General features: G+C 65.0%; 56 protein-coding genes (1 of these 56 running past the window's edge). 25 read left to right on the top strand and 31 right to left on the bottom strand.

Annotation, left to right across the window (positions count from 1 at the left end):
- From ACK4TE_RS09140 to ACK4TE_RS09130, 3 genes are all read left to right on the top strand, one after another.
- Positions 1-900: the 3' portion of a penicillin-binding protein activator gene (locus ACK4TE_RS09140; RefSeq protein ID WP_409911195.1), read on the top strand. Its footprint begins 384 nt before the window's first position; the window shows 900 of its 1,284 coding nt (coding positions 385-1,284); the start codon falls outside the window, past its left edge; it ends in the stop codon at positions 898-900.
- Between the two features lie 99 nt (positions 901-999).
- Complete coding sequence (gene dnaJ, locus ACK4TE_RS09135; RefSeq protein ID WP_409911194.1) at positions 1,000-2,166, top strand: molecular chaperone DnaJ; 1,167 nt, start codon at positions 1,000-1,002, stop codon at positions 2,164-2,166.
- Between the two features lie 305 nt (positions 2,167-2,471).
- Positions 2,472-5,297 carry a phosphoenolpyruvate carboxylase gene (locus ACK4TE_RS09130; RefSeq protein ID WP_409911193.1) on the top strand — a complete coding sequence of 942 codons (2,826 nt, stop codon included), beginning with the start codon at positions 2,472-2,474 and terminating at the stop codon, positions 5,295-5,297.
- A 2-nt stretch (positions 5,298-5,299) separates the two neighbouring features.
- On the opposite strand, the gene ACK4TE_RS09125 is transcribed toward ACK4TE_RS09130, so the two are convergent.
- Entirely contained in the window at positions 5,300-6,268 is a 969-nt protein-coding gene (locus tag ACK4TE_RS09125) for an aspartyl protease family protein (protein WP_409911192.1), read from the bottom strand.
- A gap of 172 nt (positions 6,269-6,440) precedes the next feature.
- On the opposite strand from ACK4TE_RS09125, the gene ACK4TE_RS09120 reads away from it, so the two are divergent.
- The 4 genes from ACK4TE_RS09120 to ACK4TE_RS09105 all read left to right on the top strand — a co-directional run bounded on the left by ACK4TE_RS09120 (position 6,441) and on the right by ACK4TE_RS09105 (position 10,473).
- A complete protein-coding gene (locus tag ACK4TE_RS09120; protein ID WP_409911191.1) occupies positions 6,441-7,691 on the top strand; it encodes an acetyl-CoA C-acetyltransferase in 1,251 nt (416 codons plus the stop codon).
- A gap of 88 nt (positions 7,692-7,779) precedes the next feature.
- On the top strand, positions 7,780-8,823 hold the full coding sequence (locus ACK4TE_RS09115) for a class I SAM-dependent methyltransferase (RefSeq protein WP_409911190.1): 1,044 nt from the start codon (positions 7,780-7,782) through the stop codon (positions 8,821-8,823).
- Positions 8,820-9,494, top strand: a complete 675-nt coding sequence (locus tag ACK4TE_RS09110) for a pseudouridine synthase (protein WP_409911189.1) — start codon at positions 8,820-8,822, stop codon at positions 9,492-9,494. Before ACK4TE_RS09115 ends, ACK4TE_RS09110 begins: the two co-directional genes overlap by 4 nt.
- 115 nt (positions 9,495-9,609) lie before the next feature.
- Positions 9,610-10,473, top strand: a complete 864-nt coding sequence (locus tag ACK4TE_RS09105; RefSeq protein ID WP_409911188.1) for a hypothetical protein — start codon at positions 9,610-9,612, stop codon at positions 10,471-10,473.
- Between the two features lies 1 nt (position 10,474).
- On the opposite strand, the gene ACK4TE_RS09100 is transcribed toward ACK4TE_RS09105, so the two are convergent.
- The 3 genes from ACK4TE_RS09100 to ACK4TE_RS09090 all read right to left on the bottom strand — a co-directional run bounded on the left by ACK4TE_RS09100 (position 10,475) and on the right by ACK4TE_RS09090 (position 13,510).
- Positions 10,475-11,959, bottom strand: coding sequence for a lipopolysaccharide biosynthesis protein (locus ACK4TE_RS09100; RefSeq protein ID WP_409911187.1), 1,485 nt, complete (start codon positions 11,957-11,959; stop codon positions 10,475-10,477).
- Positions 11,960-11,967: 8 nt separating this feature from the next.
- Positions 11,968-13,005: a glycosyltransferase family 4 protein gene (locus ACK4TE_RS09095; RefSeq protein ID WP_409911186.1), complete on the bottom strand. Its 1,038-nt coding sequence runs from the start codon at positions 13,003-13,005 to the stop codon at positions 11,968-11,970.
- A gap of 73 nt (positions 13,006-13,078) precedes the next feature.
- Positions 13,079-13,510, bottom strand: a complete 432-nt coding sequence (locus ACK4TE_RS09090) for a PaaI family thioesterase (RefSeq protein WP_409911185.1) — start codon at positions 13,508-13,510, stop codon at positions 13,079-13,081.
- Positions 13,511-13,648: 138 nt separating this feature from the next.
- Here ACK4TE_RS09090 and ACK4TE_RS09085 point away from each other — a divergent pair, with 138 nt between their 5' ends.
- From ACK4TE_RS09085 to ACK4TE_RS09075, 3 genes are all read left to right on the top strand, one after another.
- Positions 13,649-14,464: a MipA/OmpV family protein gene (locus ACK4TE_RS09085; protein ID WP_409911184.1), complete on the top strand. Its 816-nt coding sequence runs from the start codon at positions 13,649-13,651 to the stop codon at positions 14,462-14,464.
- 71 nt (positions 14,465-14,535) lie between these two features.
- Positions 14,536-16,353, top strand: coding sequence for an ABC-F family ATP-binding cassette domain-containing protein (locus ACK4TE_RS09080; RefSeq protein ID WP_409911183.1), 1,818 nt, complete (start codon positions 14,536-14,538; stop codon positions 16,351-16,353).
- A 77-nt stretch (positions 16,354-16,430) separates the two neighbouring features.
- The gene (locus ACK4TE_RS09075; RefSeq protein ID WP_409911182.1) at positions 16,431-16,904 is read left to right on the top strand and encodes a PAN domain-containing protein; all 474 of its coding nucleotides are present in this window, start codon (positions 16,431-16,433) and stop codon (positions 16,902-16,904) included.
- Here the strand turns inward: ACK4TE_RS09075 and ACK4TE_RS09070 are convergent.
- The 6 genes from ACK4TE_RS09070 to ACK4TE_RS09045 all read right to left on the bottom strand — a co-directional run bounded on the left by ACK4TE_RS09070 (position 16,901) and on the right by ACK4TE_RS09045 (position 21,845).
- Positions 16,901-18,499 carry a peptide chain release factor 3 gene (locus tag ACK4TE_RS09070; RefSeq protein ID WP_409911181.1) on the bottom strand — a complete coding sequence of 533 codons (1,599 nt, stop codon included), beginning with the start codon at positions 18,497-18,499 and terminating at the stop codon, positions 16,901-16,903. The genes ACK4TE_RS09075 and ACK4TE_RS09070 overlap by 4 nt on opposite strands.
- Before the next feature lie 67 nt (positions 18,500-18,566).
- Positions 18,567-18,938 carry a hypothetical protein gene (locus tag ACK4TE_RS09065; protein ID WP_409911180.1) on the bottom strand — a complete coding sequence of 124 codons (372 nt, stop codon included), beginning with the start codon at positions 18,936-18,938 and terminating at the stop codon, positions 18,567-18,569.
- A gap of 86 nt (positions 18,939-19,024) precedes the next feature.
- Positions 19,025-19,456 (bottom strand): hypothetical protein, encoded by a 432-nt coding sequence (locus ACK4TE_RS09060; RefSeq protein WP_409911179.1) that lies wholly within the window; start codon positions 19,454-19,456, stop codon positions 19,025-19,027.
- Positions 19,457-19,512: 56 nt separating this feature from the next.
- On the bottom strand, positions 19,513-19,851 hold the full coding sequence (locus ACK4TE_RS09055; protein WP_409911178.1) for a DUF1491 family protein: 339 nt from the start codon (positions 19,849-19,851) through the stop codon (positions 19,513-19,515).
- Between the two features lie 42 nt (positions 19,852-19,893).
- Positions 19,894-20,193 carry a hypothetical protein gene (locus tag ACK4TE_RS09050; protein WP_409911177.1) on the bottom strand — a complete coding sequence of 100 codons (300 nt, stop codon included), beginning with the start codon at positions 20,191-20,193 and terminating at the stop codon, positions 19,894-19,896.
- A 77-nt stretch (positions 20,194-20,270) separates the two neighbouring features.
- Positions 20,271-21,845, bottom strand: coding sequence for a sensor histidine kinase (locus ACK4TE_RS09045; protein WP_409911176.1), 1,575 nt, complete (start codon positions 21,843-21,845; stop codon positions 20,271-20,273).
- A 151-nt stretch (positions 21,846-21,996) separates the two neighbouring features.
- Here ACK4TE_RS09045 and ACK4TE_RS09040 point away from each other — a divergent pair, with 151 nt between their 5' ends.
- On the top strand, positions 21,997-23,001 hold the full coding sequence (locus ACK4TE_RS09040; RefSeq protein ID WP_409911175.1) for a hypothetical protein: 1,005 nt from the start codon (positions 21,997-21,999) through the stop codon (positions 22,999-23,001).
- Between the two features lie 110 nt (positions 23,002-23,111).
- On the top strand, positions 23,112-23,543 hold the full coding sequence (locus ACK4TE_RS09035) for a SufE family protein (protein ID WP_409911174.1): 432 nt from the start codon (positions 23,112-23,114) through the stop codon (positions 23,541-23,543).
- Here ACK4TE_RS09035 and ACK4TE_RS09030 read toward each other — a convergent pair.
- The 16 genes from ACK4TE_RS09030 to ACK4TE_RS08955 form a co-directional block, all read right to left on the bottom strand.
- Complete coding sequence (locus ACK4TE_RS09030; protein ID WP_409911173.1) at positions 23,519-23,776, bottom strand: hypothetical protein; 258 nt, start codon at positions 23,774-23,776, stop codon at positions 23,519-23,521. The genes ACK4TE_RS09035 and ACK4TE_RS09030 overlap by 25 nt on opposite strands.
- Positions 23,773-24,123 (bottom strand): helix-turn-helix domain-containing protein, encoded by a 351-nt coding sequence (locus tag ACK4TE_RS09025; protein ID WP_409911172.1) that lies wholly within the window; start codon positions 24,121-24,123, stop codon positions 23,773-23,775. The genes ACK4TE_RS09030 and ACK4TE_RS09025 overlap by 4 nt, the downstream gene beginning before the upstream one ends.
- Before the next feature lie 297 nt (positions 24,124-24,420).
- A complete protein-coding gene (locus tag ACK4TE_RS09020) occupies positions 24,421-24,891 on the bottom strand; it encodes a PAS domain-containing protein (RefSeq protein WP_409911171.1) in 471 nt (156 codons plus the stop codon).
- A 142-nt stretch (positions 24,892-25,033) separates the two neighbouring features.
- The gene (locus ACK4TE_RS09015) at positions 25,034-25,456 is read right to left on the bottom strand and encodes a MucR family transcriptional regulator (protein WP_409911170.1); all 423 of its coding nucleotides are present in this window, start codon (positions 25,454-25,456) and stop codon (positions 25,034-25,036) included.
- A gap of 137 nt (positions 25,457-25,593) precedes the next feature.
- Positions 25,594-27,369 (bottom strand): Na(+)/H(+) antiporter subunit D, encoded by a 1,776-nt coding sequence (locus ACK4TE_RS09010; RefSeq protein WP_409911169.1) that lies wholly within the window; start codon positions 27,367-27,369, stop codon positions 25,594-25,596.
- Positions 27,369-27,806, bottom strand: a complete 438-nt coding sequence (locus tag ACK4TE_RS09005; RefSeq protein ID WP_409911168.1) for a hypothetical protein — start codon at positions 27,804-27,806, stop codon at positions 27,369-27,371. Before ACK4TE_RS09005 ends, ACK4TE_RS09010 begins: the two co-directional genes overlap by 1 nt.
- Positions 27,803-29,308 (bottom strand): monovalent cation/H+ antiporter subunit D family protein, encoded by a 1,506-nt coding sequence (locus ACK4TE_RS09000; RefSeq protein ID WP_409911167.1) that lies wholly within the window; start codon positions 29,306-29,308, stop codon positions 27,803-27,805. Before ACK4TE_RS09000 ends, ACK4TE_RS09005 begins: the two co-directional genes overlap by 4 nt.
- Positions 29,305-30,840, bottom strand: coding sequence for a monovalent cation/H+ antiporter subunit D family protein (locus ACK4TE_RS08995; protein WP_409911166.1), 1,536 nt, complete (start codon positions 30,838-30,840; stop codon positions 29,305-29,307). The genes ACK4TE_RS09000 and ACK4TE_RS08995 overlap by 4 nt, the downstream gene beginning before the upstream one ends.
- The gene (locus ACK4TE_RS08990; protein ID WP_409911165.1) at positions 30,837-31,334 is read right to left on the bottom strand and encodes a cation:proton antiporter subunit C; all 498 of its coding nucleotides are present in this window, start codon (positions 31,332-31,334) and stop codon (positions 30,837-30,839) included. The genes ACK4TE_RS08995 and ACK4TE_RS08990 overlap by 4 nt, the downstream gene beginning before the upstream one ends.
- A 2-nt stretch (positions 31,335-31,336) precedes the next feature.
- Entirely contained in the window at positions 31,337-31,789 is a 453-nt protein-coding gene (locus ACK4TE_RS08985; RefSeq protein ID WP_409911164.1) for a Na(+)/H(+) antiporter subunit B, read from the bottom strand.
- Positions 31,786-32,406, bottom strand: coding sequence for a DUF4040 domain-containing protein (locus ACK4TE_RS08980; protein ID WP_409911163.1), 621 nt, complete (start codon positions 32,404-32,406; stop codon positions 31,786-31,788). The genes ACK4TE_RS08985 and ACK4TE_RS08980 overlap by 4 nt, the downstream gene beginning before the upstream one ends.
- Positions 32,406-32,789, bottom strand: coding sequence for a monovalent cation/H(+) antiporter subunit G (gene mnhG, locus ACK4TE_RS08975; protein WP_409911162.1), 384 nt, complete (start codon positions 32,787-32,789; stop codon positions 32,406-32,408). Before mnhG ends, ACK4TE_RS08980 begins: the two co-directional genes overlap by 1 nt.
- Positions 32,782-33,090, bottom strand: coding sequence for a monovalent cation/H+ antiporter complex subunit F (locus ACK4TE_RS08970; RefSeq protein WP_409911161.1), 309 nt, complete (start codon positions 33,088-33,090; stop codon positions 32,782-32,784). Before ACK4TE_RS08970 ends, mnhG begins: the two co-directional genes overlap by 8 nt.
- On the bottom strand, positions 33,087-33,575 hold the full coding sequence (locus ACK4TE_RS08965; protein WP_409911160.1) for a Na+/H+ antiporter subunit E: 489 nt from the start codon (positions 33,573-33,575) through the stop codon (positions 33,087-33,089). The genes ACK4TE_RS08970 and ACK4TE_RS08965 overlap by 4 nt, the downstream gene beginning before the upstream one ends.
- Before the next feature lie 93 nt (positions 33,576-33,668).
- Positions 33,669-34,871 carry a DUF2336 domain-containing protein gene (locus ACK4TE_RS08960; protein WP_409911159.1) on the bottom strand — a complete coding sequence of 401 codons (1,203 nt, stop codon included), beginning with the start codon at positions 34,869-34,871 and terminating at the stop codon, positions 33,669-33,671.
- An 89-nt stretch (positions 34,872-34,960) separates the two neighbouring features.
- A complete protein-coding gene (locus ACK4TE_RS08955) occupies positions 34,961-35,422 on the bottom strand; it encodes a hypothetical protein (RefSeq protein ID WP_409911158.1) in 462 nt (153 codons plus the stop codon).
- A 166-nt stretch (positions 35,423-35,588) separates the two neighbouring features.
- Between ACK4TE_RS08955 and ACK4TE_RS08950 the strand changes: the two genes are divergently transcribed.
- Genes ACK4TE_RS08950 through ACK4TE_RS08935 form a run of 4 tightly spaced genes read left to right on the top strand, consistent with a single transcriptional unit; the run spans position 35,589 to position 39,690 of the window.
- Positions 35,589-37,052, top strand: coding sequence for an MFS transporter (locus ACK4TE_RS08950; protein WP_409911157.1), 1,464 nt, complete (start codon positions 35,589-35,591; stop codon positions 37,050-37,052).
- 33 nt (positions 37,053-37,085) lie between these two features.
- Complete coding sequence (gene alr, locus ACK4TE_RS08945) at positions 37,086-38,141, top strand: alanine racemase (RefSeq protein WP_409911156.1); 1,056 nt, start codon at positions 37,086-37,088, stop codon at positions 38,139-38,141.
- 8 nt (positions 38,142-38,149) lie between these two features.
- On the top strand, positions 38,150-38,932 hold the full coding sequence (locus ACK4TE_RS08940) for an MlaE family ABC transporter permease (protein ID WP_409911155.1): 783 nt from the start codon (positions 38,150-38,152) through the stop codon (positions 38,930-38,932).
- Positions 38,929-39,690 carry an ABC transporter ATP-binding protein gene (locus tag ACK4TE_RS08935; RefSeq protein ID WP_409911154.1) on the top strand — a complete coding sequence of 254 codons (762 nt, stop codon included), beginning with the start codon at positions 38,929-38,931 and terminating at the stop codon, positions 39,688-39,690. The genes ACK4TE_RS08940 and ACK4TE_RS08935 overlap by 4 nt, the downstream gene beginning before the upstream one ends.
- 292 nt (positions 39,691-39,982) lie before the next feature.
- Here ACK4TE_RS08935 and ACK4TE_RS08930 read toward each other — a convergent pair whose 3' ends face one another.
- On the bottom strand, positions 39,983-41,185 hold the full coding sequence (locus ACK4TE_RS08930) for a TIGR03862 family flavoprotein (RefSeq protein WP_409911153.1): 1,203 nt from the start codon (positions 41,183-41,185) through the stop codon (positions 39,983-39,985).
- 63 nt (positions 41,186-41,248) lie between these two features.
- Positions 41,249-41,620 (bottom strand): limonene-1,2-epoxide hydrolase family protein, encoded by a 372-nt coding sequence (locus ACK4TE_RS08925; RefSeq protein WP_409911152.1) that lies wholly within the window; start codon positions 41,618-41,620, stop codon positions 41,249-41,251.
- A gap of 199 nt (positions 41,621-41,819) precedes the next feature.
- On the opposite strand from ACK4TE_RS08925, the gene radA reads away from it, so the two are divergent.
- The 6 genes from radA (at position 41,820) to ACK4TE_RS08895 (ending at position 48,688) form a co-directional block, all read left to right on the top strand.
- Positions 41,820-43,202 carry a DNA repair protein RadA gene (radA, locus tag ACK4TE_RS08920; protein WP_409911151.1) on the top strand — a complete coding sequence of 461 codons (1,383 nt, stop codon included), beginning with the start codon at positions 41,820-41,822 and terminating at the stop codon, positions 43,200-43,202.
- Positions 43,195-43,734: a CvpA family protein gene (locus ACK4TE_RS08915; RefSeq protein WP_409911150.1), complete on the top strand. Its 540-nt coding sequence runs from the start codon at positions 43,195-43,197 to the stop codon at positions 43,732-43,734. The genes radA and ACK4TE_RS08915 overlap by 8 nt, the downstream gene beginning before the upstream one ends.
- Positions 43,735-43,796: 62 nt before the next feature.
- Complete coding sequence (locus tag ACK4TE_RS08910; protein WP_409911149.1) at positions 43,797-45,170, top strand: erythromycin esterase family protein; 1,374 nt, start codon at positions 43,797-43,799, stop codon at positions 45,168-45,170.
- Positions 45,171-45,279: 109 nt separating this feature from the next.
- The gene (purF, locus tag ACK4TE_RS08905; protein WP_409911148.1) at positions 45,280-46,731 is read left to right on the top strand and encodes an amidophosphoribosyltransferase; all 1,452 of its coding nucleotides are present in this window, start codon (positions 45,280-45,282) and stop codon (positions 46,729-46,731) included.
- 21 nt (positions 46,732-46,752) lie between these two features.
- Positions 46,753-47,469, top strand: coding sequence for an SDR family NAD(P)-dependent oxidoreductase (locus ACK4TE_RS08900; RefSeq protein WP_409911147.1), 717 nt, complete (start codon positions 46,753-46,755; stop codon positions 47,467-47,469).
- Between the two features lie 19 nt (positions 47,470-47,488).
- Positions 47,489-48,688: a cation:proton antiporter gene (locus ACK4TE_RS08895; RefSeq protein ID WP_409911146.1), complete on the top strand. Its 1,200-nt coding sequence runs from the start codon at positions 47,489-47,491 to the stop codon at positions 48,686-48,688.
- Here ACK4TE_RS08895 and ACK4TE_RS08890 read toward each other — a convergent pair.
- Positions 48,685-49,605: a Gfo/Idh/MocA family protein gene (locus ACK4TE_RS08890; protein WP_409911145.1), complete on the bottom strand. Its 921-nt coding sequence runs from the start codon at positions 49,603-49,605 to the stop codon at positions 48,685-48,687. The genes ACK4TE_RS08895 and ACK4TE_RS08890 overlap by 4 nt on opposite strands.
- A 150-nt stretch (positions 49,606-49,755) precedes the next feature.
- Between ACK4TE_RS08890 and ACK4TE_RS08885 the strand changes: the two genes are divergently transcribed.
- From ACK4TE_RS08885 to ACK4TE_RS08875, 3 genes are all read left to right on the top strand, one after another.
- Positions 49,756-50,778, top strand: a complete 1,023-nt coding sequence (locus ACK4TE_RS08885) for an NADP-dependent oxidoreductase (protein WP_409911144.1) — start codon at positions 49,756-49,758, stop codon at positions 50,776-50,778.
- Between the two features lies 1 nt (position 50,779).
- Entirely contained in the window at positions 50,780-51,700 is a 921-nt protein-coding gene (locus ACK4TE_RS08880; protein ID WP_409911143.1) for a hypothetical protein, read from the top strand.
- 101 nt (positions 51,701-51,801) lie between these two features.
- Complete coding sequence (locus ACK4TE_RS08875) at positions 51,802-52,068, top strand: HU family DNA-binding protein (protein ID WP_409911142.1); 267 nt, start codon at positions 51,802-51,804, stop codon at positions 52,066-52,068.
- 12 nt (positions 52,069-52,080) lie between these two features.
- Here the strand turns inward: ACK4TE_RS08875 and ACK4TE_RS08870 are convergent, their stop codons facing one another.
- Positions 52,081-53,517 carry an MATE family efflux transporter gene (locus ACK4TE_RS08870; RefSeq protein ID WP_409911141.1) on the bottom strand — a complete coding sequence of 479 codons (1,437 nt, stop codon included), beginning with the start codon at positions 53,515-53,517 and terminating at the stop codon, positions 52,081-52,083.
- Between the two features lie 135 nt (positions 53,518-53,652).
- Positions 53,653-54,369 (bottom strand): CPBP family intramembrane glutamic endopeptidase, BDIM_20840 family, encoded by a 717-nt coding sequence (locus tag ACK4TE_RS08865; RefSeq protein WP_409911140.1) that lies wholly within the window; start codon positions 54,367-54,369, stop codon positions 53,653-53,655.
- Between the last annotated feature and the right edge of the window lie 128 nt (positions 54,370-54,497).

Raw genomic sequence — 54,497 nt, 5'->3', positions numbered from 1 at the left:
AAAGATACTGCCGGGCGCGCCTCCACCGCCGAAGCCCGCGCCGACGAGGCCATCAAGGAAGGCGCCGACATCATCCTCGGGCCTCTCTTCGGCGCCGAAGTCACGCCCGTCAAAAATGCCGTCACCCGCAAGCAGATTCCCGTCATCGCGTTCTCCAACGACCGCACAGTGGCCGGCGGCGGCGCCTATCTCGCCTCGGTGATGCCGGAGGAAGAAGTTGTCCGCATCATGGGCTATGCCGCCAGCCGCGGCATCCGCACCTTCGCCCTGCTCGGGCCGGACACGGCCTATGGCAAGCAGATCGACACCGCCATGCGCGCCGAAGCCCTGAAGAATGGCTGGACCGTCATCGGCACATCGCTTTACGACCCCGCCGCCAGCGCCTCCACGCAGGTCTCCGGCATCGCCCGCCTGATCAATGCCGAGCGCGCCCAGGTCGGCCTGATCCTGCCGGAGCGCGGCAACAAGCTCCTCTCGATCGCCCCGCTCCTCGTCGTCAACGGCGTCGACCCCGGCCGCACCAAGTTCCTCGGCACCAGCCTTTGGGACGACGCCGCCATCTGGCGCGAGCCGGCCCTCGCCGGCGCCTGGTTCGCCGCCGTCGATCCCGACAACATGACGGCCTTCAAGGACACCTATCGCCGAGTGTATGGCCGCGCCCCGACCGACCTTGCCGCCGCCGCCTATGATGCCGCCGCCCTCGCCGTCACACTGGCGGGCGAAAACAACATCAAGCATGGCGGCGTCACCGATCCGGACGGTTTCATGGGGGTTAACGGCCTGTTCCGCTACCGCCTCGACGGCACCTCCCAGAGGGGCCTCGCGGTCAAGGAAATCCGCTCATCGGGGGCATCGGTTGTCGAAAAGGGGGTTACCAGATTCCCCCCCGGCAGTAGTTAACCCGCCGCAGGGGTATGCACCCTTGGCCCTTGCGCCGCGCCCCAACTCGCCCCAAATCACCCGCCACAGGGCGAGTTATCCGGTATTGGCGGCGACTTCATGAGCAAGCGCGACTATTATGATGTCCTCGGTGTGGACCGCAGCGCCGACGAAAAGGCGTTGAAATCGGCCTATCGCAAGCTGGCGATGAAATATCACCCGGACCAGAATCAGGGCGATTCCAGCGCCGAGGAGAAGTTCAAGGAAGTCGGCGAAGCCTACGCCGTCCTGTCCGATCCGCAGAAACGCGCCGCCTATGACCGTTTCGGCCATGCCGCTTTCGAGAATGGCAGCGGCCCCGGCGGCGGCAGCCCGTTCGGCCAGGGCGTCAATCCTGAAGACATTTTCCAGGACCTGTTCAGCCAGGTCTTCGGCGGCGGCTTTGCCTCTGCCGGCGGGCGCAAGCGCGGCGGCCCGCAGCGCGGCGCAGACCTGCGCTACGATCTCGAGATCACCCTCGCCGAAGCCTGGGCCGGCAAGGAAGAAACCATCCATGTCCCGCAGGCAGTCGCCTGCAAGGGCTGCGAAGGCTCCGGCTGCGCCCCCGGCTACAAGCCGGACACCTGCGAAACCTGCGCCGGCCATGGCCGCGTACGCGCCCAGCAGGGCTTCTTCACGATGGAGCGCACCTGCCATATCTGCCAGGGCCGCGGCACCGTCATCCGCAAGCCGTGCAAGACCTGCGGCGGCCACGGCCAGGTCAAGGAAGAGCGCAAGCTCTCGGTCAAGATTCCGGCCGGCGTTGAAAGCGGCATGCGCATCCGCCTCTCCGGCGAAGGCGAGCCCGGCACCGGCGGCGCCCCGAAAGGCGACCTCTACATCTTCGTCGAAGTGGTCGACCACGACATCTTCGAACGCGACGGGCCGAACCTCTATTGCCGCGCCCCGGTGCCGATGACCACGGCCGCCCTCGGCGGCGAGATCGACATCCCGACCATCGATGGCGGCAAGGCGCGCGTCGCCATTCCCGAAGGCGCCCAGACGGGGCGCAAGCTGCGCCTGCGCGGCAAGGGCATGCCCAGCCTGCGCGGCAATGGCCAGACCGGCGACCTGTATGTCGAGATGTTCGTCGAAACCCCGCAGAACCTCACGGCCCGCCAGAAGGAACTGCTGCGCCAGTTCTGCGACTGTTCCGGCGCCGACTGCCACCCGGAAAGCGAAGGCTTCCTCGGCAAGATCAAACGCTTCTGGAACGGCCACGAAGGTGACGAGAAGCGCCCGAGCTAGATAATCCGCATACGGATTTTTTGACGCCCGGCCTCCAACCTTTCTCACCAAGGGGGAGCTTGTCGCTCTGTGGGGCAAAACTCATTCCTCCCCGAACGCAACCTGTCCCCTCACCCTTGTGGGGCTTGCGAGGATCAGAAATCGCACCGCGATTTCCCGAGCTAGAGCGTGGGGGAGCAACGCGCAGCGGCGCACCTGCCCCCCACCCGCCATGCCCACCCGCAAGGCAGGCATGACGCCGCCTGACCCGGGACAGGCCTCCCGCCCGTTTGACAACGTTGCAATTCGTGCCTTTGTGGGGTGCCATGACGCAGCGACACCCCAAACCCGCCCCGATCAGCCTCAGCTGGGCCCAGGATTTCCTGCGCCAGGAGGCCACCCGCATTGATGCCGACCCGCTGACCAACTCGGTCTTCTCCCTCGCCCAGACCCTGTTCCGGAAGCTCGAAGCGGGCGAGGCGACCCTGCCGGCCCTCGCCGCCCTGTCGCAGGAGGTCCACCTATCGCTGATCGAGGCTCGCGCGAAATCCTTCCGCGAGCGCCATGCCGGCGCCGACCCATCCGCCGCCTGGGCGCCGGTGCGCGCCCGGCTCGAAGCCGCCGCCGCCGAAGGCCTCACCGCCTTCCGCGCCCTCACCGAAACACCGGTCGGCGGCATCGTCTTCACCGGCCACCCGACCTTCGCCCTCTCCGAAGACCTGCGCGCTGCGATGGCCGCCTTCGCGGTGAAACCCGACGCGCCCCGCCGCAACGCGTTGAAGAAACTCATCGGCGCCGACATTCGCGGCTGGAACCAGTCGATCACGCTTGACGGCGAGCACCGCGAAGTGCAGGCCGCGCTCGCCCATGCCGCCGCCGCGCAGGCGGCCTATGCCGGCCTCGTGCTCGACGTGGCGCAGTCAGCCTTCCCGAAAGACTGGCGCGCCCTTCGCCCCGTCCTGCCGACACTCGCCAGCTGGGTCGGGTATGATCTTGATGGGCGTACGGACATTCCGTGGTATCGCTCCATCGCCTTCCGCCTCGCCGAGAAGGCAGAGCAGCTCAGCCGCTACGCCGCTGAACTCGACGCCCTCCTGCCGGCCAATGCACCCGAAAGCCTCGCCGCCCTGCCCGGCCGTCTGCGCCAGGCGAGCGGGCTTGCCTGGAACCACACCCAGCTTTTCTCCCGCGAGCTCTCCGACCCGCAGCTTCTGGTCGATGCCGCCAACGAGCTGACCGCGGAGGACGAGCACCGCCTGAACGATGTGCGCGAGATCACGGACGTGATCGACGCAGCCCTGCCCGGCCTCAGCGACAAGGCCGCCCGCAAGCTGATGATCCTCCGTTCGCAGATGGACGCGCAGCAGCTCGGCACCGCCCGCATCCACCTGCGCGTCAATGCCGCTCAAGTGCGCACCGTGCTCGCGCGCGACCTTGGTCTTGAGACCGAAGACCGCCTGCTCGGCCGCGTCGCCCTGTCGGAACTCGCGCAGAAAGCCCGCCGCTCGAAACCCAAGGCGGTGAATTTCGCAGACCTTTTCCGCGAACAGTCCACCGCCCGGCGCCAGTTCATGCTGTGCGCGCAGATCCTGAAACATATCGATGCCGGCTCGGTCATCCGTTTCCTGATCGCCGAGAGCGAGAACCCCGCCACCGTGATGGGCGCACTCTACCTCGCCCGGCAATACGGCGTCGCCGGCAAGCTCGATATCTCCCCCCTGTTCGAGACGCCCGAGGCGCTGGAAACCGGCGGGCGCTTCATCGAGAGGCTGCTGGAGGAAGACGAGTTCGTCGCCTATGTGAAACAGCGCGGCTATCTCTCGATCCAACTCGGCTTCTCTGATTCCGGCCGCTTCATCGGGCAAGTCGCCGCCTCGATGGCGATCGAGCGGATCCACAACCTCATCCTGCGCGCCCTCGCCGCCAGGAAGGCGAATGTCAGCCTGCTGATCTTCAACACACACGGCGAATCGATGGGCCGCGGCGCCTGGCCCGGCACCTTCCGCGAGCGGTTCGACCATCTGCTCACCCCCTGGACCCGCGCCGGAAGCGGTGCGCGCGGTGTGCCTGTGCTGCATGAGGTCAGCTTCCAGGGCGGCGACGGCTTCCTGCATTTCGCTGCGCCGGAACTCGCCGAGGCCACCTACGCCGCCTGGTGCGACAGCCGCCTCGCGCCCGCGCCGGCAAGGGTCGACGACCCTTTCTATACGCGCACAGATCTCGTCTGGGACTTCTACCGCTCGCTGCGTGCCTGGCAGGAACGCCTGTTCGGAAATGCAGACTACGGACGATTGCTCGGCTCCTTTGCCAGCGCCCTCGTGGTGCGTGCCGGCTCGCGCCAGAAACGCCGCAGCGGCGGCCCGGTTGGTCCCGCCGCCCTGCGCGCCATCTCGCACAATGCCACGCTGCACCAGCTCTCCATCCCCGTAAACACGGCCGCCGGCATCGGCTCATCCCTGCAGCGCGAGAGTGAGCGCCTCGCCAACCTCATCCGCGAAAGCCCGCGCCTGCGCGGCCTGATCCTGCTGGCCAGCCGCGCCCGCGAACTGACCAGCCTGCCGGCCCTGCGCGCCTATGGCAGCGTGTTCGATCCCGGCGTCTGGGTCGCCCATGCCCGCCTCGCGCCCGCAGACAAGGCCGCCGCCTACCGCTCGGCCTATTATGTTCTGCGTACGGATGAAACCGCCGTGTCGATCGCGCGCATCGCCAATCTCTTTGCCATCGACCTTGGCCGGTTCGACCGCCTTCTTGCGCAGGTCGAGGGCGTGCCGAGCGCCGAGGCGCGCCATGAAGGCCGCATGGACATGCACGTCCTGCATGCCATCCGCCAGGCGCTGATTATGCGGGCTATCGCGATTGCCGGATCCATCCCGCGCATTTCCGAACGCCATGATGTCAGCCAGCGCGACATCATCCGTATGGTGACGGAACTGCGCCTCGCAGAAGTGATCGAGACGCTGGGCCGCATCTTCCCGCGCGATGACCGCGACGATGATGCCCTCGGCCGCCTGACAGAAGAAGGCTCCGGCCAGACCTCAGGCTATGGCTATGACCGCATCCATCAAGGCATCATCGCCCCGCTCGATGAGATTGACCGCACCCTGCACGGCATCAGTCTCGCCATCACGCACGCCTATGAGGCGTTTGGCTGAGCTCAGCGCCTGTGGTCGAGGCGCGTATCGCGCGCCATCAGTTCAACGCCGAAGCCTTCCGTGACAGAGTCCGGCAGGATCAGGATCAGCCGGTTGTGCCGGCGGTCGAACTGCACCTTGAAGGAAGAGAGCAGGTCCAGCCCGATCACCATGAGCGGCTCCTTGTCCATCTCCAGCATCTCGAACAATTTCGGATCGCTGACCAGAAGATCGGCATTTAGGAAGTTGAAATCGGCAATCTGAACCTTGCGCGCCGTCGCCACGCGCACCGACGCATCGCGCCCCGTCGCGCCCTGCAAAAGAACGGTCTTTTCGAAATTGGTGCGCAGCTCTGCATGCGCGGCAAAGGCCGAGTTGACATAGGTGAGGTTCGATCCGGTATCGATCAGCGCCTTGCCCTTGCGGCCATTGATGCGGATGTCGATGAACATCAGCCCGCCTTCCACCTTGTACGGAATACGGTCGAAATAGTTCGAGATCGGACGATCCGGCCGCCCGTCATAGGCAGAGATGAGGTTGGTGCGGAAATCGAATTCGAGAATGTCGCCCGGAAAGGCGGATGAAGGCAGCACATTCGCCGCCGCGCCCGGAATCTCGAGGTCGCGGTTGTAGGCCGCCTCGACCGCGCCAAGATTGACATTGCCCGCGCGCACGCTGGCAAGGCGCACGATGGGATAGTCCTTCGCGCCGTTGACGCCGAGAATGTTCACCCGCGCCGCCTCCGCGCCCGGTGGCCGGATGCCGCTCTCGCTGGCCGAGCGCGCATCGACCATGGCAAAGGTCGCCGCCGTGTCGACCACACCGGTGGTGGTGTGCTGGTTGTTGATGACGATCGGCACGACCATGTGTTCAAGATCGCTGATCTGGAACGGCACCACGAGCCGCTCGCTGGCCCCGGCAACAGCGGCCCAGCCTGCCAGCAAGGCCGCGGCGATCAGCGCCTTCCCGGTTATACTCCAGCCTTGTGCCATGAGCGTTTCTCCCTCCGGAACTATGGCACACTTCCCCGGCGTCAAAAAGCGCCCGCCGGGAGGGGCCCGCCTGACCCGGCGTCACGGCTTTCGCTTACGCTTACGTTCGCGTAAAGCAGGCTCACCGAAGCCCGCTCGCCCCGGGAAAAATCTGACAAAAGGGAGTTCCAAGATGGCTGACGCCTTCATCGTTGATACCTGCCGCACGCCGCGCGGCGTTGGCAAAGTGGGCAAGGGCGCGCTCGCCCACATGCACCCGCAGCACCTTGCCGCCACCGTGCTGAGCAACCTGCGCGACCGCAACAAGCTCGACACCGAAACCGTCGACGACATCATCTGGGGCACCTCCAGCCAGCGCGGCGCGCAGGGCGGCGACATGGGCCGCATGGCCGCGCTGGATGCCGGCTATAACGTCAAGGCCTCGGGCGTCACGCTCGACCGGTTCTGCGGCTCGGGCATCACCACGGTGAACCTCGCTGCGGCGCAGATCATGTCCGGCATGGAACAGTGCGTCATCGCCGGCGGCTGCGAGATGATGAGCTACACGGCGGCCTCGGCTGATCCGAAAACCCCGCCGATGATGGACGCCGGCAACCTGCGCCTGCGCGAGAAGCATCCGCAATCGCAACAAGGCTGCTGCGCCGACGCCATTGCGACGCTGGAAGGCATCGACCGGGAAGCTGTGGACCAGCTCGCTGTCGTTTCCCAGGAGCGCGCCGCCCGCGCACTGAAGGAAGGCCGTTTCAACAAGTCGGTTGTTCCGGTTTACAACGTGGACGGAACACTTGCGCTCGACCATGAAGAATTCCCGCGCCCCGGCACGACGATGGAGAGCCTTGCGGGCCTGAAGACCGTGTTCAACATGTTCTGGAACATCCCGGTCGATGACAAGGGCACGACCTATGGCAGCCTGATCGAGAGCCGCTACCCGCAGCTCAAGGGCAAGATCAACCATGTCCACCATGCCGGCAACTCCTCCGGCGTCGTCGATGGCTCGGGCGGCGTGCTGCTCGCTTCGGAAAGTTACATGAAGAAGCATAACCTGAAGCCGCGTGCCCGCATCGTGGCGACTGCCAACATGGGCGACTGCCCGACGCTGATGCTCAACGCCCCGGTTCCGGCGGCGAAGAAGGTGCTCGAGAAAGCCGGCCTGACGGTTGACGATATTGACGTGTGGGAAATCAACGAGGCCTTCTCGGTCGTCGCCGAGAAATTCATCCGCGACCTGAAGCTCAACCGGGACAAGGTGAACATCAATGGCGGCGCAATGGCCCTCGGCCACCCGATCGGCGCCACCGGCTCGATCCTGATCGGCACCGCCCTCGACGAACTCGAGCGGTCCGAAAAACGCTACGGCCTCGTCACCATGTGCGCCGCCGGCGGCATGGCTCCGGCCATCATCATCGAGCGCCTCAGCGCCTGATTTTCCCGCGAGGAATAAAAGCCAAGGCCCCGCCGGTTCATGCCGGCGGGGCTTTTCTTATGGGGCGCGGGCCGCTATCGCTCCCGCGATGATGGACCCGATTGTTTTTGAGACCTTGCTGCTGGCGATCGAGCGCGAGGCTGTGCCCCTGCCGGAAGCTGGCCCGATACTCGTGCTGAATGCCGAGCCGGGGCCGTGGCTGACCCGGCTGCCGAAAGACCGGCTTGTGCTGCGCACCAGCTACAAGCCGCACCATGACGCGCTGAAAGCCGCCGGGTTCAACGTGCTCGCGGTCGACTCCGTGGAGCTGCCCGAGGCGCAGCTGACGATCATCGTGCCGCCGCGCCAGCGCGATCAGGCACGCGCCGTCTACGCCCGCGCCATGCTCGCCGCGCCGGAAGGATCGACCATCCTCGCCTGCCTGCCCAACACGCTCGGCGGCAAGAGCGGGCAGGATGCGCTCGAAGCGCTCAGCGGCAATTCCGACAGCCTGTCGAAACACAAGTGCCGCGCCTATTGGTGCGTGAAGCACGCCGCCGATGTCGATGAGGAACTGGCGCAGGACTGGATCGATTTCGATGCGCCGCAACTGATCGAGCCGGGCCTGTGGAGCCGGCCGGGCCTGTTCAGCTGGGACCGGATCGATCCCGGCAGCGAGATGCTGGCCGACAGCGTGCCGGAATATACCAAGGGCATCGGCATCGACCTGGGCGCCGGCAACGGCTTCATCAGCCGCGAGATTCTCGCCAACTGCCCGCAGGTGGAGCGGATGGATCTGGTCGAGGCCGAATACCGCGCGATGATCTGCCAGGAGCAGACGATGGCGCCGCATGCCGCGCGCTGCACGATGCGCTGGGCAGACGTGCTGAAAGACCTGCCGCCGGCAACCTATGACTTCGCCGTGATGAACCCGCCTTTCCATACCGGACGCGCCGACAACAACGAGCTGGGCCGCAGCTTCATCCGCGCTGCCGCCGCCACGCTGCGCAATGGCGGCACGCTCTGGCTGGTGGCCAACCGGCATCTTCCGTATGAGGATGAACTGACCCGCTGCTTCAAAGCCGTCGAAATGATCGAGGATGATGACGGCTACAAGATCATCCGTGCAGATCGCCCGAAACGGTTCAAATGAACGATACGCGCAAGCTCGCGAAATACCTGGCGGGACTCGGCTATGGCTCGCGCAAGGAGATGGAGGCCGCGATCGCGCGCGGCCGCGTGAAGGGCTGGGGCGAGGACGTGCGCTTCGATGGCGAGCCGCTGGACCCGGCGCCCGGCATGGTAGTGATGATGCACAAGCCGGCAGGCTTCACCTGCTCGCACGCCGATCAGGGCCGCCTCGTCTACGATCTTCTGCCGCCCCGCTATGTAAAGCGCGACCCGAAGCTTTCCTCCATCGGACGGCTGGACGCAGAAACGACGGGCCTTCTTCTGTTCACGGATGATGGCGCCCTGCTGCACCGGCTGATCTCGCCGAAATCGCAGATGACGAAAGTATATGAAGCCCGGCTTGCCCGCCCGCTGGAAGGGCATGAGGCAACCCTGTTCGCCTCCGGCACGCTCACCCTGCGCGGCGAGGACAAGCCCTGCCTGCCCGCCATGCTGGAAGTCACCGGCGAACGCTCCGCCCGCCTGACACTGACCGAGGGGCGCTACCATCAGGTGCGCCGCATGTTCGCGGCGGCCGGAAATCATGTCGAGGCGCTGCACCGCTCAGCCTTCGGCCCCCTGCAACTTGGCGCGCTGGCGCCGGGCGAGTGGCGGCTTCTGACGCCGGGAGAAGTGAGCCTCCTCTCGGGCTGATCGGATCAATTTTTGCGGCCTGCCCCAGCCGATATTAACCAGTCCGGGGTAGAACGGCTAATTCCTTTCAGTCCCGCTCCGACTCCGGCCGGGCGGAAAGCCCGGACAGGTGGACGTGCCAGAGCGCAGCAAGACCCTTGCGGTTCTCCACAGCCGCAACACGCCTTTCGGCGGGCCGCACCATATGGTGTCGGTGATCGCTGCGCATCTGGCAGACCTCGGCGTGAATGTCATCCACATGCACGGCCCGGCCGACTATGCGCCTGCCGATGCGCTGTTCGTGCATATGGACCGGTCCGTGCTGCCGAAGCGGATCGCTGCCTTCGCGCAGCGCTATCCCCGGCATATCAATGGTGAAGCCCTCGACATCCGCAAGCGCAGTTACGCGGATGGCCTCCTCGAGCGCGGCGACCGGCATGATGGTCCGGTGATCGTGAAGTCCGACCTAAATTATGGCGGGGCACCGGAATTCACGAACTGGTCATTGTTCGAACGCATCCGCGCCAAAGCCATGCGCCTGCTGATCCCGCAGGCGAAGATCCGTATCCTGAGCAAGTCCGACTATCGCACTTTCCCATCGCTCTCGGGTGTACCGGGCGCCTATTTCGGCGCGGGCAATGTTGTGCAGAAACTGATGCTCGAAAAGGACGGTGACAGGAACCTGCTGCGCGAATACATTTTTCTCGGCGACCTGCATTACGAGAATATCGAACGCTCAGCCAGCGAGATCATCACCGAGGATGAGCATGTCTCCTGCCTGCCTTTCACGCCGCATCCGCGCCTCCTGGAGATGCGCCGCCACCTGAAGCTCGACTATGGCAAGATCGACTATGTGATGGTGGACGGCGCGCCGTTCATCTTCGACGCCAACAAGACTCTCGGGCTCGGCGAGAAAAGCGGAACATCGGAATTCGGCGAGGGCCTGAACCAGATGCTCCGCGCCTTTGCCGGCGAAATCCACCGGATGCTCGAGGCGTGATCTAGCCTGCCGGGGTCCGGCCCAAGCGCCGCGACAGGAATGTCAGGGTGGCCTGTTCGATGCCTTCGCCCCGGCCGGTCAGTTGCCACAGCGCGACATGCGCAGCGACGAATGTCACCACTCCGGCGCTCGCAAGAAGCGAGGCGGAGAGCAGGTTGCCGATGAGATCATCCACAGGCGCCGAGACACCGGCAGCGCGCAGCGCCAACACCGCAGCAGTCATCGCCAACGCCGACAATATCGTCCGCCCAAGGACGGACACCTGCGCCCAGCGGGACAGCCCGGTGATCTGTGCCGCGACATGCACGCTCATCAGGTACCAGAGGAAGGCGGTTGCCACACAGGCCGCCAGTGCGCCAGCAAGCCCGGCAAAATGGATCGCGGCCAGCATCATCGGAATGTGGATCAGCAGCGAGATCACCTTGTAGCGGAACAGCGCGCGCGGATAACCGAGCGCATTGGCGAGCGCATTGCTGAGGCCCGCGATGAGGTAGAGCGCGGTGGCCGGGGCGATGAAGGCGAGTACGAGGACCGCGTCTTCCCAGTTCGGACCGAGGGCAACGCGGATGATCTCCGGCGACACGAGCGCCATGCCCGCGCAGACCGGCAGGATTACCGCAAAGCCCATGTGCAGCGCCTTGAGATAGGCCGTCTTCACGCGCTCCATGTCATTCTGGATGGAGGCAAAGGCGGCAAACAGGGTCCGCTCCATCGGCGCGTAGAGTACGAGTTCCAGCCGCTCGCCGAACTGCGAGCCGACCGCAAAGGCGCCTAGGCGGGCATTGCCGGCCATCCGCCCAAGGAAGAACGTCGTCGCCGCATCGCGGAAACTGTCGGCAATGTTGCCGAGCCCGATCCAGAGAGAGAATCCGAAAAATTTCCGGAACTGGCTGAGGCTGAATCCCGGCAGCTGCGGGCGCAGGATGTAAGTGAAAACGGTCGCAACCAGCGCCGCCGAGACAACGCCCGCCGGCAGCGCCCAGTAGCTGCGTGTCGCAAGCGCCACCCAGACGATGACGACAATCGAGGCGATCTTGGCGAGCACATCGAGCAGCGCTTCGCGACGGAAGTCCATATCGCGGATGTACTGTTCGAACCAGGAATTCCTGAGCCCCGTCACCAGCGGATAGGCCGCGAGCGCCATGACCAGCCCGGCGATCCGGTCATCGCCGATCAGCATCGCGACCGGCCAGGCGGCCGCGAGCATCAGGAGCGCGACGATGACGCCTCGCAGGACGTTGATTGTCCAGGCGGTGTCGAAATCTGCCTTGGTGGCGGTCTTCATCTGCACCAGCGCCGCGCCGACGGGCAGCTCGACCACCGCGCCGGCAATCGCAAACACGCTCATGCCGATGGCCATCAGGCCGAAATCCTCTGGCATCAGAAGATGCGCCGCAATCAGCGTGCTGGCGAGGCCGAGCAGGTTGCTGACGAGCCGTCCGGCCAGCAGCCAGGATGTGCCCCGGAAGATTTTCTCGCCCAGCATCGGGCGCCCTACTCCACCGGCTGGCCGAGCATGCGCGCGGCGAGGGTTTCGGCATATTGTTCGATGGTCGCGTGGCCGAGAATCCAGGCGCGGTTGGCGCGGCCCATCTCGGCGCAGGCGGCCGGATCGCGCGCAAGGCTGTCCATTGCGGAGGCCAGGCGCGCCGGATCGCCTGCGGGCACGCGGATCAGCGAGTCGAGGCCGGTATAGTCGGCAAGACCCGGCGAGTCGGTGACAATCACCGCCTTGCCCATCGCCATGCCTTCCAGCAGGCCGGTTACGCCCGCCGCATAGGGCACCGCGTTCAGGGGCACGACCACGAACTTCGCCGCCGCATATTGCGCGCGTAGCTCTGTCCAGGCCATCCGTGTACGGTTTATGGTGAGGTTTACTGGCAGGCCGGTATCCTTCGCACCTTCCTTTGGAAAATAGCCTGACGCCTGCACGCGGATGTTTCCGCCATATGACTTCGCAGCTGCCGCCAAGGTGGCATAGTCGCGGTTTTCGAGACCGCAGGCGAAGGCATAGTCACCGGGGGCGACATCTGCGGCTTTCGCCGGATCGAAGAAAGCCGCATCCACGGAGTCGAAAATGAAATGCACCTTGCCGACCGGCAGGCCCGCCTTGCCAATCAGCACATCGCGCTGCAGGCGCGAGACCGTGAACCAGCCGCCGACGCGGCGCGTGCCGAGGAGGCGCGCGGCGAGCTGCCATTTGGGGCTGTGGCTTGCGTGGATGACCGAGAACAGCTCGCCCTTCCATCCGGAAAGGCGCAGGAGCGGCAGCAGGCGGAAGGCGATATCCTCGCCCGTGGTGAACACCGCGCGCGCCTCCCTGCGCATCGCATGCACGGCGAAAGCGGCCTGCATCGACGTGTTCCGGCCGGCAAGCCTGCGGGCAAAGCCTTCCGCAAGATCGTCTGCCGAAGCGTACCGGCCCGAGACCAGCTGGCGGATCAGTTCGAAATCCCGGCGCGGCTCAAGGTCCGGATCAACGTCCCGCTGCGGGACATTGTTGCGCAGGACGACAAGGTTGAGGCCGGACATGGGCAGGAATTCCGTAGCAGGCGCAGGAGTGCGCTCCGGGCCTGCAATATGGCGGCCATCCGCCAAGCCTTGGTTAACCGGCTGCGGCGAGGCTGAACGTAGCGTTGGCCCGGGCAACCGGCTTGCCGTCTGCGTGCACGAGACAGCTGGCAAAGCAGAGCGAGCGGCCGGTCTTCACGAACTGCGTATCGGTGGCGAGCCATTGGCCGAGCCGGGCCGCGCCGAGATAGTCCGTCGACAGATTTACGGTCACGAGCCCCGCTGGCGGCGGCTTGCCGTCTGCTGCCAGCGCGGCGACACAGGATAGGCCCATCGCATTGTCTGCCAGCGAGGCGATCAGGCCGCCATGCACCAGCCCGCGCGAATTGCAGTGCGCCTCCGCCAGCCACAGGCCGATGGACACCTGCCGCGCTTCCGTCTTGGAAAACAGCGGCTCCCAAGGATCGGTGAATCGCGATTTGCGGAAATGGGGCGCATAGCCTTCAGGAGGAGCAGGACCGGACATGACAGAAGCTTCCCGTTGCAGACCCCTCCGGTCCAGACCTCACGCCGGGGCAATCTCCGGTCGCCTGGCGGCTGTGCAAGCGGATGATCCACGCCCCGCGCCGCTGCGTATCAGCACGCAGCCAATCAGGAGATTTCGATGCGGGCCACCCTGCTTTTCGCGGCGCTTGTCAGCGCCAGCCTTCCTGCAGTCGCACAGGCGCCTAAGCCCCCCGAGGGCTGGCAGGTGACCCTTGGCGCGGGCGGCCTACACGCCCCATCCTATGAGGGCGATGACGACTATGCCGTCTCGATCCTGCCGAACGTCCAGCTCAAGTATTCCGACACCTTCTTCGCCTCTGTACAGGACGGCATCGGCTACAACTGGCTGCAGACGGACCAGATCACTGCAGGCCCCATTGTCCGGGTGAAATTTTCCCGTGACGAGGACGGGGACCAGGCCTTTGCCGTGTCCGGAGGCGGAACGGACGACCTTCTCGGCCTTGGCGATGTGGACACGAGTTTCGAACTGGGCGGCTTCCTGCGCTACCGGAATGGGCCATGGTCAGCCGGAGCGGAACTGCGCCAGGCGGTTTCGGGCCACGAGGGGCTTGTCCTCGACCTCAACGCTGGCATGGGCGGCGTGATTTCCGGCTTCGGTCCGCCCGTCATCTGGTCGGCGGGGCCGCGCTTGAAGATTGTCGATGACAGCTACACAGCCGCCTATTTCGGCGTCACGCCGGCACAGGCAGCCGGGTCCGGCCTGCCGGTTTACGAAGCCGGCGGCGGGGTCAGCAGCTATGGCTTAGGCGCGCTGGGAATACTTCCGCTGGACCGCGATTTCAGATGGTCCGTCGTTGCCTTTGCCGGATATGACCGGCTCGCCGGCGATGCAGGCAACAGCCCGCTGGTGACCCTCCGGGGGGACGCTGACCAATTCAGCGCCGGCCTTTTCCTGAACTATACCTTCGACTGAGGCGCAGAACGGGGGCGGGCGCCGCACCCGCCCCCTAGCTTGTCCGCGGACCAGCCGCTATCTCCCCGGCCATGGCCCAGCCCCCGCTTCTCACCCTCACCGACGTGCGCCTCTCCTTTGGCGGCAAGGCGCTGTTTGAAGGCGTGACACTGTCACTGTCGAAGGGCGAGCGCGCGGCGCTGGTGGGCCGCAACGGGGCGGGCAAGTCGACGTTGATGAAAGTGGTGTCCGAGCGCATCCTGCCGGACACGGGCGAGGCCTGGCGCCAGCCGGGCGTGACTTATGCCTGGGTGGCGCAGGAGCCGGACCTCGCCGGCTATGCCACCGTGCTCGACTACGCGTCCGAAGGCCTTGACGGCGCCTACATAGCTGAGGCCGAGCTGATGGAATTCGGCGTCGATGGCGGCGCTGACCCCGCCACGCTTTCTGGCGGCCAGCTGCGGCGCGCGGCGCTGGCGAAGGCGTTCGCGAAACAGCCGACGATCCTTCTGCTGGACGAGCCGACCAACCATCTCGACGTGCCGATGATCGAATATCTCGAAGGCCGGCTGAAGGCGTTCAACGGTGTCGTGCTGGTGGTCAGCCACGACCGGCGCTTCCTCGAGAACATCTCCACCAACACGCTCTGGCTGCGTCAGGGTAAAGTGCTGAAAAGCCCCGAGGGCTATGTGAAATTTGATCAGTGGGCGGAGCAGGTGGAGGAGGAAGACGAACGCCAGCTGCGCCGGATGACCACTCACCTGAAGGAAGAACAGCACTGGCTGGCGCGCGGCGTCACGGCCCGGCGCAAACGCAACCAGGGCCGCCTTGCCCGCCTGCGCGAACTGAAGGCCGAGCATGCGCAAGTGCGCACCGCGCTGAATGATCGCAAGGCGACCGCCGGCATCACCGCAGACGCCGGCGAGGCGATGAGCAAGAAGGTGATCGAGGCGAAGGGGCTTTCGAAAACCTTTCAGACCCCGGACGGTCCGTTGGTGGTCGCCAAATCGCTCGACCTGCGCATCCTGCGCGGCGACCGGATCGGCATCATCGGTCCGAACGGCGCAGGCAAGACGACGCTGGTGCGCCTGCTGCTCGGCGAGATCGAACCGGATGCGGGCACGCTGTTCCATTCGAAGACGCTGCAGGTGACCTATCAGGACCAGACACGCGCGACACTGAACCCGCAGGACACGATCTGGGAAGCGCTTGCGCCGATGGGCGGCGACTCGATCATGGTGCAGGGTCACCAGCGCCATGTGGCGGCCTATGCGAAGGACTTCCTGTTCAAGCCCGAACAGCTGCGCCAGCCGGTCGGTGCGCTTTCCGGCGGCGAGCGTAACCGCCTCGCCCTCGCCATCGGCCTCGCGCAGACATCGAACCTGCTCGTCATGGACGAGCCGACCAACGATCTCGACATGCAGACGCTCGACCTGCTCGAAGACATGCTGCTGAACTATGAAGGCACGCTGATCCTTGTCAGCCATGACCGCGCTTTCCTCGATGCGACAGTGACGAGTTGCCTCTCGCCCATTGGCGGGGGCGAGTGGGTGCAGACCGCCGGCGGATGGAGTGATGCGCAGGAACAGCTGAAAGGTGTGCGCCGCAAGGATGCTCCGAAGGCGGAGAAATCGCGCGGGCCTGCCCCCGCCGCGCCGAAACCGAAAGCCGCTTCGAAACTCTCCTTCAAGGACGAGCACCGGCAGAAGGAAATCGACGGCTTGATCCCGAAGCTGCAGGCGGAGATTGCCCAGCTCGAAGCCGATCTCGCAGATTCCAGCCTCTATGCCCGCGATGCAGCGGCGTTTGCGAAAAAGTCCGAACGCATCGGCGCAGCGCGCACGCAGCTCGAAAATATCGAGATGGAATGGCTGGAAATCGAGGAAAAACGGGCCAGCCTGACCGGCTGAGCCCGCCTCATCAAAGCAAACGCTTCGTTAACACGCCTCGGCTAAGGTGCCGCCGGATAGTTTCCGAGGAGTGTTCCATGCGCCTTGCTGCCCTGATTGCCGCCACCGCCATTCTTGGCCTCGCGGCCCATGCCGACGGCGTTGCCAAACGGGCTGTGAAGTCGCCTACCGTCTCGCCGCTCGAAGCGACGGACGCCTCCTATGGCCCTTCGAAAGCCCCTCCGGGCCACGAAGTTGGCCGCTACCGCCACGGCGCCACCTATTCTGTGGTCGATGCCGACTCCGCCCTCGCCTGCCAGGCCGCCTGCGGCGATGACGGCGTGTGCCAGGCATGGTCTTACGTTGCTGGCTACGGCTCGGCCGCGGCGCGCTGCGAACTGAAACAGGGCGGCGGCAAACCGGAAGAAAACCTGCTCGCCATCTCCGGCGTCTCGCCGCGTGTCGACGCCGTGATCTGGGGCACCTCCGCGCCGCCGGAGCCTGCACCGTCCGACCAGCTGGTTGGCGAAGCTGTCGTCAGCGAAGCCGGCGAGATTGCGGGCGCTTACTAAAGCGCACGCTCCTTCGTTGCCGTAAAACGGATGCCCGGGTTTTTCTCCTGGGCATAGCCGACATCCCAGGCATTCTTCGCAAGATAGACCGGCGAGCCGTCAAGGTCCGTGCCGGAGGCTGATTTGTTCTTGTCGAGGAATTCTTCCAGCTTTTTCGGATCGTCCGAAGCCATCCAACGCGCGACATTGTAAGGCGCCGGCTCGAACATAACTTCGAGATTGTATTCCGCCGTCATCCGCTCAATCATCACTTCGAACTGCAGCTGTCCGACCGCGCCGACGATCATGTCCGAGCCGATGGCCGGAATAAACAGCTGCGTGACGCCTTCCTCGGCGAGACTTTCCAGAGCCTTGCGCAGGTGCTTGGCCTTCATCGGATCTTTCACGCGCGCGCGGCGCAAGAGTTCCGGGGCAAAGTTGGGGATGCCGCCGAACTGAATATCTCCGTTCTCGGACAATGAATCGCCCACGCGCAGCTGGCCGTGGTTGGGCACGCCGATCACGTCGCCGGCATAGGCGGTCTCGGCAATCTCGCGGTCCTGCGCCATGAACATCAGCGGGTTGTGGATATTGAGCTGCTTGCCGCCGGTCGTCTTGAGACGCATGCCGCGCCGGAATTCGCCTGAGCAGAGACGCAGGAAGGCGACGCGGTCGCGGTGGTTGGGGTCCATGTTCGCCTGGATCTTGAACACGAAACCGCTGACGAACGGGTCTTCGGCGTGCACCGAGATAACCTCGCCCTTCTTCTGGGCTTTCTGATCGCGCGGCTGCGGGGCGTGGGAATGCAGCGTGCGGAGCAGTTCCGCCACGCCGAAATAGCGCAGCGCCGAGCCGAACACGACCGGCGTCATGTTACCTTCCCGGAAGGCCTGAACGTCAAACTGCGGCAACAGGCTGCGCGCCATCTCGACGCCTTCGCTCATCTCGGCAAAAACGTAGGGGTCAAGGTTTGCTTTCAGGCTTTCGGCATCTCCCGAAATCTCCGTGGCCGGACCAATGCGCGCGGGCTCGCCGGGACGACGTTCGAATTGCAGGAACTGGTTCCGGGCAAGGTCCAGCATCCCGGCGAAGCGCTGGCCGCTGGCTGCCGGCCAGTAGAGGGGCGCGGTGTCGAGCTGCAGCTTGTCCTGAACCTCGTCGAGCAACGCGATCGGCTCCAGCGCCTCGCGGTCCATCTTGTTGATGAAGGTGACGATCGGGATGCCGCGCATCCGGCACACTTCGAACAGTTTCAGCGTCTGCGGCTCGATACCCTTCGCAGCGTCGAGCACCATGACGGCGCAGTCAGCCGCCGTCAGTGTACGGTAGGTGTCTTCGGAGAAGTCCTCGTGGCCCGGCGTATCGAGCAGGTTGAAGACATAACCATCGAACTCGAAGGTCATCACAGAGGCGGAGACCGAGATGCCCCGGTCGCGCTCGATCTTCATCCAGTCAGACCGCGTGCGCCGTGCCTCGCCGCGCGCTGCAACTTCGCCTGCCGCGCGTATGGCGCCGCCGGCCAGCAGCAGGTTCTCGGTCAGCGTCGTCTTGCCGGCGTCCGGGTGCGAGATAATGGCAAAGGTGCGCCGGCGGGCGGCTTCAGTCACATGCGACATAGGTCAAGGTCTCTCTTCGCCGGAGGCCCTAACCGATTTGGTCCGCAGATTGAAGAGGTAGGCTGAATCAGGCCGCGCGGGGCCAGATCTGCTGGATGCCGGCATCGCCACCCTCGGCGAGGCGGGTGCGGACGGCTTCGAGGATCGATTCCGGCAGGATGGTCAGGCGGGGCTCCGAAACCTGGCCCTCGTGCACCGGGAACAGGGCCGCGTTCGCCCCGGTCTTGGCGATGATCAGGGCGGCAAGGTCATTAATCAGGCCGTCGTCCGGGCGAATGCCGCTGTCCTGGCAGGCCTGCAGCTTGCCGCGCGCCAGCTCGATCGCCTCGCGTGCCCGCATCGCGTGCAGGTCCTCGAAGCCCAGCAGAGCCCCCCGCTTCAGCAGGTGCATCTCCGGTGCCTCGATCCAGGTCACCCTGTCATTCAAAAGAAACAGCATGGTTGCCCGCCCCATTTATCCCAGCGAATCGCAAGGTGGGGTCAGAGGGTAAATCGCCGGTTAAAGCTGCCCGATGTCTGAAGGACTTACTGCTGAGGGGGCAGGATGACGATGTCGTACTCGTTCAGCAGCTCGGTCGTCTTCGCGTTTGGTGTGCAAGCTACTTCATACGCCTTGGTAAGGTCCGTCACCTTTGCATCGTGCGGCTGGGCTTTCACCACCAGCGCATCATACCGCCCCTTGAGCACGGCCATGTCGGCCTCAAGGCCCATCACTTCCTGCTGCTCGCTCGGCGTAATCTCGTAGTTGTAGTAGTAGAGGTAGTCATACAACTCGTTGATCTGCTGCTGCTTGGAATTGTACTCGTTCGTGATCGTCGTGATCTCAGTGAGCATAGGCCCGAGAACACCTGCCTCCGCTCTCAGCGCGGCTTCTGCCTCGGTGCAGCCCTGCGCCATGGCCACCGCCGGCGAGCCGGCAACCATCAGCAGGCTGAGCGTGAATACATCCGTTCTCATGGTGCGTCCCCTTGCCGGTCCCTCCCGGCTTGTCGTTGATCAGAGCTGAAACCGCTTCAGCTTTCAACCTTTTCTGTCAGAAACGTGCGCCCTTCCCGGTCCTCGATCTCGACGATCCAGAGGTCGCGGTCGCGGGCCTTCGCGCGCTGCACATAGTCATCCACACTCGCCTCGTCCGGGCCGACGCCCTGCATCACGAGGTTGAGGAAAATGCGCTCGCCTTCCATGTCCGTCGACGGAGCGTAGACGGCCGCTGTGCCGTCAAGCCGCGCTACCTTCAGCAGCACATCCCCGCGCTCGTCATCGCCGTGCTGCAGCACATAGGCCGGTGCGCCGGCAAGCTGGGCTCGCCGGATAAGGGCATCGGTCCACAGGCGGGTGGGCAGGCGGTCCATGGCGCCAGACTCCTCCTCCCGTGCCTGCGCGTCAAGCGTTTGTCAGATGCAGGAGAGGCTCGCGTCGGCGATGGCGAGGATGGCGTTTTCGGCCTGATCCGGCTCGAGCCCGGCCAGGGCTTCGGCCACGGCGTCATCACCGCTGATCACGGCCACCGCCATCTTGTCGAAGGTTTCCGGATCGAGGCGTTCCTGCATGGTATTGGCAATGCAGGTGCATTTCTGGTGGCTCTCGCCGGCATTGCGGCAGACCGCCACCATGTCCGCCTTGGGACCGCCCACCACTGCGTCGCATCCGGTGAGAACTACAGCGGCCATCGCGGCCAGCAGGGCAAGTTTCATGATCGACCCCTCGTCATTTTGCCCCGCGATGCTGGCATGGAAACCCGGCGGATTAAACCGGAATTTGCGCGGCACGCCTACTCGGCCGCGTCTTCCAGCGGGGCGATGTCGGCCTCGGAGGCACGCGGCAATGTCACCTCCACTCGGGTGCCCTTGCCGGGCTTCGACTCGATCTTCAGCGCGCCGCCGTGGAGTTCGGCGAAGCGGCGCACGACGGATAGGCCAAGACCGGTGCCTGGCTTGGCACCGGTGCCCTGTGCGAAAGGTTCGGTGAGCTTGGCAAGGTCTGCGGCAGCGATACCGGCGCCGCGGTCGGTGACCGCCAGCAGGGCGGCGCCGCCTTCAATGCATGTCTCGAGGATGACGGTTTTTCCGCTCCCGGAATACTTGATCGCGTTGGAGACGAGATTCTGCCAGATCTGTCGCACAGCGCGCGCGTCGGCATCGGCCCAGACCTCGCCTTCCGTCATGAGCTTCAGGGTGACGCCGATACGGGTGGCCTGCCCGTCGAGCTGGCGGATGACGGATTCGGCAGAGGCGCTGAGGTCGATCGGTTCGGGGTCAAGGCGCGGCTGGCCGGCTTCGGCGCGGGCGAGATCGAGAATGTCATCGACAAGGAGGAGAAGGTCGGTGCCGCTCTCGTGGATGATGGCCGGATAGTCCGCATACGGTTCAGGCATCGGCCCCATCAGTTCGGCCTGCATCACTTCGGCATAGCCGAGAATGGCGTTCAGCGGGGTTTTCAGGTCGTGTCCCAGCGAGGCGAAGAAAGCCGTCCGCGAACGGAGCTTTTCCTCAAGCTCGGTGATTGCGGCCTCGGGCGGGCCCGTTACTTCATCCGGCACATCGACGAGCAGCACATGCCAGCCGCGCGTATGGCGCTCTGCCAGCAGGCGCACGCGCTGGCCGGAGGCGAGTTCCGCGCTGATCAGGCGGCGCCCGGCGCGGCCCGGCACCAGGACCGGGCCTTCGCCCTTGGCGAACAGGCTCTGGAACGCTGCGCCGGGACGCAGGGTGACGAGGCCGAAACTGTCGCCCTGCACGCGGCGCAGGCGGCCTTCGCTGCTGACATCGGCCCAGCAGATGCCGGTAAGGGCGATGGGCGGGAGCGCGGTCTCCGGCTTCGCCGCTTCGGCGGGGGCCTGCACGGCGCTGCTGCGGCGGGACACGAGGTGCCAGACCATCAGCGCAGCCAGCACCAGGCCGGAAAAGGCAAAGGGCGCCGCCAGTTCCCGCGCGCCGGGCGGCGGCGGCGGAATCCAGCCCGGCAGGGTGGCGAGGAACACACAGAACAGGGCTGCCGCAGCAAAGATGCCCGCCTCGGCCGCCATTCTTGGGGCGCCGGCCAGCAGGGCTGCCAGTGGCGCGGCGAGAAGCAGGACGATCAGCGGCGAGCCTCCGCCCCCGGTCAGTATGATGGCGGCAAGCCCGGTCATCGTCCAGGCGATCACCGGCAGGCCCCGGCGCAGCGAGTCTCCGGCATCCGCGAAGGCAAAGCCGGCCGCGCCCGGAATCAGCGTCATCACGGCAGCCACCAGCACGGAAACCGCCGGGGCGCCAGCAATCCCGCCGGAAACAGCAGCTGTCAGCCCCAGCGCCACCCAGGCGAGGTGAACAAATTGTAACTGCTTTAGCGGCGGTTCCGGAGCCAAGTCTTAACACCCCATAGAGAATTGTTAGGCAATGCTGCCGCAGTCAGGTGTCCTGCCTGCTGTATTTGTAATGCGCAAATCGCACAAGGCATGGTTCCCCATGCCGGGAAGTTGGGGCATCACTATCGCGCGTGGCGTGAGGGAGTTCGAAATGAAAGCTTCTGGGGTGGTCGCAGCACTTGTGTGCAGCATCGGGTTTGCGTCGGCAGCATCGGCACAGAAGGCCGATCCCTTGTCTGAAAAAGCAGCGGTTTATGTGAGCTACGTCTCCGAGGCTTCGGCTCTCGATGGCCGCTCGTTCAAGAGCGCCGGGGAGCTGAACGAGGTGCTCTCCTCCATCGGCAGCTACAAGGGCGACCAGATCGGCACCGGTTGGGTGGCGTATTCGTCGCTGGTGGCGGCGAAACAGCCGGAATTCCGCAAGTCCGTGCGCGAAATGACCGCCAATTACGGCGCTGATGTCACGTCCGCCAACATCAAGGACCGCAAGTGGAACGCCTCCAAGCTGGATGGCGGCGATGCGGCCCTGAAGGCGGTGCTGCAGGCCACCGAGGCCGATTTTGCAGCGTTGCAGAACTCTTCCGACCATATGCGCGAACAATACTATGTGCTGGAGAAGCACAGCTGGGGCAAATCGGTCATTGCCAAGAATGACAAGAACCAGCGCATCAGCAAGATCACCGGCGTGCGCGCCGGCGGGCGCTCGATCGACCCGAATCTCGTGACGCAGGTTTCGCAGAGCCGCGGCCTGTTGTCGGACACCAATGCCGAAGTCATCACGGCGGCGGCTTCCGGCCTGAACGAGGCGGCCTCGGCGATCAAGCTGCCGGCGATGTTCCAGCCGGCGCCGAAACCTTCGGTGCAGAACGCCAATTTCTCGACCGTGTTCAACGAAATCCCTCGCGCCATCACCGGCACCGCCTCGCTCGACATCATCGCGCATGAGGCCGGTGGCACGATGCCTTCGACGGCGCTGATCGAGGCCGAACTGGCGCGTCCGACCAGCAACCTGTCGATCATCAACAACAAGCTGGTGGGCGATGTGCTGAACCTCGACGCCTGCGTCGCGGCGACCCGCGCCGAAGCCGATCTCAGCCCCTGCGTTGCCGCCACCACGCGCGACATCAAGGAAACGCTGAGCCAGACCATCCGGTAGGCCGTCCAGAAACCGTCCACACACCTTCTAGACTCTCTCCACCTTTTACCCCGGCCGTCTCTGGACTGCCGGGGTTTTCTTTTGGTTTTGCACACGCGATATGGATGCAGATGAGCATCACCGAGACCGCTGCCGAGATCCGCGAAGAGTTTGCCTGGCTGGAGGACTGGGAGGCGCGCTATGCGCACCTGATCGACCTCGGCAAGGCGAACCCGCCGCTGGCGCCGCATGAGCGCACGGAAGAGACGCGCGTGCGCGGCTGTGCCTCGCAGGTATGGATGGTGACCGAGCTGGCGGAGGGCGGCCTGATCGTGCGGGCGGAGTCCGATGCGATGATCGTTTCCGGCCTGATCGCGCTGCTGACCCGGCTGTATTCCGGCGCTGCCCCGGCAGAAATCCTCGGCTTCGACGCCAGGGCCTTCCTCGACGAGATCGGCGTCAGCGGCGCGCTGACGGCGCAGCGCTCCAACGGGCTCGCCTCGATGCTGGCGCGTATCCGCAGCGACGCCGATCAGGCTCAGCGGGACATGCCCGCCAGGTAGCGGATCGCATCGGTATCGTCGCGCCGGACGGCGCCTTCGGCCTCCAGCTGGGCCATCATGGCAAGCTGCACCCTGCCGATACGCATGCGCCGGCAGTCGCGGCCGCGGAACACATACAGCGTGCCGCGCAGCTCCTGCACCATGCCGCCGCGCGAGAGGATGCGGACGACTTCCTCCCCGCCGATCGGGCGCGGGCGGGCGGCGGTGTATTTCTGACGGATGCGCCGGATCATGCCACAGCCTCCGACGGGACCACCTGCGCCACCGAGCGCAGGCCGACACAGAGCTGTTCGATCCAGGTGTCGAAATCGACATCCTCGCGGTAATCCTCGACGATGCGGCAGGCGCGCGCGATGGTCGACCGGTCGCGCCCGAAGGCCGAGGAGACACGCGACAGGCTCATGCCGAGGCCGGCATAGGCGAGATACATGGCGATGTGCCGGGCGCGGCTGTGCGCCGGTCCGCCCCGATCTGCCGCCAGGATCTTCTGCGCCTTCAGGCCAAGCGCATACCCGACCAGCGCCGCGGCCAGATAGGCCGTGTCGCGGTCGTTGCGCGGGTTGAACTCTTCCTCTTCCATGCATCACTCCTGCTGCGTTGTGACCCGCAGTATAACCGGCTTTCCGGAGTGTAGGATAAGTTTCCTACGCTCGCAATGCAGAGGTGAATGGATTCAACAGGATGGAAGGCGCGGGAGGCGCGCGGGGTGTTGCATAAGGGGGTGTAGCCCCTCTCCTGCGGGAGAGGGGGTTGGGGGTGAGGAGGGCTGACCTCTCGACTGGATGTTTCCGGGGTGATGTCACGCCCCCTCATCCCCAACCCCTTCTCGCAAGGGAGAAGGGGCTTTTCAGGGTGGGCTTTGAGGGCGCGCTTCAGCTCACGCTGCGTGGCGGGATTCGCCGGGGAGGGATTGCTGGCGGTGGGCGAGGAATTCGTCGTGGCAGAGGACCTGGGTGAGGTGGCCGTATTCGTCCGTGAGAGGAAGGCGCAGCCAGGCGTGGAGGCGCCCGCCCTGCTCCATGATGCCGCCGACGGGTTCGCCGCGCTCCAGCGCCGCGGTGAGGCCGAGGGCGTAGCATTCGCCATGCGTGCCGGCGATCTCGGCGACGCGGCGGCCGCGCACGCACATGCCGAACAGGTCGCGCAGGCGGGAGCCGGCAATGCGGAAACGGCCCTCGCCGGCCGCGTCCATCTCGACGATGGAGAGGCAGGCCAGCGTGGACAGGATGGTGCCCGGATCAATCGCCTCGCGGGCGACACGGCCATCGGCATCGCGCACCTGGTGCCAATGGGTGATCAGGAGGCGCTGTGCTTCGGTAATACCGGCATATTTCGACTGGTTCGACATGAACTCGCCACCCCCGTGGTGATTCGCAAGAATCACCTATTGCGCGAGTGGACTCGCCGATCAAGAGTCTTTGAAGCTTTTTGTTAATATAGATTGATGGTTTATTTTGTTTCGGACCCGGAACGTTCGGCCAGTTCTTGCGCTATTCTTTGCCTGTACCCCGCCCGAGACCCATCTTCTTGGCGAGTTTTGAGCGTTTCTCGGAATAACCGGGCGCGACCATCGGATAATCTGCCGGAAGCCCCCATTTGGCGCGGTAATCCTCCGGCGACAGGCCGTATTTGGAGCGCAGATGGCGCTTCAGGGATTTGAATTTCTGCCCGTCTTCCAGGCAGATGATGTAATCCTTGAACACGGACCGTTTCACCGGAACGGCGGGTTTCTGCGGCTCGGGATCGGGTTCCCCCGGACGGGAGAGCTGTTCGAGCGCGGCATGAACACTGCGGATCAGCGCCGGTAACTCGTTTGTCTGCAAGGTGTTGTTCCGGACATAGGCAGATACGATGCCGGTTGCGTACGCTACATTCAGCGCCCCGTAGGACGCCACTTCGCCATCAGCTGACATGACACTCGGCCCTCTCATCTCAGGGCCGCCGCGCGGAGGCAGCCCGTTGCCGGGCCGCAAACTTGCGGCGCACCCCCTGCCAGAAGTGATCCGGGCGAAATGGGGCCGAATTTGGGCTCCCTGCAGTTGCTACAGGTTCAGCTTGTCAGATACGAAATCAGCAGCACCAGAGCGAGAATCACCGAGGTCCAGATGGTCATGCCGCCGCTGAGGCCGTTGCGGGCGAGGACGCCGCGCGGGCTGAAGGTGGCGACCATCCGGTCATAGGCGCGTTCGGACAGGCGCCGGAACGCGCTGGTCATCGCAGGGCCGAGCTTGGCCCAGACGGTGTCGAGCCAGCGCACCGTGCCGTAGCCGGCCTTGCGGTAGATCCAGTCGGTATCGAGGATGGTGCCCGGTTTTTCCGGCGGGTAGAGGCTGAGCCGCTTCAGCAGGATGAAGGCGAAGGTGGCGAGCACCAGGAGCTGCATCTGGGTCAGGATATGGTCCAACGTGAAGGGCTGATAGGCGGCTGCTTCGACCGGATAGGGCAAGAGGCTGTAGAGCCAGGAATAGCCCATGCCCGGGATGATGGCCGGCAGGCCGACCGCGATGCAGAGGAAGGCGGCAAGGCCCATCGCCAGCAGCATGTTAAAGGGCGCTTCCTTCACGCGCTTGCCACTGTCATGGCCGAAGAAGGCGAAGTACGGGATCTTGATGCCCGAGTGTTCGAGTACGCCGGCCGAAGCGAAGAGCAGCATCAGCCAGACCACGACCATGGCCGGATCGGCGGCGCCTTCATAGGCGACCGCGCTCATGGTGAGCGACTTGGCGATGAAGCCCGAGAAGAACGGGAAGGCCGAGATCGACAGGCCGCCGATGATGCAGAATAGCGCGGTCCACGGCATTGACCGGTAGAGGCCGCCGAGTTCGGAGGCCTTGGTGGTGCCGGTGCGGTAGAGCACGGCGCCCATGCTCATGAACAGGAGGGCCTTGTAGATGATGTGGCTGAAGGCATGGGCAGTGGCGCCGTTGAGCGCGAGCGCATTGCCGACGCCGGCCGTGCCGACGCCGATGGCGCAGATCATGAAGCCGACCTGGTTGTTCAGCGAATAGGCGAGCACGCGGCGCAGGTCGTTCTCGATGACGGCGAAGAAGACCGGGAAGCAGGTCATCACCGCGCCGATCCAGATCAGCTCGTTGAAGCCGGGGAAGAAGCGCGCGAAGGCGTAGACGGCGAGCTTGGTGGTGAAGGCGGACAGGACGACGGCGCCGACGACCGAAGCCTTCGGATAGGAATCCTGCAGCCAGTTGTGCAGGAAGGGAAAGGCCGCCTTGATGCCGAAGGCGATGAAAATGATCAGCGCGCCGGGGTCGTTGAGGCTGGTGAAGGCCTGCAGCGAGAGGCTGCCGGTATAGTGCCAGACATAGGCGATGCCATCGAGCAGGAGGACGCCGGACAGGATCTGGATGCCGAGATAGCGCATCGAGGCGAAGTAGGCCGCGCGCGTGCCGGCCTTGAGGATCAGGAAGACCGAGGAAATCGCCGTGATTTCCCAGAAGATGAACAGCGTCATCAGGTCGCCGGCGAAGGTGGCGGAGACGGCCGCGCCGGCATAGGCGAGCGCCATGCCATCCTGCAGCCGGTCGTCCGTATGCAGAGCGTAGATGGCGTTCAGCAGCGAGGCGATCAGGAAGGCGAGGCCGAACAGGAAGTTCAGGCTGTCGACGCGGTAGAAGGAAAGGTCGAGACCGAGGGCGTTGTAGGTGAGGTGGTCAACGCCGTGCTCGGCCGTGGCGAGCAGGAGAATGCCGAGGATCGGCGCAAGGATGGTGATGCCCTGACGCAGGACACGCATCTGCGTGAACATCGCGGCGAGACCTGCGAGGATCAGCAGCCAGCCGGGATTGAGGTCAGCCAGAAACGCAGGCATCAGGCGCCCCCTTCGGATTTGGTGCCAGCGCCGCCCTGACCTTCGGCGATATCCGGGTCAATGTCCGCAGGCGGACCGCCGGCATCGCCGTAATAGTTCTCGTCGCGGCGCAGCAGCTTGCCCAGCGGCCAGCCCATCAGCACGACGAAGGAGAAGGCGAGGAAGCCCCAGATGCCATAAAAGCCGACGGAGTTGGCGAAGGCGACCTTCTCGTGGCGCACGATCAGCAGGTCTGCGGCGACGAGCGCGAGCGAGAGCCCGGCCATGACCCAGAACAGGATCGCGCCGATATTCTTCGCTTCGGTCCAGCCGAAGAGGACCTTCGCCATCGGGTGCACGCCCTCTTCAGTGGTGCGGCTCATGGCGTTCACCTTTTCGGCGGCCTGGCGGACAAAGCGGCCGGACGTATCACGACCCGGAGGCGTCTGGTCGGTCATGGGATGTTTACCTCGGGATCAATGTCCACGGTCGCGAAGGCCGGGGCGAGGAAGTCGCCGATCGGGTCGATCGTGAAGAACAGGACAAAGCAGAGCGCTGCCGTGAACAGGGGCGCGGCGACGGTGAGCCAGGGGGCGCCGCCGGGGCGTTTGAATTCCTTCGGCGGTTTCGAGCCGGGCGGCGGCATCAGCGCCAGGATCGGGATTGGCAACAGGTAGGCGATGTTGAGCAGCGAGGAGATGATCAGGATCGCCGGTACCCAGTCCGTGCCGCGGTCGATGGCGCCCTGCATCAGTTCGTATTTCGGCCAGTCACCGGCGAGCGGCGGGATACCGATGATCGACAGCGAGGCGATGAAGAAGGCGATGAAGACGAGCGGCATCTTCCGCCCGAGGCCCTTCATGTCGGAGATGTTGGTGAGGCCGGTGGCAACATAGATGGCACCGGCGCACATGAAGAGCGTGATCTTGCCAACGGCGTGCGCCGCGATCTGCAGCGAGCCGCCCATGACCCCTGCCCTGTCCGCCAGCATGGCGCCGAGCGTGACATAGGCGAGCTGCGCGACAGTCGAGTAAGCGAGGCGTGCCTTGAGATTGTCCTTCGTCAGCGCGATCAGCGAGGCGACGACGATGGTGATACACGCGACATCCATGATGAACTCGCGCGAGGGCGTGGCCTGCAGGAGTTCGTCGCCGAAGATGTAGAGCGAGATCTTCATCACGGCGAAGACGCCCGCCTTCACGACCGCCACGGCGTGCAGCAGCGCGGAGACCGGCGTTGGCGCGACCATCGCGTTCGGAAGCCAGAAATGGAACGGCATGAGCGCCGCCTTGCCGACACCGAACACGAACAAGAGGAGCAGCGCGCTGGCCACGACCGGCGACATCTCGACATTCGCGAGCAGACCGCCATCGACAAAGTCGAGGCTCTGGCCGGCCAGCACCCAGGTCCACATGATGGCGGTGAGCAGGAAGCCGATGGAGGTGCCGAGCAGCGTCAGCAGGTAGATGCGCGCGCCGCGCTGGGCAGCCGCGTCGCCCTTGTGCGCGACCAGCGGATAGGTGGAGAGCGTCAGCACTTCGTAGAAGATGAAGAGCGTGAACAGGTTACCCGCCATCGCCACACCCATCGCGCCGCACAGGGCGATGGCGAAGCAGATGTAGAAGCGCGTCTGGTTGCGCTCGCGGTTCCCGCGCATGTAGCCAATGGAGTAGAACGAGTTCACGATCCACAGGCCCGAGGCGACGAATGCGAACAGGGCGCCGAGCGGTTCAAGCTTGAACGCGAAGGCGAGGCCCGGAACGGCTTCGCCGATATACAGCTCCGGGCGCTCGCCGGCGGAGACGAGCATCGTCAGCTGGATCACAACGAAGAACAGCGCGCCGGCGCCGACCAGCGTGATGCCTTCGCGCACATTCGGGAATTTGCCGGCAGCGGCAATCCCCGCCGCGATCACCAGCGGAAGGCAGAGCGCGAGCCCGATCAGGACGTCCGGACTCATTGGAACGCCTCCTGTCCGAGGGCCGCGACGGCGCCGTCATTGGCGAGGCCAATCGGGAAGGTTGCGTCGATGCCGAAATAGATGTTGGCGAGGGCGAGAATCCAGAGCGGGATCAGCAGCAGCAGCGGCGCCTCCTTGCGATGCTTGCGCGGGTTGACCGGGGCCTGGAAGAACACGGCCTGCAGGATGCGGCCGACATAGAAGACCGCGAGGAAGCTGGAGAACACGACGAGCAGCACCGCCCACCACCATCCGTGGTCGAACAAGGCGTAGCCGAGCTGCAGCTTGGACATGAAGCCTGCTGTCAGCGGCACGCCGATCAGCGACAGGCCGGCGATGGCGAAGGCCGCCATCGTGAACGGCGCCGACCGGCCGAGGCCGGCGAAGTCGCGGATGGTGGTGCCCTTGTAGGTGAGGCAGATGCCGGCGACGGCCATGAACAGCGCACCCTTCATCAGGGCGTGGTTGAAGAGGTGCAGGAGGCCTGCCGAAACGCCGGCCGCCGTGCCGATGGACACGCCGAGCAGCATGTAGCCGACCTGTGCGACCGAGGAGTAAGCCAGCATGCGGCGGATGTCGGTCTGGAACACCGCCTGGAAGGAGCAGATGACCATCGCGGCAATGCCGAGCGGGGCGAGGATCCAGTAGAACAGCGCCTGTTCGAAGGCGTAGTCCGGCTGGAAGATCGTGAACAGCCAGCGGATCAGCGCATAGATCGCAACTTTCGTGGCGGTCGCCGCGAGGAACATGGTGACGAAGCTGGGGCTGTAAGCATAGGCGTTCGGCAGCCACTGGTGCAACGGCCACATCGCCGCCTTCAGGCCGAGGCCGACGATGATGAAGGCAAAGCCGACCTGCACCGAGCGGTTGCCGGTGAGGCCCGGCAGCTGGGCCGCAAGGTCTGCCATGTTGAGCGTGCCGGTGGCGGCATAGAGGAAGCCGACGCCGATGATGTAGAAGCTGGCGCCGAGCGTGCCCATGATAAGGTAGTCGAAGGCGGCCGGCAGGGCGCGGCGATCGCGCCCGGCGCCCATGGCGACAAGCACATAGGTCGACAGCGAGGAAATCTCGAGGAAGACGAAGAGGTTGAAGGCGTCCCCGGTCGCCGTCACACCGCACAGGCCGCAAAGGCAGAGCAGGAAGGCGCTGAGGAAAAGCGAGATCTTCTCCTTGCGGATATCCGCAACGAGAGTCGGCCAGGCAAAGATGGTGCCGAGGAAGCCCATGCCGGTGACGATCAACAGGACCATGGCATTGAGCGCATCAACGCGGAACTCGATGCCGATGGGCGGCGGCCAGTTGCCGACCGCATAGCTGATGACGCCGGAGGGCAGCGACTGCACGATGCCGAGCGTCAGCAGCGCGAAGTAGAGCGAGGCCGCCGTGGTGGCCAGCGTCAGGAACCAGCCGAGACGCGCGTTGGGGGTGAGCGCCAGGATCGGCGCCATCACCAGCGGGACCACCGGGACAAGCACGGCAGCATGGCGAAGCGCCCAGTCGGGCGCCGAGGCGAGGAGGGTTTCCAGGATCATGCCGTTGCCTCTTTGAGGTCCTTCCCGGCTTCGGCTTCCTGAGCGATGGCCGTTTCGATGTCCATCGCGCGCACGTCGTCAGCCTCGATGGTGCCGTAGGCTTCGCGGATGCGGACGATGAGCGCGAGGCCGACCGACAGGGTGGCCACGCCGACGACGATGGCCGTGAGCATCAGGACGTGCGGGAGCGGGTTTGAATAGGTGTGAACGAGATCGGCAAAGCGCTCGCCGCCGGCGGCGGTAAGCTGCGCGCCGGTTTCGGCAGCGGCATGATCGGCCGAATGATAGGGCATATCTTCCTTCAGGAGGACAGGCGCGGTGCCGCCGGAGACTTTCGAGAGCGTGACGTAGAACAGGCAGATCGTCGTCTGGAACAGCGACAAGCCGACGAGACGCTTGATCAGGTTCTCCGCCGAGAAGGCGATGAACAGGCTGATCATCATCAGGCCGATGATCGCCCAGTATCCGGCGCGGTCGAGAATGAACTCCCACATGGCTACCAGTCCTCGTCGCGGATTTCGGCCACGCGCCCGGCGAGCGCGTAGAAAATGGTGATCATCGACCCGGCCACGGCGAAGAGAACGCCCAGCTCGATCAGGATGATGCCGGCATGCTGGCCGTCATGACCACCGGGCGGTTCGCCGAACAGCGCCTGGTATTCGAGGTACTTGCCGCCGGTCATCAGCGCCCAGACGCCGACACCGGCATAGAGCGCAACGCCGACCGCGGCGAGCGAGCGGGAGAACCAGGGCGGCACGGCGCGCATGGTGGGCGCGAGGCCGAAGACCAGGGCATAAAGGATAAGGCCGACGGCGAGGACGACGCCCGCCTGGAACGCGCCGCCGGGGCCGACTTCGCCGTGGAACTGGACATAGAAGCCGTAGATGGTGATCAGCGGCAGCATGCACTTCGCGATGACGCGCAGGATCATGTGATGATCACCCTTCATGGCGCCTCTCCCCCGTTGCGGGGTTTGGGCGGCTTCGGTGCGTTCTTCAGGGTCTCGGCCAGCGAGCGTTCGCCGAAGCCGAGCAGCAGCGCGACCGCAAGGCCGGCAGTGAACACTACGGCGGTTTCGCCGAGCGTATCAAAACCCCGGTAGCTGGCGAGCACGGAGGTGACGACGTTGGGTACGCCCATGTCGTACCAGTTGATCTGAAGGTAGGTGAGGCCGACCCCGGCATTGGCGGGCGATTGCGGATCGCCCAGCGCCGGCAGGTCGATTGTTCCGTACACGAGCATCAGCCCGGTGAGGAAGCAGACGAGGAAAGGGCCGATCCGCGTCAGCGGCTTTTCCGGCTTGGCGGTGCGCGCGGTCAGCAGCATGGCGCCGAGGAGCACCGCAGTCGACATGCCCGCCCCGACGGCGGCTTCGGTGAAGCCGACATCCACCGCATCAAGCAGGATGTACCATGCAGCGGATACGAGCGAGTAGACGCCCGAGAGCATGACGATGGCAAACAGGCTGCGCAGGCGCGCGATGGCGAGGGCGACCACGAACAGGATGCCGAGGAACAGGATGTTGATGAGGGCGGTGCCCGATTCCCCAAGGATGGCGTAGGACATCAGTGACCCTCCCCCAGCTCGTCCGCATGCGGATCATCACGTCCGACCGGGCCGATCTTCGGCTGCATGCCGGCGGTGTGCGCTGCGTTGGCGAGCGAGTGGGCGGCGGTGGCGCCGGTGAGCAGCATCAGGCCGAAGATGCACCCGACCTTGACCAGCACCAGCCAGTGCGGCGCCATCAGCGCCATGCCGAGCAGCACGAGGCCGGCGCCGCCGGTGTCGGTGACGGAGGCAGCATGCAAGCGGGTGTAGATATCCGGGAAGCGCAGCACGCCGATGGCGCTGACGATGCACAGGAGGCCGCCGATCAGGCAGGCGAGGCCGCCGAGCGGCATGCGCACAAGGTCCCAGGTGGTCTGGAGCTGGGCTAAGAGTTCAGCCATTGCTGCCATCTCCCTTCGGAGCGGTTTCGGCCTTGCGCACCAGCGGAACCTGGAAGGAGCGGTAGCGGAAGAATTTCAGGATCGCGATGGTCGAGACGAAATTGATCAGCGTGTAGAGCATCGCGATGTCGAGGAAATCCGGGCGGCCCATGACAAAGCCGAGCAGGCCGAGGACCAGCACGGTCATCGAGCCGAAAGCGTTCACGGAAAGAACGCGGTCATACAGGGTCGGACCCATCAGGGCACGGATCAGAATCAGGATCATCGCCACGAGGATGGCGATCAGGCCGGCGGCTGTCATTTGCGCACCTCCACCGGATCAGCGGCGCGCGCGCTGCGGCGGTCCATCTCCTCGAAACCTTCCGGCGCGGTGCCAGCTTCATACAGGCCATGCACCAGCAGCTTGTCGCCGTCGATCTCCACGGTGACCGTGCCCGGTGTCATGGTGATCGAATTGGCGAAGGTGACCTTGGCGAGATCGGTCTTGCAGGTTGTCCTGATCTTCACGAGCGCCGGCGAGATGTCGAGATCGGCGCGCAGGCACGCCTTGATGACGACCCAGTTCGACTTGATCACTTCCCAGCCGAGCCAGGGATAGTAAGCCAGCCATCCGAACAGGCGCACATAGGGCGCGCCTTCGCGGTCGATGATCTTCAGGCGCGCAGACAGGAACAGCGTAAGCGCGATCGATGCCGCAGCGAAGGCGAGCATCAACGGTTTGTAGTGGCCTGAATTGCTCACCCAGAAGGCGGCAATCGCCAATAACAGTGCTATAAAGTACGCCACAGCGCCCCTCTGGATGGCCCGTTCGTCATTCAGTGAACGCCTCACCTAAAGCCCCCCGCCCGCCTTGGGAAGCCCGTTTCGGCTGGGTGCGGCCTAATTTCCGAACACCAGCCGGGCGGTTCTTTGTGAGGTCGAGTACTCGGCTTCTTCATTTGCCGGTGCACCGAGTTCACCGGCCTGACGCAGCGCCCCCGGCGAGTAGGCTGACGACAGCGACCAGTTCCAGTAACGCAGTGTCGTCTGCGCCTTGGCGACCGAAAGGACCTCGTAGGTCTCTGCAACATTTGCATAGACCGGGTCCGGTTCGCCCGCCTCAGACTCAAGCGGGCGGCGCAGCGCCGTCCAGAGGAGCGGGATATAGTCGCGTTTCAGTCCGGTGGATTTGCAGAGCACTGCAAGCCCCTCCCCGCCCTTGTCGGACAGGATCTTCGCAACCGTGACCGGCTTGATGCCCGCGAGATAGCCGATCTCCTGCGCAATTTCGGCGTCGATACCGCGCACAGCTGCGGCCTCGACGGCGCCCTCGAGGCTGTCAAACGGGCTCTTCTCGATGGCAGAGCGATTCCGCTGGCGGCGCTCGATCAGCTGCAGCGCCTTGCGGGTGACCGGATCGCTCCAGTTCTCGGCGGCCGCCATTTCGAACACGTCGCGGCAGATGGCGATCATCTCGCCGCGGTCCGAAGCGTGGCGGGTCAGGATCTTGCGGCGTGTGGCGCTGTCGGACCACCAGAACATCGCCATCGCGTGCGAAGGCTTCAGTTCGATCCGCTCCGAAAGGGGCGTACAGATGGCCGGCTCTTCGCGCGAATGGGCGACCAGCCGGTCCACGGTCTGTTCGGACAGAGGCGCATTTCGGTTGCCGAGCAGTTCGCGCAGGACCGTCAGGTCGCCATACTGCGCCAGTGCGCCGGTGACGGTGACGCAGAGATTGCGGCGGCGGGCGATGACGGCGCGGTGTTCGTTGGTGGTGTTCTGGACGATTTCCACAAGGTCGGACGCATCGAACGCATCGCTCTCCTCAAGCAGCGGACGCGCGACATGGAAGGCGCACTGGGCGAGATAGCGCAGCACCCGACGCGGAGCATCCCGGCAGACCGCAAGGCGCGAAGCGCACAGGATGCGTTCCCGGTCGGTGACATGCATCAGCATGTCGAGCAGGATGTCGCCGGCCATGTGGCGGTCCTGCGGGGGAATGCGTGAGCCCGGCATGGCGACAACATCAATCAGCCGCCGCACGAGCGCGTCCTGCGCCGCGCTGTGGGGTTTACCGGATCCTGACGGGGTCAAATCGCTCATACCAGAAGACCTGCCTTACCGCAGGAGTCTGGCACTCAATCCTTAACGAGGCGTAGAAACCGCCTTAACTTCTGACCGCAGAAAAAACCTCAGGTTGTAAACCCATACCTGCGGCGCGCACTCGGGTGGACAACCAGCAGGAGCAGGCTGACTGCGAGGAAAATCACATAGATGAGGAAATGTGCGCCCCCATCGGTGCCGCCTTCCGGAAGGGCAATTTCCCGGCCGAGCCAGGGCGACAGGTGCAGCGCAACTGCGGCCCCGGTCAGCACCACGGAAAGCCCGGCCGCAACGCGGCGGCTTAAGGGCAGGATCAGCAGGATGGCTGTCAGCACTTCAAGGATACCTGTGACAAAACGGCCGGCAGGTTCGAACAGGGTGATGCCGGAACGCTCGGCCAGGGTGGCGAAAGGCAGGTTCTCGCCGGGCAGGTCGAAGAACTTCACATAGCCCGGTGTCGGATCGGCCAGCGGGTGAAACGTGACATGGATGAAAAAGGCCGCCAGCGCGAGCGCCAGCACCCAGCTTGCCAACAGGCGAAATCCACTCATCCCGGAGCCTCCTCGACCCCTTCCCCGGCCGGAAGCGTAATCTCAGGCCCAGTCCAACGCAACCTGCACACCCAGCAGGCAAACCCAGCCGCAGCGGGCCTCGCCCCTTTCCATCGGCAATCCGCCTCCTTAGAACACCGCAGACCGGGTGGTGGAGTTTGTGTGGATGAACGGCGACGTCGAAAAGATCGTCGACGAGATGGCCGAACGGGCCAGCGAAAGTGTGACCTCGCCCGTCAGCGGTGTCAGCGAGGCCCTCGGGGCCGGCGCCAGCCTGCTGGTTTCGGCGACGCACCTGCGTGCGCTGCGCCTGCGGCAACTCGTGAAGATCGAACTACCAGGATACCTCGCGGTGCAGTGCAGCTGGTTCATGGCGTTCGGCCTGCAGCTGGTGCTGTTTCCCTACCTGATCACCGGGCGCGAGCACCTGCACATGGACGGGTTGGCGCTGGGCCTTGCCAACATGGCGCTGTCGCTGCCCTCGGTGATCTTCCTGCTGATCGGCGGTGTGGTGGCGGAGCGGGCAGATGGCAAGCGCCTGCTGATCCTTCTCCACCTGCTGGCGGCAGCGCCGGCGCTGATGCTGGCGCTGTTCGTATCGCGCGGCGAGCTCAGCTATCCGGCGATGATCATGTATGCCGTCGCCATCGGCACGATCGGCGCCTTCATGATGCCGGCGCGCGATTCCATCGTGAACGAAGTCGTGGAGCGGCGCATGCGGGTCGGCTCCGGCGTGACACTGCAGCTGGGCGTGACGCTGGCGACGATGGCGCAGTTCCTGGCGCAGATCGTCGGGCTGATCCTCGCAGGCTATGCCGACAAGGCGACGAAGATGCCGGTCTGGCTGGGCGGGTTCAGCGTCGGGCCGATGTCACCGCAGCTGTTGCTGACGATCCAGGGGCTGGCACTGGCGAGCGGGGCAGGATTCGCGCTGCTGATGGCGAAGGGCCGCCAGATCCGCACCGGGCGGACGGGTTTTGGCGCGGCGTTCGGCGACATCATGGACGGGGTGCGGGCGGTGCGCGCGGACGCGAAGCTGTGGGCGATGACGCTGCTGATGTTCGGGGTCGGCGTGTTCGTGATCGGGGCGTTCCTCGTGGTGCTGCCCATCGTCAACCGCGATGTCTATCATTTCGGCTCAAGCGGCATCCGGGACATGTTCGTGACCTTCTGGATGGGCGCGTTTGTCTCGTCCGCGGTGCTGGCGGTATTCAAGCGGATCAAGCGGCAGGGGCGGCTGCTGCTGACGGCGCAATTCCTTGCCTCGGCCTCGATCCTGCTGATGATCGGGAACATTCCGCACTGGATGTTCCTCGCCATCGTGTTCACTTGGGGCCTGGCGGCGGGCATATCGATTGCAATGAGCCGGTCGATCGTGCAGGACTCGGCGCCGAAGGAAAAGCTGGCGCGCGTGCTGTCGATTTACCAGCTGGGCTTCATGGCGGGCGCCCCTTTCGGCGCGGCGCTGATGGGAGCCCTCGTCGACCTGTTCGGGCCGCAGAAGATTGCCATCGTACCGGCGGGCGGCATGATCGCCCTGATCGTGTGGATGGTGTTCTTCACGCCGGTCTGGAACATGAAAGGCTCAGCCTGGCTGGCGCATGAAGCAAAGCGCACACCGCCCCGATGACAATCCCCGAAATCTCGCTTAGCGCTTGATCCCATGAGCTTCCTTCCCCGCGCGACGGTGTTGACCTCCAACATCGCGGATAACTGGCGAACCCTTGACGCGCTGCACCCCGGCGCGACGACAGCGGCTGTAGTGAAGGCAGACGCTTATGGCCTTGGCGCGGCCAAGGTGGGCCGGGCGCTGCGGATTGCCGGATGCAGTACATTCTTCGTCGCTTACCTTGAAGAGGGTATCACGCTGCGCAAGGCAGTGGGCAAGGGTGCGCGCATCTTCGTGCTGAACGGGCCGATGCGCGGCGAAGTGGCCGCCTACCGCGATGCTGAGCTGACGGCGGTTCTGTCCAACGAGTTGCACCTGCGCCTGTGGGCGACGGCGCCTAAGGGCAGCTGCGCGCTGCATTTCGACACCGGCATGAACCGGCTGGGCCTCGCGCCGGAGCTGGCGGATACCGAGAGCACGGCGCTACGGCGGCTGCAGCCGGTGCTGGTGATGAGCCACCTCGCCTGCGCGGACGAGCCGAAGAATCCCATGAACCTGGAGCAGCGCCGGAAGTTCGAGGAGATCGCCGACGTGTTCCCCGACACGCCTGCGAGCCTGGCGAACTCGGCAGGCTGCTATCTTGGCAAGGGATACAGCTTTGACCTGACCCGGCCCGGCATTGCCCTTTATGGCGGAACGGTTCCGCCGGCGAATGTGGAGATCAAACCGGGCGTGGTGCTGGAGGCGACGGTCGTCAGCGTGTTCATGGGGCGCAAGGGCACCAGCGTAGGGTATGGCGCGACGCATGTGCTGGACGAGGACCGGCTGCTGGCAACCTGCGCCATCGGCTATGCCGACGGCCTGCCGCGGGCGGGCTCCGGCAAGCTGAAGGGCTGGATCGACGGGGTCGCCTGCCCGTCTGTCGGGCGTATCTCGATGGACCTGATCACGCTGGACCTGAGCGGAGGGCCGAAGGGAATAAAACCGGGCGCGCGCGTTGAATTCCTGGGCGAGCACGCCAAACTGGAAGCGCAGGCAGCCGCATGCGGCACGTTCGGATATGAGCTGCTGACCGGGCTTGGCCCGCGTGTGCAACGCAACTATCGCTGAGGCCGACGATGGCGAACCCCTTGCAGCTTGTCGGCCGCGTGACGCTGGGCCTGTTCGCCGAGATTGGCCGGCTGAGCATTTTTGCGGGCCATGTGAAGGCGGCGGCATTTACGCCGCGCTGGTATGGCGGCGAGATCCTGCGCCAGATGGTGCGGATCGGCTTTTACTCCCTGCCCGTGGTCGGCCTGTCGGCCGTGTTCATCGGCGCGGCGCTGGCGCTGAACATCTATGAGGGCGGCAGCCGATACGGCGCGGAACAATTCGTGCCGAACATCGTGGTGCTGGGCATTTCGCGCGAGCTGGGCGCGGTGATCACCGGCCTGATGCTGGCGGGGCGCGTCTCCGCAGGCATTGCGGCGGAGATCGGCGCGATGCGCGTGACCGAGCAGATCGACGCGCTGGAAACACTCTCCGCCTCGCGCTTCCGGTATCTCTATGCGCCGCGTTTCATTGCGGCGCTGGTGACACTGCCGATGCTGGTGGCGGTTGCCAACGTGATCGGCGTGATGGGCGGATGGCTGGTGAGCGTCTACGGGCTGGGCTTTGACTCGACGGTCTACCTTCGCAACACGCTCGACTTCGTGACGCGCAACGACATTGCCGTCGGCCTGATCAAGGCGGTGGTGTTTGGCGGCGTGATTGCGCTGATGGGCTGCTATCAGGGCGATCGCAGCCAGGCGGGCGCGACCGGCGTCGGCCGCGCGGCGACGCTGTCGATGGTGGGTGCGGCGGTGCTGGTGCTGGCGACGAACTATGTGATGTCCAGCATTTTCGTGGAGATTGGCCTGTGAGCGCGCTCCTGAAACTCGAAGGTGTGGAGAAGGCGTTTGGCACCAAGCAGGTGCTGCGCGGCGTAGACCTCGATGTGGCGCCGGGGCAGAGCCTCGTGGTGATCGGCGGCTCGGGCTCGGGCAAGTCGGTGATGCTGAAGAATGCGCTTGGCCTGATGACGCCGGACAAGGGCCGCATCTTCTTTGACGGCGAGGATGTGACCAAGGCGCAAGGCAAGGCGCGCGAGAAGATGCGCGCGCGCATCGGCATGCTGTTCCAGTCCGGCGCGCTGTTCGACTCGCTGACCGTGTGGGAGAATGTGGCCTTCCGGCTGATCAATTCCGGCGACATGAAACGCAAGGACGCGAAGGAACGCGCGATCGAAACCCTGAAGAAGGTTCGTCTGGGTGCGGACGTTGCGGGGCTTTATCCGGCGGAGATTTCGGGCGGGATGCAGAAGCGCGTGTCGCTGGCGCGGTCGATCATCTCGGAGCCGGACCTGATCTTCTTCGACGAGCCGACGACGGGGCTGGACCCGATCACGGCGGATGCGATCAATGATCTCATTCTGGAAATGGTGCGCGGCCTCGGCGCGGCGGCCGTGTCGATCACGCACGACATGGCAAGCGCGCGCAAGATCGCCGACGAGATCGCCATGCTGTTCGAAGGACGGATCATCTGGCGCGGCAAGGCCGCGGACGTGGACACCAGTGGCAACGCCTATGTCGATCAGTTCGTGAGCGGACGAGCGGACGGGCCGATCCAGCCGGCGATTTAGGGTTCTCTGGTAAAACATCCTGTCGCTAACCTCCTGCACCTGACCGCTGCAGAAGTATCGGCAACAACAATGCCGACGCCCAAACTGCCCAACGAACGATAATCCAGAGCAATTTCGGTGGGCTGGGAGTCCGTTCTGGACCTACAACACCCTCCGAACTCGACTCGACGGAGACGTTTAGTTTCCACTTCTTTTTCATCAGAACCTCCTCGTAGTGATTCTGCGAAAACCCTACTGTGAAGGTGGTGGCGGCACGGTGGATAGGTCCGCTACCGAATTTTCTTGTTATTTTTCAAAAGCTGAGCGCACACGCCGCTTTCCCCGCCGCCCTTCCCGTCGCCAGACACGCCGTGAGCAGGTAGCCGCCGGTGGGCGCGTCCCACGCGATCATTTCGCCGGCGCACCAGACGCCCGGGAGGGCCTTCAGCATCAGGCTGTCGTCAATTGCGTTCCACGCGACGCCGCCGGTGGTGGAGATGGCGCGGTCGAGGGGGGCGGGTGCGGTGAGGGCGAGGGCCAAGTGTTTCAGCAGGCGGGCTAGCGCGGCGGGGTCTGCGGCGGCTTCGCCGCGGGTGAGTTCGCGCACGAGGGCGGATTTCACGGGACCGAGACGAGCAGCCTTGCGCAGGCGGCTCGCGAGGGAGTCCTTCGGGCTGGCAGCGGCGAGGCGGGCGGCGAGTTTTGCTTCGTCCGTATCCGGAAGGAGATCAACTTCGAGCGCGGCGGGACCTCCCGCTTTCAGGCTGGCGGCGAGACCGGCGGCAAGCGGGTAGACCGCGCCGCCTTCGATGCCGCCGCGCGTGATGACGAAGTCGCCGCGCGAGACCTGCCCGCCCGCGCTGAGGCGCACGGCCTTGATGGCGGCGCCTTCATTCTGGGACAGGAAATGATCCGACCACGGACGGAGGAAGCCGCAATTAGCGGGGCCGAAGGCTTCCATCTCCACGCCCCTCGCCTGCAGGATATCGGCCCAGCTGCCATCCGAGCCGAGGCGCGCCCAGCTGGCGCCGCCGAGGGCGAGGATTGTGGCGTCTGCTTCGGCGGCGAACGAGCCTTCAGGGGTTTCGAACAGGAGACGCCCTGCCCCGTCCCATCCTGTCCAGCGGTGGCGGGTGTGCAGCGCGGCGCCGCCAGCAGCGAGGCGGGCGAGCCAGGCGCGCAGCACCGGCGAGGCCTTCATGCTGACCGGGAAGACGCGGCCGGAGGAGCCGGTTTTCGCGGCGATGCCGAGCCCGTCCATCCAGCGGATGACCTCCTTCGGGCCGAAGGCTTCGACCATCGCGGCGAGGCGCGCGTCCGGCGCGGTGTAGCGGGCGCGGAAGGCTTCGGGTTTTTCGGAATGGGTGATGTTGAGGCCGCTCTTGCCGGCCATCAGGAACTTGCGCGCGGGGCTCGGCATGGCGTCGTAAATCGAGACGGACGCGCCGCCCGCGAGCGCCGCATCCGCCGCCATCAGCCCCGCCGGCCCAGCCCCGATGATTGCCACGTTTCGCATGAAGCGCCGTTTAGCGGGCGAGAGCCCGCAATGCTACTCTGTGGCCCCCATTGACCGAAGATGTCAGGCCGTCGCGGCTTTGACATAGGTCTGCATGTCAAAATAGTCGCGCCAGACCTTAATTTTCCCGTCTTCCATTTCGAATACACCGCAGCACGGCAGATTGACGGGTTTTTCACCCAGCATTGTCCGGTCGAGCCGTTCTGCAACAACCTTGCTTCCGGAAGATATGAGGGTGAGGATGTCCCACTCCGTTGAGGTCCATCCCTTCAGGAACTGGCTGATGAAGACCTTCAGCGCTGCATGCCCCTGAACCGGCTTTGCAGGCATGTTGTGGTAGATGCCATCGGGAGCGAAGTAGCTCACTAACTCATCGGCATCGAGGCGTGACCAGGCTTCGATAAATTCGCGGATGACCTGTTCATTCGGTTTCATTACACTTCCTCCCGCGGCACTGGGTGAAGTAAAGTCAGGCGCGTGTCCAGACTGACGCAACGCCAAGGCAGACGAGGCGCACCAGCATCATTAGGCCTTTTCAGGGCGATACGGATCCTGCTCGCTGGCCTTCGGGTTTGCGTGCGCGGCGGCGGGGGCCTAGACTCCGCGGCGGGCAACCGAGGGCGCGTGATTCCGCATGACCAAGACATCCACCACCGCTTTTGTCTGCCAGGCCTGCGGCGCGGTTTCAGCGAAATGGGCCGGGCGCTGCGAGGCGTGCGGCGAGTGGAACACGCTTATTGAGGAGACCGTGAGCGCACCGCCCGGCAGCCTGAAAGCCGAGAAGTCGCCCAGCAAGCGCGGACCCAAGACCGAGTTCATCGCGCTGAATGCCGAGACCGAGGCGGTGAGCCGGATCGTAATTGGGGTTGAGGAACTGGACCGGGTGTTCGGCGGCGGGATTGTGCCGGCCTCGGCGACGCTGATCGGCGGCGACCCCGGCATCGGCAAGTCCACCCTGCTGTTGCAAGCAGCGGCGCGGCTGGCGCGCAACGGGGTGAAGACTGTGTACGTCTCCGGCGAGGAGGCGGCGGCGCAGATTCAGGAACGGGCGAAGCGGCTGAAGGTGGCGAACTCGCCGGTGCAGCTGGCGACGGAGACGGACCTGCGGCGCATCCTGTCGGCGCTGAAGGAAGCCTCGCCGGATTTCGTGGTGATCGACTCGATCCAGACACTCTGGTCGGACAGTCTCGAGGCGGCGCCGGGATCGGTGGCGCAGGTGCGGGCGTGTGCGCAGGAACTGGTGCGCTGGGCGAAAAAGTCCGGCGCGGCGCTGGTGCTGGTCGGCCATGTCACCAAGGAGGGCACGATCGCGGGGCCGCGCGTGGTGGAGCATATGGTCGATGCGGTGTTCTATTTCGAAGGCGAGCGGGGCCACCAGTTCCGTATCCTGCGGGCGGTGAAGAACCGGTTCGGGCCCACGGACGAGATCGGCATTTTCGAAATGCATGCGCTGGGACTGACCCCGGCGAAGGAGCCCTCGGCGCTGTTCCTGTCCTCCGAGGAAGAAAGTGGAGGGGGCACGGCGGTGTTTGCGGCGATGGAGGGCTCGCGCCCCGTGCTGGCAGAAGTGCAGGCGTTGGTGGCGAAGAGCCCGTTCGGTACGCCGCGGCGCAGCGTGATCGGGTTCGATTCCGGGCGGCTTGCGATGCTGCTGGCCGTGCTGGAGGCGCGGTGCGGCATAAATCTGGCGGGCATGGACGTGTATCTCTCGGTCGCGGGCGGCTACCGGATTTCGGAGCCGGCGGGCGATCTGGCGGCGGCGGCGGCGCTGCTGTCGTCCCTTTCGGGCAACCCGGTGCCGAAGCGGGCGGTGTTCTTTGGCGAGGTGGCGCTCTCCGGGGCGGTGCGGGCGGCACCGCGGATGGATCAGCGGATGAAGGAGGCGGCAAGGCTCGGATTCCAGCAGGCTTTCGGGCCGGAGCACAGTCCGGCAGCAGACGGCGGCTTGACGCTTACCCCGATTGCGCGGCTTATCGCGCTGGTCGATCTCCTCGCGCCGGACGCAGCAAATGCTTGAAAACATTTCCGCTTTTGATGGCATCGCGCTGGGTGTCATCATCATTTCGGCGATCATGGCCTTTGCCCGCGGCTTCCTGCGGGAACTGGCAACGCTCGGTGCCTTCATCGGCGCGCTGGCGGCGGCCTACTACGCCCGGAAATTCTTCACCGGCTATGTCGCGGGCCTGTTGCCGGAGGGCACGCATCCGCTGGCGCCGGATATCATCCTCGTCGTGACCGCCTTCCTGATCGTCTATGTGGTCGTCGCCTGGCTGGGGCAGAGCCTGTCCAAATCGATCATGACCAACGGCGATATCGGCCTGTTCGACCATATTGCCGGCCTCGTTTTCGGAGTGATCCGGGGTGTGATCGCGCTGGTCTTCTTTGCCGTGCTCCTGTCGGTAGGACTGGAGGATGAGCGGGTGCCGCCTTTCATCCAGGAAAGCGTCAGCTATCCGTTGCTCGCAAAAGCGGCAGACGCCGTGACCGGGGAAGCCCAGGAAGTCAGCCGGAGCGCAATACCGCCCGGCGCACCCCTGACGGGCGACTGACCTTGAAGCCCCGGCGGGGACAGCTAGTCTCGGAAGGGTCGAGTTCGAGGGAAGCGTTGACCGTGCCTGTCCGCCCAGATCCGCAAACCCGCCGGGGGTTCCTGCTGGCATCAGCTTCGGCGCTGATGGTCAGCGCGTGTGCGACACGGGGCACAAGCGACACTGAACTGCCGCCGCTGCCGGCTGGCCCGTCGATACAGAGCCTGCTGGCGGCGCAGGCCGTGCCGATCCGCAAGATTTCGCCCGACGATCCGGGCGTGCGCGCGCTCGCCGCCGGGCTTGCCGGCGCGCAGCTGGCAGGACTGGGCGAGGCAACCCACGGGTCGCACGAAGACGCGCTGCTGAAGTCCATGCTGCTGCAGGTGATGGTCGAGAAGCACGGCCTGCGTGCCATCCTTGTCGAAGCCAACCGCGCCGGGGCGCAGCAGCTGAACGCTTACGCGTCTGCGGCGCCGACCGGGCTGCAGGCGGTTGAGGCGGTCCGGCAGGCGGCGGTGTTCCGTATTCTCAAGACCGAAGTGATGGCCGACCTGCTGACCTGGCTGCGAGGCTGGAACGCCGTGAACGGTGACCAGCCGGTGCGGATCGCCGGCATCGATTGCCAGAATTCCAGCCTGGATGCGGCCGAGGCGCTTGATGCGCTGGCGAAGGTGGATTCCGGCGCGGCAGATGCGCTGGCGGGGGCGCTGGCGCCGGTGACATCAGACGCAGCGAAGGCGCTGCGCCATGACCTGATGATCCGGTCGCTGACACTGGCAGAGCTGACAGCGGCGCATGCGGCCTGCCTGACGCTGGAAGACGAACTTGCGCGCATCGGCCTGGCGGAAGCAGCGTTTGCGGCGCGGCTCGCCGGACAGGGGCTGATCTCGTTCGAGTTTGAAACCGCCGATGGCGGGATTGCGGATGCCGGGCCGGACTATTGGAGCCGGCGCGACGGGTTCATGGCAGCCAACGCGCTGCACCTGCTCGGCAAGGATCACGGGGTGCTCTGGGGACACAACATGCATGTGCTCGCCGGCCGGCCCGGCGGTGATGCGGCTGGGTTCGTGCCCTCGGGCGCGGTGCTGCGCGACAAGCTGGGCGGCGGGTATGTTTCTCTCACGCAGGAGTTTTCGAAGGCGAGCTTCCTCGCCCTGCCGGACAAGCCCTTCAACGGCGCGCAGGAGGTATTTGCGACCATCACCCGCACGGCCCGGCCCGGGACGATGAATGCGCTGCTGGCCTCGGCGAGCCGGAGCGCGGCCTGGTTTGATCTGGCGACGCTGCCGGAGAATGCGCTGACAGATACATGGCGGGCGGAGTCCATCGGCTTTGACTGGTACGGCGCGCGCGCGGCTGCGGAGCCGGTGGACACCGATATCCGCCACACGCCGCCCGGCAGGATGCTGGATTTCATGGTGATCCACCCGCAGCTGACGCCTTCCAGAATGCTGTAGGCAGCGCTGCGGGAAAGATGACGCTTATGACAGGTGCGGTCTTTCGCATCTGAAGAAAGCGGCCTATATCCCGGCTCGGCAGCGGCGCCCCAGCGAGTCGGAACTTCCGATGGCCTATTTCGATCATGATGATGACAAACCTCGCGAAGAATGCGGGGTTTTTGGCGTTTATGGCAGCAAGGAAGCGAGCCTGCTCACAGCGCTCGGCCTGCACGCCCTGCAGCACCGGGGACAGGAAGCCTGCGGGATCGTCACCTATGACGGCAAACGCTTCTCGTCGGAACGCCATATGGGCCTCGTCGGCGAATATTTCGGCGGCGACCTGCGCCAGCGCCTGCCCGGCCATGCCGCCATCGGCCACAACCGCTATTCCACGCAGGGCCGCCCAGTGGCCCGGAACATCCAGCCGATCTTCGCGGACCTTGCACTGGGCGGTTTCGCTGTTGCGCACAACGGCAACCTGACCAACGCGCGCCAGCTGCGCCAGGAACTCGTGAAGGACGGCGCGATCTTCCAGTCGACAATGGACACGGAGGTGATCCTCCACCTCGTCGCGCGCAGCCCGAAGAAGCGGTTTGTGGACCGGCTCATCGACGCGATGCACCAGATTGAAGGCGGCTATGCCCTAGTCGGGCTGACCGGAAAGAAGCTGATCGGGGCGCGCGATCCGGTAGGCCTTCGCCCGCTGGTGCTCGGCCGTCTCGGCCCGGCCTATGTGCTCGCCTCGGAAACCTGCGCGCTCGACATCATCGGCGCCGAGTTCGTGCGCGAGATCGAGAATGGCGAAGTCGTCATCATCTCGGAGACCGGCATCGAGAGTTTCCGCGCCTTCCCGCCGCGCCCGCCGAGCCCGTGCGTTTTCGAATATGTCTACTTCGCGCGGCCGGACAGTTTCATTCAGGGACGCTCCGTGTACGAAGTACGCCGCCGGATGGGCCACCAGCTTGCCGCAGAGACGCCGGCGGATGCAGACGTGATCGTGCCGGTGCCGGATTCCGGCGTGCCGGCAGCGCTGGGCTTTTCCGAAGCCTCCGGCATTCCGTTCCAGATGGGCATCATCCGCAACCACTATGTGGGGCGGACGTTCATCCAGCCGACGCAGACCGGCCGGCAGACGGCTATCTCGAAGAAGCACAGCCCGAACCGGTCGATCCTCGAAGGCAAGCGCGTGATCCTCGTTGACGACTCCATCGTGCGGGGCAACACGTCGAAGAAGATCGTGCAGATGGTGCGCGAAGCGGGCGCGCGGGAAATCCATTTCCGCTCTGCATCACCGCCGATCCTCAACCCGGACTTCTACGGCATCGACATGGCCGGCAAGTCCGAGCTGTTCGCCGCCACTCATACGCATGAGGAGATGGTCAAGGAGCTGAAGGTCGAAAGCCTGGGCTTCCTGTCGGTGCCCGGCCTCTACAAGGCGATCGGCGAACCACTGCGCAACAATATGGTGCCGCAATTCGCCGACCACTGCTTTACCGGCGACTATCCGACCCCGCTGGTCGACTACCAGCAGGACCAGGCCGACAAGGAACGCCAGCTCTCGCTGCTGGACGATGTCTGATCCGCGCGCTACACGGCGCGCATGACAACGTTATCCCGACTTGTACTCGTGACCGGCGCCTCGCGCGGTATTGGCCGTGCCATTGCGCTGGAACTTGCGCGGCAGGGCGATCTGGTGATCGCCGTCGCCCGCTCGAAAGCGGCGCTGCAGAAGCTGGATGACGAGATCCGTGCGCTCGGCTCCGAGGCCCTGCTGGTGCCGATGGACCTGAAGGATACCAAGGGTATCGAGACGCTGGGCAAGGTGCTGGCGGAGAAGTTCGGGCGGCTGGACGGATTTGTGGCCAATGCCGGGCTGCTCGGCACACTGGGGCCGCTGGAGAGTTGCGGGCCGCGCAGCTTCGAGGAAACCATCCAGGTGAACCTCACCGCCAACGCGCACCTGATCCGCGCGCTCGGGCCGCTGCTGCACCGCGCCGAGGCGCCGCGCGCTGTGTTCGTCACCTCCGGTGTCGTGCCGCGCCCACGGGCGTTCTGGGGGCCGTATCAGGCATCCAAGGCCGGCCTCGAAGCGCTGGTGAAAGCCTGGGCGGACGAGAACGAGAAGATGGCGCTGCGGGCGAACCTGTTCGACCCCGGCGCTGTGCGCACCGGGATGCGCGCCGAAGCGATGCCCGGCGAAGACCCCCTGACGCTGCCCACTCCGGAAGCGGTGGCACGCGAACTGGTGAAACTGGTGTCGCCCGCCGAGACACGCACCGGCGAGCGGATTGTGTTCCGCGACCTCGTCAAAAGCTGATTTCAGAGCGGGGGCTCAAATGACCATCACGACCACCGAGATCTACCTGATCGCGATGCTGATCATCTTCACGGTGCCGTATCTAATCTGGCGCCTCGGGAAGACGGAATATTATGCGCCACTGGTCGTGGTGCAGATTCTTTGCGGTATCCTGCTCGGACCCGGCGTGCTGGGCGCGGCGTATCCCGCCTATTACGACTTTGTCTTCACGCCTGATGTCATCCGTATGCTGAACGGTATCGCCACCTGGGCGGTGATGATCTTTGTCTGGATCGCCGGCATCGAGCTTGACCTGAAAGCGGCCTGGAAGAACCGCGGCGAAACCGGAACAACGGCCGGACTTGCGCTGTTCACGCCGCTGCTGTTCGGGTGCGGTGCAGCGTTCATCCTGCTGCAGACCGGGCACCAATGGATGGGCCCGAACGCGAAAGAGTGGCAGTTCATTCTCGGCGTCGGCATGGCCTGCGCCGTAACGGCATTGCCGATCCTAGTACTCTTCCTCGAGAAGCTGCAAATCCTCCGCCAACCACTCGGCCAGCGCATCCTGCGCTATGCTAGCCTTGACGACATCGCGATCTGGGGCGTTCTCGCCGCGATCCTGCTGGATTGGGAGCGGATCGGACGGCAAGTGGTGTTCCTGGTGCTCTTTGCGGCGATTGCCTATGCCATCCGTAAGCTGATGGTCAGCATCCCATCACGCGACCGCTGGTATGTCGGGCTGATCTGGATGGCCTTTGCTGCGCTCGTCTCCGACTGGGCGGGCCTGCACTACATGGTCGGCGCCTTCCTCGCCGGCGCTGTGCTCGACCGTGACACGTTCGACGAAGCGCAGATGGACCTGTTCCGCAACCATATCCTGCTCGCGATCATGCCGGTCTTCTTCCTCTCGACCGGCCTGCGCACCGAATGGGAAGCGGGCGGCGTGGCGGTGATCGGCGCGGCGGCTCTGCTGCTCGTCGCATCGGTGGCGGGCAAACTCGCCGGCGTGAAGATCGCCGGCATGGCGCTCGGCTGGAAGAAGGGCGAGGCCTATATCATCGGCTGGCTGTTGCAGACCAAGGCGTTGATCATGATCATCTTCGCCAACATCCTGCTCGACCGCGGCGTGATCACCAACGACGCCTTCACCGCCTGCCTGCTGATGGCGGCGGGTTCGACGATGCTGACCATTCCGATGGTCACGCCAACGCTGAAGAAACGCGCGGTGGAAGAGGCTTAGTCCACCCCTGCCAGCACGGCGGCCTCGGCAGCCTCTGCCATCGCCACCGCTGCGACCGTCCCGTGCGCGGGCACCGGGCTGCGGGCGATGCCGAGGCAGGCGGCGTAGAAGCCTTCATCGGCAGCGCCGAGCGGGTCCGGCAGGTCGGCAGCGATGTCGACCTTCACTTCATACGGCGTCGTGTTCTTCAGGCGGCGCGTGAGGAAGTCGATATCGATCTCGCCGGAGGGATAGACAACGCGCATTGTCCGTTCACGGAATTCTGCGGCGCGGCTGGCGCGTAGTTTCGCTTTGCCGCCGCTGGCATAGGTGAAGATGGCTTCGGCCTCGTCGATATGGGTGCTGTGGACCTTACGGCCGGTCGCCTCGACGCCGGTGAATTCGCGGCCGAGCATCATGGCGGCAAGGTCGAGATCGTGGATCATCAGGTCCCAGATCACAGAGACATCGCCTGCCCGCCCGCCCGGCGCGGGCGGGCCGGAGCGCACGGATTCGATCAGCTGCGGCACTTCCGGGATCGCCAGCACGCCCATCGCCTTCGCCACGAAACGTTCCTGGTGGCCGACCTGCAGGATGCGCCCGCGCGCGGCGGCGTCATCCGCAAGGTCGCGCGCGGCATGGCCGGTGAGCGCGAGCGGCTTTTCCACCAGCACATGGCGGTAGGCCTCGATGGCGACGCGCGCCAGCGGCTCGTGCCAGGTGGCAGGCACGGCAATGACCACGGCGTCGCAGACATCAAGGAAGGCGAGATAGTCGTCGAAGCCCTTCGTGCCGAAAGTTTCAGCGAGTTTTTCGGCGCGGGCGAGGTCGACATCGAAGATGCCCATTAGCTCGGCACGCGCGGAGGCCGCCGCCTTCTGGGCATGGTAGTTTCCGAATACGCCGGCTCCCGCGACGCCTACTTTCAGCTTCGTCATGCCCGTCTCATCCCTTTGATACCCGGAATGGCACCCTAATCGCGGCCCGGCAAGTGTAGTCGTCAGGACGGATTCCTCGCGTCACCCCCTTCACAGGCCGCGCCTGCCGGTTCACATGGACCAGAGCGATTGACTGAAGTGGAGAATACAATGGGCAAGCTGACCTCGACCGAGTGGGCTCTCGCAAGCCGGCCAGTCGGCATGCCGAAACTGTCGGACTTCCAGACGAAGACCGTTGATGTGCCGGATCCGGCGGAGGGCGAAATCCAGGTGATGAACACCTGGATGTCGGTGGACCCTTACATGCGCGGGCGCATGTATGACCGCGAAAGCTATGTGCCGCCCTTCCAGATCGGCGAGACGCTGCAGGGCGGCGCGGTGGGCCGGGTGACAGCTTCGGCGCATCCGGATTTCAAGGTGGGCGACCTTGTCTCCTCCTTCCTCGGCTGGCGCACGGCGTGGACGGCGAAGCCTGCCGCGGCGGCGGTGCAGAAGCTGCCGGCATCTGGTCTGCCGGAGAGCGCCTTCCTTGGCGTCGCCGGTATGCCGGGCCTGACGGCCTATGCGGGCCTCTTGCGCGTGGCGGAGTTCAAACCGACCGACACTGTGTTCGTTTCCGGCGCGGCCGGCGCTGTCGGCTCGACCGTGGTGCAGATCGCCAAGATCAAGGGCGCGACAGTGATCGGTTCGGCGGGCGGGGCGGAGAAATGCGCGCTGGTGAAGTCGCTCGGGGCCGATCATGTGATCGACTACAAGCAGGCGAAGGGCTTCGAAGGCCTTGCCGCGGCGCTGAAGTCGGCGGCGCCGAAGGGCATCGACGTCTATTTCGACAATGTCGGCGGCGACCACCTGACCGCTGCGATCGAAGCGGCGCGCCCGCTCGCGCGCTTCGCCCTGTGCGGAATGATCGCGCAGTATAACGAGACCGGCAAACCCGAAGGTCCGCACAATATCATCCAGGCCGTCGGCAAGCAGCTGACACTGCGCGGCTTCATCGTGTCGAGCCATGCCGACATGCAGCCGGCTTTCCTCGCCGACATGGCGAAATGGATCGCAGGTGGCCAGATGAAATTCGAGGAGACCGTGATGCACGGCATCGAGAAAGCACCCGAAGCCTTCCTCGGCCTGTTCACCGGTGCGAACACCGGCAAGATGCTCGTGAAGCTCGCCTGACATGGCTGCCCTGTTCGACGCCTATATCATGGTGGACTGGAGCGCGGCCTCGAAGCCGGCAACCGGGCCCAATTCGATCTGGATCGGCATGCTGATGAAGGATGCCCGCCTGAAACTGCAGTTCAAGGCGGTGAACATCGACACGCGCCTGAAAGCGCGCGCGTTCATCGAGGACATCGTCGCCAAGCTGACCAAGCGCGGCGACAAGGTGCTGCTCGGGTTCGACTTCTCGCTCGGCTATCCGGCCGGCACCGCGGCGGCGCTTGGCCTCGACACGTCGAAGCAGGCGCCGTGGGCGGCGATGCATGCGATGCTGGCCGGTCGCTACAAGGACAAGCCGGACAACAATTCCCGACCGCGCTTCGCGATTGCGGCCGGTCTCAACTACACGATCTCGAAAGGGCCTTTCCCATTCTGGGGTGCTCCGCCTGCGGATCGTGCGACGACGCTGTCAGCCACGAAACCGGACTATCCGGCTGAAGGACCGCTCGCCGAATTCCGCCTCGCCGAGGTGCAGCAGAGGGCAAAACCCGGTGCTTCGCCGAAATCGTGCTGGCAACTTTACGGTGCAGGCTCGGTCGGCTCGCAGAGCCTCACCGGCATCCCGCACGTGCATGCCCTGAGGCAGGCCTGGCCGACCGCGCGCATCTGGCCGTTCGAGATCGGCGAAGGCGGCCCGCTGACCGCTGAATCCCTTGAAGGAATCGACGTGGTGATCGCCGAAATCTACCCGTCACTGGTGAAGATTTCGCCGGAAAAGGGCGAGGTTCCGGACGAGGCCCAGGTCCGTCAGATCGCCCGCCACTACGCTGATCTGGACGAAAAAAGCGCTCTGGGCGCGATTTTTTCCACAGGCAAATCACTTTCCCCGGAACAGATCGGGATCATTACCGGCGAAGAGGGCTGGATTCTCGGGGTTTAGCCCGTGCTTATAGGGCCTCCGGCGTATCCATGCCTTCCGAATCGTGGGTAAGTCGGCCCCATGGCGCTGCAGGCGTCATTCAATTCTAGAGGAGAACCCCTATGAACAAGGGTGAACTGACCAAAGAGGTGGCTGCCGCTTGCGGGATTTCGCAAAGCGAAGCAGGCAAGGCCGTTGATGCTGTCTTTGACACCATCGCCCGCTCGGTCAAAAAACGCCAGCAGGTTGCAATTGCCGGCTTCGGCACGTTCGTTGCCAAGACGCGCAACGCCCGTGAAGGCCGCAACCCGGCAACCAAGGAAGTGATCAAGATTCCGGAGAAGACGTCGGTTGCGTTCAAGCCGGCTTCGGTACTGAAGGATATCTGATCTTCCTCTCCCCTAATGGGGCAGCAGAGCAGAATTCGCGGCGCGTTCCGATATGGGGCGCGCCGCTTTCCATTCCAGCAGCAACACCTGCAGCACACCGGCGACGAACACGCCGACGAAGGCGCCTTCCAGCACACCGGCTGCGCCGCGCTCCAGCGTGATCGCCAGCCAGTAGCATACCGGGATCATCACCACGAAGAACGAGCCGAGGTGAATGGCGCTCGGCAACCAGACCATGCCCTGCGCGCGCAGAGCAAACGAGGCGGTGGCCTGCAATCCATCGAAGACCGTTGCCAGCGCGGCGAGCCAGAGCAGGCCCGCTATCGCGGGAGCGAGCGCAACGCCGCCGATGATCGCATCCTCGCGCACCAGCAGCACCGAAATCGGGTAAGCCAGCACGACCAGAAGAAGGCCCAGGATAACGCCCATCACAATAGTAGCGACGACGCCGAGGCGACCGGCATTTCTCACTTCTTCCTGATTGCCGCGCCCGATGGCTTCGGCGACGCGCACACTCGTGGCCGTGGCGATGCCGAGATAGAACATGAAGCATACGCCCATCACCTGCACTGAATAGCCATAGACCGCGTTCGCCGCGATGGAGACCCAGGTGGCGATGATGAAGGTGATGTTGAACCCGCCCCATTCGGCGATGTTGCTGATCGCGGTGCCGGTGCCGACATCGAACTGGCGGCGCGCTTCGCCCGCAGGTGCCGGCGGCGAGGCGGTGAAGGCGGGCGTCAGGAAGAAGACGAGCGCCAACATCACAACCGCCATCAGCGCGCGCGTAACGCTGGTTGCCCAGGCAACGCCCACGGCGCCCATCGGCTCGACCCCGAACGCGCCGGCGACGAGGATGATGTTGAGGATGAGATTGATGATCACGCCCGCGTACATCACAAGCGTCACCAGCAGCGGCCGGCGCAGCGCTTCGAGATAGTAAGAGCAGGCCTGTGCAATCATGTGGCCGGTGAGGCCGATGGCGAGGATGCGCGTGACCTTCGCCGTTTCGGCAGCCACGATTTCCGGCGCCAGTGCCTCGCCGGCAGCCTGGCTCTGCGGCGCGATGGTGACGAATATCCAGTGGAAGATCGGGCCGGCAGAAGGCAGCAGCACCAGCGTCAGCACCGCGCCGAGCACCACCGACCAGAGGAGGCCGCGCCGGAAGATGCGGCCGGAGCCCGCTTCCTGCCCGGTGCCGAGCAATTCCGAAGTGAGCACCTGAACACCCAGCAGGATGCCGATGCCGAAACCAAGCGACACGCCAATCGGCAGCCAGGCCGACAGCACAAAAGCCAGCTCCCCCGGCGCAAACTGGCCGAGCACGATGGCATCCGTCAGGCCCATCAGCATCATCGCCATGCGGCTGACCGCAATCGGCACCGACAGGCGCAGAAGGTCTGCAATATCCGAAGGCTTCGCCCAGGCGGGCAACCGGAACGTACTCATGCCTGCCCTCCCTTTGTTTGACCGGGACTGATGCCTGGTTTCAGAGCAGCCGGCCCGTATGCCCGAAGCGGGAATCCCGGGCAAGCGGAGAGATTTGGCCGTGCAATTATCCCCGGAGAGTGTGGCCGCCGCGCCTCAGAACAGCGTGAAGGCGCCGTTGGCGACGTTGTGCGCGAGGACTGGCAGGAGCAGGCTGCCGGTACGTTCGCGCAGCCAGAGCAGCAACAGTGACGGCACACCGGTGATGGCGAATGTCATCAGGTCAAAATCCACGATGCCCGCCTTGTAGCTGAGCGCATGCGTGAGACCGAAAAGGACCGATGTCAGCAAGCCGCCATAGCCGATAGGCGCGCCCGCGAGGTTTGACTTCGAGCGGAAGGCCTCGTTCAGCGCCAGCAGCAGCGTGCCGCGATAGAAGAGTTCCTCATCGAGGCCGGGCATGGTCCACTGGAAGGCGATGGTCTCGAGACTGTCCGGCTTGCCGTCCGCCCCGCTGATGGCGAGGCCGGAGAACAGGAGCGCGAGGCCGGCGAACATCACGATCGCCCCGCCCCAGCGCGGGCCCTGGTCGAAGGTCATGCCCCAGCGCTTCCAGCCGAACGCCGGCAGCGCCATCACCGCGAGCGTGCCCAAGATGGCCGCGAGCTTGCCGGACCAGTTCCAGTCTGCCCCGGTCAGCGGGTCGGGGATCAGCCAGAAGCCGCGCGTCAGCAGGGCCTGATAGGCGAGGTTCAGCACCAGCGCGGCGACGAGCCATTTCCAGCGGAAGCTGCTGCGGAACACCAATGCCCCCGCCAGGCCGAGCCCTGCGAGGATCCCGGTCTCGATCAATGTCCGGATAAACTCATCCACGCGCGCACCCTCATTCTATTGCACCGCTGAGATGCAGCGAGCGGGGCGTTTGGATGCAGGTCACACCAGATAATTTCCCCCTCCGTCTCGCGCCTTCGGCGCGATCCACCTCCCCCGCTGCGCAGGGG

The organism is Hyphomonas sp. (assembly GCF_046313975.1).
Lineage (GTDB): Bacteria > Pseudomonadota > Alphaproteobacteria > Caulobacterales > Hyphomonadaceae > Hyphomonas.
Note: the sequence above shows the minus strand (reverse complement) of the source record. Positions and strands in the feature narration are given on the sequence as shown.

What these genes read in the sequence shown, in the direction of transcription:
- ACK4TE_RS09010 (WP_409911169.1), bottom strand. Translation starts at nt 27,369, where the DNA reads ATGCCTGCGTTTCTGGCTGACCTCAATCCCGGCTGGCTGCTGATCCTC.
- ACK4TE_RS09115 (WP_409911190.1), top strand. Translation starts at nt 7,780, where the DNA reads ATGATGGACCCGATTGTTTTTGAGACCTTGCTGCTGGCGATCGAGCGC.
- ACK4TE_RS09085 (WP_409911184.1), top strand. Translation starts at nt 13,649, where the DNA reads ATGCGGGCCACCCTGCTTTTCGCGGCGCTTGTCAGCGCCAGCCTTCCT.
- ACK4TE_RS09080 (WP_409911183.1), top strand. Translation starts at nt 14,536, where the DNA reads ATGGCCCAGCCCCCGCTTCTCACCCTCACCGACGTGCGCCTCTCCTTT.
- ACK4TE_RS08955 (WP_409911158.1), bottom strand. Translation starts at nt 35,422, where the DNA reads ATGAGTGGATTTCGCCTGTTGGCAAGCTGGGTGCTGGCGCTCGCGCTG.
- radA (WP_409911151.1), top strand. Translation starts at nt 41,820, where the DNA reads ATGACCAAGACATCCACCACCGCTTTTGTCTGCCAGGCCTGCGGCGCG.
- ACK4TE_RS08980 (WP_409911163.1), bottom strand. Translation starts at nt 32,406, where the DNA reads ATGTCCTACGCCATCCTTGGGGAATCGGGCACCGCCCTCATCAACATC.
- ACK4TE_RS08890 (WP_409911145.1), bottom strand. Translation starts at nt 49,605, where the DNA reads ATGACGAAGCTGAAAGTAGGCGTCGCGGGAGCCGGCGTATTCGGAAAC.
- ACK4TE_RS09070 (WP_409911181.1), bottom strand. Translation starts at nt 18,499, where the DNA reads ATGTCGCATGTGACTGAAGCCGCCCGCCGGCGCACCTTTGCCATTATC.
- ACK4TE_RS09095 (WP_409911186.1), bottom strand. Translation starts at nt 13,005, where the DNA reads ATGTCCGGCCTCAACCTTGTCGTCCTGCGCAACAATGTCCCGCAGCGG.
- ACK4TE_RS09100 (WP_409911187.1), bottom strand. Translation starts at nt 11,959, where the DNA reads ATGCTGGGCGAGAAAATCTTCCGGGGCACATCCTGGCTGCTGGCCGGA.
- ACK4TE_RS09120 (WP_409911191.1), top strand. Translation starts at nt 6,441, where the DNA reads ATGGCTGACGCCTTCATCGTTGATACCTGCCGCACGCCGCGCGGCGTT.
- ACK4TE_RS08995 (WP_409911166.1), bottom strand. Translation starts at nt 30,840, where the DNA reads ATGATCCTGGAAACCCTCCTCGCCTCGGCGCCCGACTGGGCGCTTCGC.
- dnaJ (WP_409911194.1), top strand. Translation starts at nt 1,000, where the DNA reads ATGAGCAAGCGCGACTATTATGATGTCCTCGGTGTGGACCGCAGCGCC.
- ACK4TE_RS09015 (WP_409911170.1), bottom strand. Translation starts at nt 25,456, where the DNA reads ATGTCAGCTGATGGCGAAGTGGCGTCCTACGGGGCGCTGAATGTAGCG.
- ACK4TE_RS08970 (WP_409911161.1), bottom strand. Translation starts at nt 33,090, where the DNA reads ATGACAGCCGCCGGCCTGATCGCCATCCTCGTGGCGATGATCCTGATT.
- ACK4TE_RS08930 (WP_409911153.1), bottom strand. Translation starts at nt 41,185, where the DNA reads ATGCGAAACGTGGCAATCATCGGGGCTGGGCCGGCGGGGCTGATGGCG.
- ACK4TE_RS09050 (WP_409911177.1), bottom strand. Translation starts at nt 20,193, where the DNA reads ATGAAACTTGCCCTGCTGGCCGCGATGGCCGCTGTAGTTCTCACCGGA.
- ACK4TE_RS08900 (WP_409911147.1), top strand. Translation starts at nt 46,753, where the DNA reads ATGACAACGTTATCCCGACTTGTACTCGTGACCGGCGCCTCGCGCGGT.
- ACK4TE_RS08950 (WP_409911157.1), top strand. Translation starts at nt 35,589, where the DNA reads ATGAACGGCGACGTCGAAAAGATCGTCGACGAGATGGCCGAACGGGCC.
- ACK4TE_RS09110 (WP_409911189.1), top strand. Translation starts at nt 8,820, where the DNA reads ATGAACGATACGCGCAAGCTCGCGAAATACCTGGCGGGACTCGGCTAT.
- ACK4TE_RS09000 (WP_409911167.1), bottom strand. Translation starts at nt 29,308, where the DNA reads ATGAGTCCGGACGTCCTGATCGGGCTCGCGCTCTGCCTTCCGCTGGTG.
- ACK4TE_RS09040 (WP_409911175.1), top strand. Translation starts at nt 21,997, where the DNA reads ATGAAAGCTTCTGGGGTGGTCGCAGCACTTGTGTGCAGCATCGGGTTT.
- ACK4TE_RS08870 (WP_409911141.1), bottom strand. Translation starts at nt 53,517, where the DNA reads ATGAGTACGTTCCGGTTGCCCGCCTGGGCGAAGCCTTCGGATATTGCA.
- ACK4TE_RS08985 (WP_409911164.1), bottom strand. Translation starts at nt 31,789, where the DNA reads ATGAAGGGTGATCATCACATGATCCTGCGCGTCATCGCGAAGTGCATG.
- ACK4TE_RS08885 (WP_409911144.1), top strand. Translation starts at nt 49,756, where the DNA reads ATGGGCAAGCTGACCTCGACCGAGTGGGCTCTCGCAAGCCGGCCAGTC.
- ACK4TE_RS09025 (WP_409911172.1), bottom strand. Translation starts at nt 24,123, where the DNA reads ATGGAAGAGGAAGAGTTCAACCCGCGCAACGACCGCGACACGGCCTAT.
- alr (WP_409911156.1), top strand. Translation starts at nt 37,086, where the DNA reads ATGAGCTTCCTTCCCCGCGCGACGGTGTTGACCTCCAACATCGCGGAT.
- purF (WP_409911148.1), top strand. Translation starts at nt 45,280, where the DNA reads ATGGCCTATTTCGATCATGATGATGACAAACCTCGCGAAGAATGCGGG.
- ACK4TE_RS09020 (WP_409911171.1), bottom strand. Translation starts at nt 24,891, where the DNA reads ATGTCGAACCAGTCGAAATATGCCGGTATTACCGAAGCACAGCGCCTC.
- ACK4TE_RS09030 (WP_409911173.1), bottom strand. Translation starts at nt 23,776, where the DNA reads ATGATCCGGCGCATCCGTCAGAAATACACCGCCGCCCGCCCGCGCCCG.
- ACK4TE_RS08925 (WP_409911152.1), bottom strand. Translation starts at nt 41,620, where the DNA reads ATGAAACCGAATGAACAGGTCATCCGCGAATTTATCGAAGCCTGGTCA.
- ACK4TE_RS09065 (WP_409911180.1), bottom strand. Translation starts at nt 18,938, where the DNA reads ATGCTGTTTCTTTTGAATGACAGGGTGACCTGGATCGAGGCACCGGAG.
- ACK4TE_RS08940 (WP_409911155.1), top strand. Translation starts at nt 38,150, where the DNA reads ATGGCGAACCCCTTGCAGCTTGTCGGCCGCGTGACGCTGGGCCTGTTC.
- mnhG (WP_409911162.1), bottom strand. Translation starts at nt 32,789, where the DNA reads ATGGCTGAACTCTTAGCCCAGCTCCAGACCACCTGGGACCTTGTGCGC.
- ACK4TE_RS08960 (WP_409911159.1), bottom strand. Translation starts at nt 34,871, where the DNA reads ATGAGCGATTTGACCCCGTCAGGATCCGGTAAACCCCACAGCGCGGCG.
- ACK4TE_RS09075 (WP_409911182.1), top strand. Translation starts at nt 16,431, where the DNA reads ATGCGCCTTGCTGCCCTGATTGCCGCCACCGCCATTCTTGGCCTCGCG.
- ACK4TE_RS08895 (WP_409911146.1), top strand. Translation starts at nt 47,489, where the DNA reads ATGACCATCACGACCACCGAGATCTACCTGATCGCGATGCTGATCATC.
- ACK4TE_RS08915 (WP_409911150.1), top strand. Translation starts at nt 43,195, where the DNA reads ATGCTTGAAAACATTTCCGCTTTTGATGGCATCGCGCTGGGTGTCATC.
- ACK4TE_RS09125 (WP_409911192.1), bottom strand. Translation starts at nt 6,268, where the DNA reads ATGGCACAAGGCTGGAGTATAACCGGGAAGGCGCTGATCGCCGCGGCC.
- ACK4TE_RS08990 (WP_409911165.1), bottom strand. Translation starts at nt 31,334, where the DNA reads ATGTGGGAGTTCATTCTCGACCGCGCCGGATACTGGGCGATCATCGGC.
- ACK4TE_RS09090 (WP_409911185.1), bottom strand. Translation starts at nt 13,510, where the DNA reads ATGTCCGGTCCTGCTCCTCCTGAAGGCTATGCGCCCCATTTCCGCAAA.
- ACK4TE_RS09005 (WP_409911168.1), bottom strand. Translation starts at nt 27,806, where the DNA reads ATGACCGACCAGACGCCTCCGGGTCGTGATACGTCCGGCCGCTTTGTC.
- ACK4TE_RS09055 (WP_409911178.1), bottom strand. Translation starts at nt 19,851, where the DNA reads ATGGACCGCCTGCCCACCCGCCTGTGGACCGATGCCCTTATCCGGCGA.
- ACK4TE_RS08880 (WP_409911143.1), top strand. Translation starts at nt 50,780, where the DNA reads ATGGCTGCCCTGTTCGACGCCTATATCATGGTGGACTGGAGCGCGGCC.
- ACK4TE_RS09130 (WP_409911193.1), top strand. Translation starts at nt 2,472, where the DNA reads ATGACGCAGCGACACCCCAAACCCGCCCCGATCAGCCTCAGCTGGGCC.
- ACK4TE_RS09060 (WP_409911179.1), bottom strand. Translation starts at nt 19,456, where the DNA reads ATGAGAACGGATGTATTCACGCTCAGCCTGCTGATGGTTGCCGGCTCG.
- ACK4TE_RS09035 (WP_409911174.1), top strand. Translation starts at nt 23,112, where the DNA reads ATGAGCATCACCGAGACCGCTGCCGAGATCCGCGAAGAGTTTGCCTGG.
- ACK4TE_RS08875 (WP_409911142.1), top strand. Translation starts at nt 51,802, where the DNA reads ATGAACAAGGGTGAACTGACCAAAGAGGTGGCTGCCGCTTGCGGGATT.